The following is a 56,107-nucleotide window of genomic DNA, read 5'->3' as shown; positions in this document are numbered from 1 at the left end:
GCTCTTCGGCATCAAGCCTTATGATCCTGTGGTTCTGCTGATTACCACGGTAGTGCTGCTGGCGGCGGCGTTTGTTGCGGCGGTAGTGCCCGCGCGGAGGGCGGCGAATACGGAGCCTATGCAGGCGCTGAGAACGGAGTAGGGACTGTTAGGCGACTTTCTTAGATGGGTGATGATGAAGGCGGATCAGATCTTCTGATTTCAAGGGAACAAGCGCGTATGTCATGCCTTCGTCATCACTGAACTCGACTTCGGCAACCGAAGGGGAAAGAATTTCAACGATCGTACCAACCTGCCCACGGACGAGTCCGTATTCGGGTATGTCTTTTAGGACTGCGACAACTGCAAGAAGCTCAAGTTCGGCCATATTCCTCCTCAAGCAGACACGACATAGCACGTTACAAAGCGTGGGGCATCTTCTTCGCGGCGCACAATCCAGATGCTTCTGATCGTCGCCGATTTATTCAGGTGGCTCATCCTGAAATCAATTATGTACCGGGTGCCATACTTATCGGAAGCACCAATGGAGCAGTCCTCATTTCTTGCAGCATGCAGCAGGGCCTGACGAAGATTTTCAGCGTGTGTCTCGTCTATCGATAGTGCTGAGGCAAAAACGCGCGCTTTATGACGTCCGCGTATATGCTTCGTGCTTAGACAATATTCGCTGAGTTTAATTACATCGACAGTGGCAACTGCTCCATTTGGTAGTTTCATCGGGACTCGCTCTTGTCCCGTGCCCGCACTTTGAACCATATCGGTGAGCCTTCGAAGCTGAAGGCATGGCGCACCTGGTTTTCGAGAAATCGCTCGAAGGAGAAGTGCAGCTTTACGTCGCGATTCGTAAAGAGAATGAAAGTCGGCGGCGCGACGGCGGCCTGCGTCATGTAGAAGATACGCATCTTTTTGGAGATAGGAACTCCAGCGCGCTCGAAATCCACGCGCTCGAGGAACTTGTTCATCTGGCTGGTGGAGATGCGCTTGCGCCGCTCCTTCGCTACGCGGATGATGGCGTCGAGCACGCGAGGGATATTCGTTCCTTCTGCGGCAGAGATAAAAACGACAGGAGCATAGGACAGATATTTGAGCGTGTCGCGCAGTTGGCGCTCGAAGATCTGCCGGTCTGCCGGAGGTTTGCCGTCGGTGCGTTTCGTTGTTACCAGGTCCCACTTGTTGACCACGATGATTACGGAACGGCCGCTTTCGTGCGCGTAGCCACCGATGGTTGCGTCCGATGCGGTCACACCTTCGGTGGCATCGATGACCAGCAGTGCTACGTCGGCGGCTTCGAGATGCTTGCGCGCCATGACTACGGACAACTTCTCGGCCATCAAATGTGTCTTGCCCTTGCGCCGGATGCCTGCCGTATCGACAATGCGGAGCTGCTGGCCTGCGTGTTCGATGACTTCATCGACAGCGTCGCGCGTGGTTCCGGCGATGGGCGAGACGATGGCGCGCGTTGATCCGGTGAGCGCGTTGAGCAGTGTGGATTTGCCGACGTTGGGGCGTCCGATGATGGCGACGCGTGTTTCTGCCTGCTCAAATTCACCGTGCGTGCGGTGCACGGTTTGTTCGGCTGGAGCTTCTTCTTCGTCTTCGGACTCCGGAGCTGTTTGGTCTTCCTCAGGGAATGCGAGCACGGCGAAGACCTCGTCGAGCAGGTCGCCGATGTTGTGGCCGTGTTCGGCGGAAATGGCAACGAGGTTTTTGATTCCCAGGCGGCGGAAGTTTTCGGCGGATGCGTCGAGGGCTTCGACATCGATCTTGTTGACGGCGAGGAAGAGCGGCTTGCCGGTTTTGATCAGGAGGCGGGCGAGGTCGATGTCGGGCGAGGCGAGTTCAGTCCGGCCATCGACGACCATCACGATGACCTGCGCTTCTTCAAGAGCGACGCGCGCCTGGCGGAAGATTTCGGCCGGGATGAGGGCTTCGTCGTCAGGGATGATGCCGCCGGTATCGACGATGCGGGCGACGCGGCCCTCCCACTCGACTTCGCCATAGATGCGGTCGCGCGTGATGCCGGGCTCATCGCCGACGATGGAGCGGCGCGATCCGGCGAGGCGATTGAAGAGCGTCGACTTGCCGACGTTCGGGCGTCCTACGATGGCGAAGAGCGGCATTGTCTGCTCTGCCGGACGGTATTTTTTTGCGGATTTCTTCAAAGTGGCTCGCTGATCTTCAGACAGCTGTGCAAAATGATTCAAGGCGCATATGGGAACGCGTCCTCTACAGATTTTACAGAGTTTCTAAGTCTGTATATTCCAGCAGGATAGCTGGTCGAGCAAGCAAACTACTTTCGATGCTAACTTTAGGGCAAAATGAAAGCCTGACTCCTTGTATGCTATAGGAGAAGATTAGGCGAATATTTCAGTGTCTTCCATTCCTCAAGCTCCCGCTCTGCCTTCACTCTATGACTTCTTCGCGCCGGGAGGCATGCTTTCGCGCTCCAGTCTGCCGTATGAGTTCCGCAAGGGGCAGCTGGAGATGGCGCAGGCTGTCGAGCGTTCTCTCAAGGAACACAAGCACCTGATTGTCGAGGCGGGCACGGGGACGGGCAAGACGCTCGCGTATCTGCTGCCAGCGCTGCGTATGGGGCAGCGGGTAATCATCTCTACCGGGACGAAGAACCTGCAGGAGCAGCTTTACTTCAAGGATGTTCCGTTTCTTGAGTCGCTGCTGGGGCCGCTGCGTGTCTGCTACATGAAGGGGCGGAACAACTATCTGTGCCGTCACAAGTTGTATGCGCTGCGCGACCAGCCGATCCTGAACGGCCTGGAAGAGATTGAGCAGTACCGCGCCATCGCCGAGTGGGAGAAGACAACGGAGACGGGCGATCGCGCGGAGATTGATTCGCTGCCTGAGACCAGCGCCGTGTGGGCGAAGCTTGATGCGCGCAGCGATGCCTGCCTGGGGCAAAACTGTCCGAACTACGAGCGCTGCTTCATTACGGAGATGCGTCGCAAGGCGGCTGAGAGTGATGTGGTGATCGTGAATCACCATCTGTTCTTTGCCGATCTTGCGATCAAGCAGCAGGCCAAGGCTGCTCCCGATGCCGGTGTATTGCCTGATGCCGCAGCGGTGATCTTTGACGAAGCGCATGAGCTCGAAGATGTGGCGTCCAGCTACTTCGGCATCAGCCTGAGTAATGTTCGTTTTGAAGAGCTGGCGCGCGATCTTGAAACGATGCTGCGGCCCAAGCAGGCGCTGAGCAGCAGCCTGCAGTCGGCTTCGCAGCTGCTGCGTGAGCGGGCGCGGATGTTCTTTGGCGCTCTGCCCATGGGAGCGGGCGGCGAAGGGCGCATGCAGTTTCATGAGCGCGAAGAATTCCTGGAGGTGCAGGGCGATCTCTACATCAATCTGCTGAATGCGCTGCATCGCCTTGAGGGCGAACTGGAGCGCGTGCGCGGAGTGGAGGAAGCTCCAGGGTTGAAGAAGCGCACGGGAGACATTCGCGAGCACCTGAAGTTTCTGATGGAAGCCGATGACCGCAACACGGTCTTCTGGCTGGAACGCCGCAATGCGGGGCGAGTACGCGAGGCTGGTCGCAATACTTATCTGCAGGCGACTCCGATTGATGTTTCGGAGCTTCTAAGCGAGCTGCTGTTTGAGAATTTTCCCAGTGTGATTCTTACCTCGGCCACGCTGACGGTGCAGGGCGGCTTTGAGCATATCCGCAAACGCGTGGGCATGCGCGATGCGCGTGAGCTGGTGGTGCCTTCGCATTTCAAGTACGGAGATCAGGCGCTGCTCTATCTGCCGCCGGAGATGCCTGATCCGCGCGACGCCAACTTTCAGGAAGAAGCATCGACGCGGATACGCCGAGTGCTTGACATTACGGAAGGCCGCGCCTTCTGCCTCTTCACCAGCTACCAGCAGATGCGCGATATCTATGAGCGGCTCCTGATGGAGGTCCCGTATCCGCTGCTGCTGCAGGGCAACGCGCCGCGCAAGGCTTTGCTTGAGGAATTCCGTAATACTCCCAACGCCGTGCTGTTTGGCACTTCGAGTTTCTGGCAGGGCGTGGATGTGCAGGGCGAAGCGCTGAGCTGCGTCATCATCGACCGTCTTCCGTTTGCTGTTCCTACTGATCCTGTCGTGCAGGCGCGCATGCGAGCGATTGAAGAGAATGGCGGAAGCCCATTCTTCGAGTACCAGGTGCCGTCGGCAGTCATCACGCTCAAGCAGGGGTTCGGACGGCTGATCCGTTCGCTCGAAGACCGCGGCGTGCTGATGCTGCTCGATCCGCGCATCCAGCGGCAGCGCTATGGCCGGGTGTTTCTCGAAAGCCTGCCGCCTTACCGCATCACGCAGGACATTGGCATGGTCGAATCGTTTTTTCGTTGACCACATATCGCCGCGTGCCTCAGAGTGGCTATAAGAAAAAGAGGCACAACCTGAAATGCGAATCCATCCAAGAGTGGTTGCTGCATCACTCATTTTTGCCGCTGTCTGCGCTGCTCAAACTCCATCGGCCAATCCGCTTCAGAAATACATCAAGGAAGATGCTGCGGTCATTGTGCTGAACAATGTGCGACTGATCGATGGCACGGGCGCTCCGGCGCGTGAGCGGATGCGGATTGATATCGATCACGGCAAAATCACGAACGTCCAGAGCGCGATGCTGCGCAATGCGTTTCCTGCAGGCGCGAAGGTGATTGACCTCGAAGGGAAGACGGTGTTTCCGGGGCTGGTGGGCATGCACGAGCATCTGTATTACACCACGCCGCTTGCTCCGCAGGATGGGGTTCCATATTTTGGCGAGGCGCCGGACTCCGGGCCGAGACTCTATCTTGCTGCCGGAGTGACAACAGCACGCACGGCAGGCAGCGTGGAGCCGTACACGGACATGCAGCTGAAGAAATCGATTGATGCGGGCGAGCTGCCGGGGCCGAAGCTGCGCCTGACGGCACCGTATCTTGAGGGCGCTCCGACAATTGGCCCGCAGCTGCATGAATTGAAGGACGCGGCTGATGCAGGCCGGCTGGTGGATTACTGGGCTGGAGAAGGCGCGACTTCGTTCAAGGCCTACATGCACATCACTCCGGATGAATTGAAGGCAGCGATTGAACACGCGCATGCCAAGGGCTTGAAGATTACCGGGCACCTCTGCTCGATTGGCTTTACCGAAGCCGCTGACATGGGCATTGACAACCTTGAGCATGGGTTCGTTGTGGACACGGAGTTTTATTCGCAGAAGAAGCCCGGTGTCTGTCCGGGGCAGCGCGGGCCGATGGCGGAGATGGCGAAGAGTCTCGATGTGGAGAGCGCTCCGGTGCAGAAGATGATTCAAAACCTCGTGGCCCGCCACGTTGCAGTGACCTCGACGCTGGCCGTTTTCGAGAGCTTTATCGGGACGCGCGCGCCTATGGAGTTTGAATCCGAACAGAAATCTTCCATGTCGCAGGAGTCGTGGTCGCATGTGCTTGAAACGCGCGCGCGTCTGGCGGAGGGCGCTGATAAATCTCCCTGGGGTGTGCTGCTCAAGAGAGAGATGCAGTTCGAGCACGACTTCGTAAAGGCTGGCGGAATGCTGATGGCGGGCTGCGATCCGACCGGCTTCGGCGGAATTCTTGCGGGGTTCGGCGACCAGAGAGGGCTTGAGCTGCTGGTCGAAGCGGGATTTACTCCCGTGGAAGCGGTTCATATTGCCACGGAAAATGGCGCGAAGTGGCTGGGTGAAGATGCTTCTATCGGCACGATCGCAGTGGGCAAGGCTGCGGATATCGTCGTGGTGAATGGCAATCCTGCAGGCAAGATCAGCGATATAGAAAAAGTCGACACGGTTTTCAAGGACGGCGTGGGCTACGATCCCGTGAAACTGCTGGAATCCGTGCAGGGACTTGCCGGAATTCGCTAGCATAAAACGAAGGCATGGCCCGGAACCTCTACATACTCGCCGGCACTCTTCTGCTGTTTGCGCTTATTTCCTGCGGAATGGTGTATGTCGGTAACTCGCAGCCTGGGTTGCCGGGGAACGGCTCTCTCTGGAAGACGACTTCGCTCTTTCTCGCGCTGGGCGGGCTCATTGTGGCGCTGCTGGGCGTGCTGACGGCGCTGTTTGAGCAGGTGGACCGGCGCGTGGAAGAAGAGCGCTTCCGGCAGCGCGCCCGCAAGCGGCGCTAGTCGCGAAAAGATACAATAAGTGATGGGCTAGGCAGTGTCTGACAAATCCATTTGCGCTCTGGCCGGGGCTGAAGCCCCTATGTTTTCGGTTCTATTCACCGGCCTGAAGGCCGGTGCTTCTACCCGAAAACCATGCTTTCTGATTCGTCAGATACTGCCTAATCTGCCCGTGAGAGAGCAATCAAAGCATGTATGAAGTGACTGTGGAGCGCGGGTTTTCCTCCGGACACTACCTGCGCAATTACAAAGGCAAGTGCGAGAATCCGCACGGCCACAATTACAAAGTTCGCATTACGCTGCGCGGCGAGAAGCTGGACGTGGCTGGTCTGCTATTGGATTTCAAGGACCTGAAGCATGTGATGCGTCCGGTGATCGACCGTCTCGATCACCAGATGCTGAATGACCTGGAGCCGTTTACTGAAATCAATCCGTCGGCGGAGAACCTGGCGCGCTACTTCTTTGACGAGACGAACAAGCAGCTCGAGGAGATGACGGCGGGCCGCGTCCGCGTGAAGGACTGCACTATCTACGAGACCGACACGACTACGGCGACCTACTACGAGTAACTGCCTGTGTATCTGATCGAGATTTACAAATCAGTTCAGGGGGAGTCGAGCTTTGCCGGCCGCCCATGCATCTTTGTGCGGCTGGCGGGGTGCAACCTGCGCTGCTCGTGGTGCGATTCGGAGTACACCTTCAAGGGCGGTTACAAGCTTTCTGACGACGAAGTTGTCGCTGAGATCGAGAAGCTTGCTCCGGTGAAACTCATCGAGTTTACGGGCGGCGAGCCCCTGCTGCAGGAGCGCGAGCTTGTTCCACTGATGGAGCGGCTGCTGACCGATGGCTACGAGCTGATGATCGAGACGAGCGGCGAGCGGCCTCTCGACCGCGTGCCCGCTGCAGTGCACAAGATTGTCGATGTGAAGTGCCCGGCTTCAGGTGAAGGCGGCAGCTTCCGGATGAGCAATCTTGAATTTCTGACGAAAGGCGATGAGGTCAAGTTTGTCATTGCTGATCACGGCGATTATGAGTTTGCGCGCGACTTTATCCGGCAGCATACGCTGGAAGCCCGCGTCGGCAGCGTGCTGCTTTCGCCTGCCTTCAGCAAAGCTCCGTCAACTGCGCGCAGCACAGAGAATTGTCTGCTGGATCCGCGCGAGCTGGTGGAGTGGCTGCTGGCCGATGGCCTCAATGCGCGGCTGAGTCTGCAGATTCATAAGTATGTCTGGGAGCCGCAGAAGAAGGGCGTGTGATGTCTTACTGCGGCTGTGTCTGCAGGTACTTGTCGAAGGGAATCTCAAAATAAAACAGCTCTTTCCCGTCGGCGTCCTTGATCTGGCGCAGCAGCAGTTTCGCGCCGTGCAGGGGAGTGGAGCCTAATCCCTGAATGTCGTAGAAGAGAAACCCGGCGCGCGTGGTGTGCGGCTCGACGACCAGCGCTGCGTATTCGAAGTCTGAAAAGTCCTGCTCGACTTTGCTGTTCGGCGTTTTGGGTTTGGTGTGGATCTTGATGGGGCCTACGGGAATGTGCGATCCCGTTTTGTCGCGCAGCGAGATGCGGCGCTCGATGTCGTCCGGCTCTGCGGCGGGGATGCGGTCGCCATTGGTATTGATGAAGTTGATACGCGCTTCATTGAGCGAGATGGGGCGGTCACCGCTGTTGGTGATGATGATGCGGATGGGCAGGAACTGGTGGTCAAGATAGTTGACGCGGAACATCTTGACCTTTTCTTCCGTGTTGTAGGGCTCGGCGGCGATGGCGACGTGCTCGTTCTGATGGACGTCGACCGCAGGGTACGTGGCGGCGTCTTTGGCCTGCGGCGGGCCGTGCTCGAACGCGACAGACATGGGGGCACAGGCAGCAAGCAGCACAAGAGAGAGCAGGAAACGCAAGGGCATCATTCTGCCGACAATTATCATCGTTGATTAAGACCTTCGCAAAGTAAGATTAGTAAGCTGATGCTGCTTTTTTACAGCCTTGCTCTCACCCTTGTGCTTGTTGCCGGCGCTCCTTACTGGATTTTCCGCATGGCTACGAGCGGGAAATACCGCGAAGGGTTGAGCGAGCGGCTGGGGTTTGTTCCCAAAAGACTGCTGGGCAGCGATGATCAGCTCGTCATCTGGGTGCATGCTGTTTCTGTAGGTGAGCTTCTGGCTGCGGCACGCATGATTACTGAACTGCGCGGACGGATGCCGGGATGGAGGGTCGTAGTTTCTACTACGACGAAAACAGGGCAGGCGCTGGCACGCGAGCGCTTCGGTGCGGAGAACGTTTTCTATTTTCCGCTGGATTTTGCCTTTGCTGTTCGCGCGTATCTGCGTGTGCTGAAGCCGCGCATGATGGTGTTGATGGAGACGGAGTTCTGGCCGCGTCTGCTGGTGGAGTGTCGGCGCGCGCAGGTTCCGGTTGCGGTGGTGAATGCGAGGATTTCTGACCGGTCGTGGCCGCGCTATCTGCGATTGAGATTTCTATGGAAGCGGCTGCTCAATGGGTTGGCTCTGGTTCTTGCGCAAAGTGAAACAGATGTAGAGCGGCTGCGGGCCATCGGCGCTGCGAATGTGCGTTATGGCGGCAACCTGAAATACGACATTCGTACTGGCGAGCCCGCACTGGTCACACTGGAGTTGAAGAAGCAGATTGAGCCGGGGACCAGGGTGCTCGTCTGCGGCAGCACGCTCGATGGCGAGGAGAAGATTCTGCTCGATGCTGCGTCTTCTGATGCTCTTGTGATCCTTGCGCCGCGCCATCCGGAACGGTTTGAAGCAGTGGCGCAGCTGATCGAGAGAAGTGGGCGCAGGTGGGTGCGGCGCTCGCAGTGGATGACTGCGCCGGGACCGTTGCCTGCCGGGTCTGTTTTTCTGCTCGATTCGATTGGCGAGCTGGCTTCGGTCTATTCGCTGGCCGATGTTGCTTTCATCGGCGGAAGCCTCGTTCCTGCGGGAGGGCACAATCCGCTGGAGGCAGCGCAGTTTCGCGTGCCTGTGGTGATGGGGCCTCACTATGAAAACTTCCGAGCGATTGTGGAGCGGCTGCGTGCTGCTGATGCCATCCGGATTGTTTCGACTGATGGCGTCGGCGCAGAGCTTCAGGCTTTGTTCGAGGACGAACAGGCAGCGCGTTCTCTTGGAGAGCGCGCCTACAGTGTTTTTTCTGCGGAAGCAGGAGCGACTGTGCGTGCTGTCGATGCTCTCGTGCAGATTGTTGGAGGAAAGGCGTGATGCGGAGCATGCTTTATCCGCTCACTCCGCTCTATGCTGCTGCTATCGCGGTGAAGAATGCTGCGTATGATCGCGGATGGACCCGCGCGCAGCGGCTTGCATGGCCTGTGATCAGCGTTGGAAATATTTCTGTTGGCGGCTCGGGCAAGACGCCGTTTGTGATCTGCCTGGCGAAGCTGCTGATGCAGAACGGATTCCGAGTGGATGTGCTTTCGCGCGGATATGGGCGCGATTCGGATGCGGTGGGACGGGTCGATACTGCAGGCAATGCAGATCGGTTTGGAGATGAGCCGCTGTTAATTGCGCAGTCAGTGGATGCGCCCGTTTATGTCGGCGCTAGCCGTTATGAAGCGGGGTTTCTGGCGGAGAAACATGAGTCCGGGCCGCTTGTGCATCTATTGGACGATGGCTTTCAGCATCGCAAGCTGGCCCGTGATCTGGATATTGTTCTTGTCCATCGCAGCGATTTTTCTGAGACGCTGCTGCCAGCCGGGAATCTGAGAGAGCCGCTCCCTGCGCTTAGTCGGGCTGGAGCAGTTGTCCTGCGCGAGGAAGATGCTGGATTGGAAACGCAACTCAGGCAGCGAGGCATTGCTACGCCGGTCTGGCTGATCCGGCGCGCAGTTACTGTGCCTTCCGATGCAGGCAAGACGATTGCGTTTTGTGGGATCGCGCGACCGGAGGAGTTTTTTTCATCTTTGCGAAGGAGCGATATTGAACTGGCCTCGGCATGTGCTTTCGCGGATCATCACCGGTATTCCGATGAGGACCTGCGGCAGTTGATGCAGAGCGCGCGGTCTGTCAAAGCAGATTCATTTCTGACGACGGAGAAGGACTTTGTCCGATTGTCGCGGGGACAGAGGGAGCAGTTGGGTGCGGTTGCGCCACTCAAGGCAGTGGAGTTAGTAGTTCAGTTGTTGGATGAGGGCTTGGCAATGCAGTGCATTATGCAGTTAAGAGATTAGAAGTTAAGGGCGTGAACAACCCCAGGTTAGCTACGCTTCGCTCCGCGAACCTGAGGCACCCGGCCACCCGACTGTGTGAATCCTTCGACTTGGCTCCAGCTTTTATGGCTATCGGAGCAAACTGCAGGTTCTTCGACTCCGCGCTGCGCGCTTCGCTCAGGATGACAAATTTTGAATTGCCACCAATAAAGCGACCAACGGGAGCGGCGAGTAAGTCGCAGTCGCTATATACAGGCAGGAATGGCGCCGAAAGGCGCGTGTGCCTGGACGGCCAGTCCCGTGAGAAAATTGAAGTTTGCCACCAGATCATCAGACATTGCGGGTGCTCATCGTGAGACTGGGCGCGATGGGGGACATTCTTCATGCCCTTCCAGCGGTTACAGCCTTGCGTGCAGCGCATCCGGAGTGGTTTCTGGGCTGGGCAGTAGAGCCGCAGTGGCGCGGGCTGCTTGCCGCGGAAGGCGCGACGGCGCGCGGGCCAGCCATGCCGGTTGTGGATCGGATTCATACTGTTTCCGCGAAGCAGTGGGCACATCATCCGTTGGGCCGCGATACTCTCGAGGACATTCGAGGCATAAGAAACGAGCTGCGTGCCGTGCATTACGACGTCTGCGTTGATCTGCAGGGAGCGGTGCGTTCTGCGGTGCTGGGAAAGTTTGCGCATCCTGAGCGGCTGATCGGAGAAGCAAGGCCGCGCGAGTGGGCGGCGCAGTATCTGTTCGACGAGCGCATTGAGACGCATGGCGTGCATGTGATCGAGCAGGCGGTAGAAGTGGCCAATGCTGTTGTCGAGGAGAAGCTTTCTCTGCTGCAGCCGTGGCTTCCGGTAAGCGAGTGCGCCGAGCGGTGGTGTGATGCGCAGGCAAATCTATTTGTGATTCTGAATCCGGGAGCAGGCTGGGGAGCAAAGCGTTGGCCCACGGAACGATATGGCGAGGTGGCCCGAGCGCTTCATGAGAAAGGTTATGGAGTGGTGATCAATGCCGGTCCAGGAGAAGAAGCATTGGCCCGAGAGGTAAATGCTGCGAGCGGTGGCGTCGCTGTTGTTCTCTCGCCGAACCTGGATCAGCTGATTGCTCTCACGCGCCGCGCGTCGCTGGTGGTTGCGGGCGATACTGGTCCGCTGCACCTGGCTTCTGCATTAAACAGGCCGGTTGTGGGGATTTTCGGGCCGACGGACCCGGCGCGCAACGGTCCGTTTGGCGGACGCTTCCGCGTGCTGCGGCATCCCGAGAGCAGGCGCGACCACACGCGCCATGCAGCGCCCGAGGCTGGGCTTTTGACAATTACGGCTGAAGCTGTGCTCCAGGCTGCCGATGAGCTACTGAAGGAGGCTGCCGAAGATGGCCGCTGACTGGAGCAGAGTTGCGCGACGCATCCGCGTGCCCATGGGGTTTGTCTTCGCCGTGGTCTATCTTCTGCTGGCGCGGCCCACGTTTCTTTCGATGGCATGGAGCCTGGCGCTTGTGCTTCCCGGCCTGTGGCTGCGCGGATACGCCGCCGGATATGTGAAGAAAAACGCCGAGCTGACCGTGACCGGGCCATACGCTTACACGCGCAATCCTCTGTATCTGGGATCCATGCTGATTGCTTTCGGTTTTGCTGCCGCGTCCATGAGCCTGGTGATTGTGCTGCTGCTGGCTGTGCTGTTCGCGATCATTTATATTCCGGTCATCCGGTCAGAGGAAGAATTTCTGCGCCAGACGTTTCCGGGATTCGATGCGTATGCCGCGAGTGTTCCGCGCTTGCTGCCGCGGCTCGGTCCGGCGCGAATTGCAGGCAGTGTGGCGGGCAGTTTTTCATTTCCGCTATACAGGAAACATCGCGAGTACAATGCACTCATAGGGGCGGCGGCCATCTATGTTGTGCTCGCCCTCAGGGTTCTTTATCACCATTAAAAGAGTGAGCACACATTTTGAATTGGCGTTTTAGATTGCTTCCCATCGTCTTTTGTTTTTTGTTGTTGACAGCCGGAGCCCAGGCTCCGCAGAACGCTCCTTCCTTGCCAGCGCCGCATGCCGGGCTGGGACTTCCGCCGAGGCAGACGCTGAACTACAGCGTGGACTGGCGCGTCTTTCCCGCCGGCGTAGTCAGCTTTCATCAGGAAGCCGAAGGCGATACGCAGCGCATTACGGTGACGGGCGATTCGACCGGGGCCGTCAATCTGATCTTCAAGGTCAGCGATCATTTTCAGTCTTCTTTCAACCGGCGTACCGGATGTTCATCCGGCTTCAGCAAGCAGTTGCAGGAAGGGCGTCGCCAGATCACCAGTACGCTCAATTTTGACTATGGGCAGAGCAAGGCGATTCTCGATGAGAAGAATCTCGTCTCCAAAATTGCGAAGCACCAGGAAGCGCCAATTCCTTCCTGCGTGACGGACCTGCTCTCCGCGATTTTCTACACGGCATCACAGCCTCTGCAGACCGGGCAGAGCTTTCAAGTTCCCGTGTACGACGCCATGCGAACCATTCCTGTGACGATGAAGGTTGAGGGCAAGGAACAGGTGCGCACGCCCTCCGGCACTTACCAGACCGTTCGCGTGCAGCCTACGGCTGATGCGGGCGTGGTGAAGAACCGCGGCAACATCTGGATCTGGTATACGGACGACGAGCGGCACATACCGGTGCAGATGCGCGCGAGGCTCTTCTGGGGCACGCTGACGTTCCAACTTACGAGTATCGAGCAGAAATAATTACTGGATTCGGTAACGCTCGCGCATCAGGCGCTGCAGGCGCGGCTTGTAGATGAGGTTCCAGGCGAGCTCCTTGTCCGGAAACATGGCAAGCGCGGCGCGGCGCGTGTCGGCCACCATCTCCGCTGCTTCGTCCACGGTAAGCGTGGCGTCCTGGCTGATGACGGACATGACCATGTTCATCATGATCTGCAGGCGGCGGATTTTCCGCTGCTCTTCCTTGAGTTCTTCCGGAGTCTGCCGGTGGGAATTGTTGAGGTGCGCGTGTTGAAGCTCGGGGATGTTTTCGGCTTCACCTGGGCCCATTGTGTGTCCTCCAAATCAGGTGGTTGGGCTTGCTTTTCGACATGCTACAACGGTAACGATGCGGCGAAAATGAAAAAAGATTCCCGGCGTGCCTGAGTCGGCACCTAGTGAGATTCCGTCTCATCCCAAGTTGCTGTTGTAATGTGCTTTCCATCCAGGTAAAAAGTGGATGCGCCGAGCAGATCGGTGCGATAAGTCAGCGCGCGCGCGCCTTCAAGTTTTTCCAGCGTTTCAAATTTTGGATGGCCGTAGTAGTTGCGGCGCCCTACCGAGATGACGGCATAGGCAGGCGAGACGGCCTGGAGGAATGCAGGCGTGGTGGATGTCTTGCTGCCGTGATGCCCAACCTTCAGCAGGTCTGAATGGAGATTTCCTTCGGCCACCATGCGCGCTTCACTCAGCGCTTCGGCATCGCCTTCAAGAAGCGCTGAGGTATTGCCGTAGCTGATGCGCAACACGAGCGAGTCGTCATTGCTGGGTGCGGACTTTGGCGTGTAGTCCGGCGCAGGGGAGAGCACTCGCACATCAGCGCTGCCGAAAGAGAAGGCATCGCCAGCTGTGTGCTGCCGTATCTGTATCCCGAGCGTGGCGGCTTCCTGCAGGATCCGGTCGTAGGCGAGCGAATCCGGATTGTGGCCGATCCATAGCTCGTGCGGGCGGAAATTTTCGAGTATCGCGGGCATGCCTCCGATGTGGTCGGCATGCGCATGAGTGATGGTGACGGCATCGAGCCTGCGAATTCCGCGCGACCAGAGTGCCTGTGACACGACGTCTTCGCCGATATCGAATTTTGAACCCGGAGAAGCGCTGGCAATGCCGCCTGCGTCGATAAGCAGAGTCTTTCCATCGGGCGAAGTGACCAGCAGGCAATCGCCCTGGCCTACATCGATGGTGGTGATTTCGAGCCGTCCAGGAAGCTGTGATGTTTTATGTGAGTCGATGACGATTGTGGCAGCTGTGACCAGAGACAACAGTGCTATTGAAATCGCAAGCTTCTTTTGGCGAACGATCCAGATAGCGAAGGCAATGCAGGCGAGCCATCCAGCGGCTGCGATCAGCGGCGGTGTGGGAATGCGCAGATCGCCAGCGGTGGAGTGTGCGAATCCTTGAACTGGAATCAGGACGGTGTGCAGAATTGCAGCGGTCAGAGAAGCAGGGATGAAGGCGACTGCAGGCGCAAGGACGACGCATAGCAAAGTGAGGATCGCGGAGGGGAGAAGAATGCCGAGTAGAGGAACGATCAGCAGATTTACGGGGAGCCCAACCGCGGTGATGCGGTGGAAGTAGAGCGCCATGGGCAATGACATGACCAACTCGATGATGATCGAGACGAGCAGTAGTTCGAGTGCGCGTAGAAAGATCTTTACGGCAACAGGAACCATGTTCGCAACGTAGCGTCCGGCGAGAAGACGTGTATGTTCGACGATCAGGCGCAGGCTCACTCGGAACTGTGCAATTCGCGGTGGCAATGCCGGGTCAATCGACAGCAGCCAGAGATTTCGCAGAGCTGAGAGATATGGGGCGAAACTCTTCTCCGCAATGGGCACTGCGATTCCTGCGGTGGCGAGAACTGTAAGCAGCGTCATCTGGAAACCGGCTTCGAAGAGCGCGTGCGGATTCACAACCAGAAGTCCAAGTGCAGCGAAGCCGATTGCATTCAGGGCGCTGCGTTCGCGCCACAACAGGCGCCCAAGCAGAAAGAGGGTGATCATCCAGAAGGAGCGCTGGACAGGCTGGCCGTATCCAGTGAAGAGCGCATAGGCAAATGCAACTGCGATGGTGACGAGCGTGGAAGCGATACGGGGAATTTGTAATGCTCTCGCAATGAAGAAGACGAGTCCGGCGAAGATAGCCAGGTGCATTCCGGAGACGACGAGCAGGTGGAATGAGCCTGTGCGTTCGAATCCTGTGCGCACGCCGCGCGAGAGGTAGCTGCGGTCTCCGGTCAGCATGGCGGTGAGCATGGTTGCGTCTTCGCGGTCGAGCCGGAAGAAGCTGTGTAGATTGTTTTCGGCGAAGGCAATCAGGCGCGTGCTTGCCTGCTGTTGTAATGAGTGCAGCTTGCAGGTCCATGAAGCATGCTGTGGTTTGCTGATGATGGAGAGTATGTCTGCTTTCGTGCTGCCCAGCACGCCGATGCCCTGACCAAGCAGATATGTGCGCTCATCCCATACGCCGGGGTCGAGATAGCGGTCGGGAAGATGCATGGCTACGGCAACGCGGACGGTATCACCGCAATCGATCTGAGGGAATGCAATATCGAGCGGCGCATAGAGAGCGAGCGACAAACCACCGCCGAGCGGCTGCATTGCGCCATCATCTGCGCTTGCTGAAGTAACGCGCAGCTGGAGTTGCTGGCTCTGTTCTTCGCGCGTCTTGTTAGAAAAGGGCAGCGTCGATTCGACCTTCCGCACTGCGTTGAGACGGACGACTTCTCCTTCGATCGTCCGCGTCGTGCCATCTGCAAGAAAAGTGAGCTGCGTTTGCGGATCGGGTGTTGGCGCAGCTTCCGCACAGAAACCTCCGAGTAGAAAGAACACCGATGCAATTGATAGTAAGGAGAAGCGTGAAAGCAGGCAGATGGCTGCGCACAGCAAAGTTGCTATGAGAATCAAGGCAGGAGAAATCCAGAGCAGACGGGATGCGGCGATTCCGCAGGCGAAGCAGACTGCGGCAAACAATAACGGCAGGTGGGAAAAACGAAGCGGCTCAGTGTCGAGAGAAATCCGAGGCATAGATTGCTGCCTCAGTCCGCACTTCAATCAAGCGACAGTACTGTGACGCTTTCGAGGTGGAATGTCTGCGGAAACAGGTCCACCATATGCATGTTTCTGAGGCGATAGCCGGATTCTACCAATGCCTTCAGGTCGCGCGAGAGCGTTGCCGGGTCGCAGGAGACATAAACCAGCGTTTTCGCTCTTACTTTGGTAAGCAGCGACGTGACATCCTTGCCTAGTCCGGCGCGCGGCGGGTCTACGACGATGAGATCGGGCGGCGGACTTTTTCGCTGCGTCTGCTGTTTCAGAAATGCCAGCGTGCTGCTGGTGATGGTCTTGTGTTTGCCATTGCCGAGATTTTCGCGTAGGCCGTCTGAAGAAGAAGGCGCAGCTTCGACCGCTATGACCTGATCGAAGTGCTCTGCGAGGACCGTTGAGAACAGGCCCACGCCTGCATATAAATCCCACACCACTTTGCCCGAGCGACCTTCGCAGACTAGATCGACCAGTTTGTCGATCAGGAAGTGGTTGACCTGAAAGAATGCTCCGAGACTGACGCGGTACTTGCGATTTTCTGCCTGATATGTGAGAGATTGTGCGCCCCAGGCTGCGAGCTTCCGGCCCTGATGTTTTTCATCTTCGGCGGAAAAGATGGCAGCTCCGGTAAGTTCCGGAAGATTTTGCTTCAGCTCTTCGCTGAATGCTTTCAGCGTTTGTGCGCAATCCCGTGCGTGATTTCTTGCCCATAACGAAAGCAACAATGCATCCTGAGCCTGATTGGTGAAGAACTCGATCTCGGCAAATTTTTCTGCGAGTTCGAAACTGTTTCCGATGCGATTTACAGTTTCGATTGCCTGATCGAGAAGTGGAGCGGCAATCGGGCATTGACTGACCGGAAGATTCTGATGCGAGGCGCGTTTCTTATAGCTCAGCGCAAACGGCTCGCGGTTGATGTGCAGGCGGACGCGGTTCCGGTAAGCGAGCGGCGAGGCGTATACGGGAACAATCTCGGGCAGGTCTATGAGCCGTGCACGTTCGAGAGCTTCTTTCAGGATGTTGCGCTTCAGCTCTATTTGTTGTGGATAGGCCGCGTGCTGGTAGTGGCATCCGCCGCACTCGCCGAAGTAAGTACAGGGCGGCATTGTGCGTTCTGGAGCGGGTTCGAGTATTGCATCGAGTTCGGCGTTGGCGAAGCTTTGCTTGTCTTCGGTGATATGCGCTTCGATAAGCTCATCGGGAAGCGTGAAGGGAACAAATATGGCCTTGCCCTCGGCTCGCGCGAGGCCTGCTCCGCCGTAGATGCACTTTTCAATCCGCAGCTTCATGACTGGCTCATATAGAAGAGGCTCAGGCGCGGCAGCTTGTATTTTTCGAGCAGACGCTTGTGCAGAAACTGCTGCTCGATCTGGCGAATCTGCACGGCCTGCATGCGCCTCTTGTATGGAGTGAGCTCGCGCGCGGCCTGCTCGCGGATGGCAGTGAGGTCGGATTCAGAAGTAGTCGTAAGGAGCGTGGCGAATAATTTTTCTTCAATGGTGGTGAGGGTGCGCTCCAGTTCTTCAAGGTTTGGCTGTTCTGTGCGGACGGCTGTGGCAAGTTCGAGCAGGCGCTGCGCGACGTCTTCATGCTGCGCATTGCGGAATTCATTCGCGCATGACTCAAGATGTACTGCGATGCGCTCGGCTTCGAAACCAGGCGCCGGTTCGCTGCGATTCTCCGCGGGCGCTGCGCCGACGGACGCTTCTTTCATTTCTTCGACTGCAGCCATTACTTCCTGTGTGCAATAGGCTAGTCCATTCACGCGGCGGGCACGTGCGCGGGTTTTGCGCACCTCGTATTTCTCGAAGGCTGCATCGATGCCGCGCAGCACGGCTTCCAGAGGCACCCCGGCTTCGCGCCAGGTTTCGATCAGGGCCCAGTCGAGCGTCGAGAGCAGGAGCAGCGATCCGCGCCGTCGCTGGAAGTGTTCTTCGATTTCCGTAAAGTAGTTGAAATAGTTTTCCAAAATTAATTTCGCGTCTTTTGCGGCTCCGGCGCATGCGCGTGGCTCTTTGCGGTGCGGTTGCGGTCATAGATAATGCGCAGGCCATCGAGCGTGAGCATGTCGTTGACTTCTGAAATGTACTTCGATTCGTTGGCGATGAGGTGCGCAAGACCGCCTGTCGCTATGCATTTGGTCTCTTCGCCGAGCTTTTCAATCATGCGTTCGAGAATGTAATCGACGGTGCCGATGTGTCCGTAGAAGAGGCCGATCTGCAGGTTGTCGACAGTATTCGTGCCGATGATTTTTGCCGGCCGTTTGATCTCAACGCGCGGAAGACGGGCGGCGCGCGCGAACAATGCTTCGGCTGAGATGTTCAGGCCGGGGGCAATGGCGCCGCCGAGAAATTCTCCTTTGCGCGAGACCACATCGAAATTCGTCGCTGTGCCGAAGTCGACGACAATGGTCGGGCCGCCGTATTTCTGAAATGCGCCGACACAGTTGGCGACGCGGTCGGCGCCTACTTCGCTGGGATTGTCGGTCAGGATGGGCAGGCCGGTCTTCACTCCCGGTTCGATGAACAGCGGCTTCTGATGGAAGTAGCGCTCGCAGAACTGACGCAGAATCCAGTCCACCGGAGGCACGACGGAAGCGATGACGATGGCCTTGATCGAGGATGTTTCTACGCTCTCGCCCTGCAGAAGGCTGCGGACCAGGATGCCGTATTCGTCCGCGGTCTGTATATGCCGTGTGCTGATGCGCCACGTTGCGCGCAGGCTGTCTGTCAGCCCGTCCGGCTTCAGCGTGTAGAGCGCGATGACGGTGTTGGTGTTGTTTACATTCAGAACGAGGAGCATGGTGATTCTATTTTCTCAGCTTTATCAGGCTTCACGGACTCCACCGGAAAATACGGTGCGCAGGCCATCCGGCGTTCGCACCTGCAGAAAGCCGCGCGCATCAAGCCCTTCGGTGACTCCGGAAAAACCTTCGCCTTCTTCCACGCGCACGCGCTTGCCGCGCACCCAGCTTGAAGCTTTTTCGAGACGCCTGAGTATTGCCGGGCCGGCCTCGCGCGACAATTCAAAGACTTCGCGATGGAGTGATTGTAACAAGGCGATGAGCAGGTCCTGGCGGGGCCACGAGCGGCCTGTCTCGATGTGGAGGGACGTTGCGATCTTATTCAGCTCGGGCGGGAACTGTTCCTGATGCACATTGATTCCGATACCGACGACGACGTGGCGGATGCGCGTGACTTCAGCGTTGAGCTCGGTGAGGATGCCGCAGAATTTCTTTCGCCCCAGCAAAAGATCGTTGGGCCAGCGCAGGTCGCATTCGAGTGATGTAACGTGACGGACTGCGTCACGCACGGCCAATCCTGCTGCCAGTGAGAGCCACAGAATGTCAGCCGGAGGAATCTGCGGGCGTAGCAGCACGCTGACATAGAGCCCTGAGCCCGGAGGCGACGACCACTGGTGCGCGCCTCGTCCGCGCCCTGTTGTCTGTTCATCGGCGAAATAGACTGAGCCTTCAGGAGCGCCGGCCTCACCTTGTTGCATCGCGTGCGTGTTGGTGGAGTGGATGCTGGGGAAGAACTGGAGCCTGCCTGCGAATGGAGTTCCGGCGAGGGCGTGGTCGAGTTCGGGGATGTTGAATGGGTCATTCATAGGGGTCAACTCAGCGTCCTGCGAAAACTGCAGGTCCTTCGACTACGCACTTCGTGCTTCGCTCAGGATGACAAACTGACTTTTATCGCTCAGGATGACAAAGCTAATTTCTTATCGCTCAAGATGACAGCATAGATAGATCAATAAATCTCGGCGGTGATTCTCATGCTCAGGTCGACGGCGGTTGCGGAATGCGTGAGCGCGCCGACGGAGATGTAGTCCACACCGGCCAGAGCATATTTACGGATGTTTTCGATGGTGATGCCGCCTGAAGCTTCGAGGGGAATCGTGAGACCGCGTCCACGCACGATGCCGACTGCTTTCTTGATTTCAGCGGGCGTCATGTTGTCGAGCAGCAGTGATTCGGCGCCGTTGTCGAGCGCTTTTTCAAGCTCGTCAAAGGTGCGCACTTCAATATCGATGGTCTGCCCGGGCTTGCGCAGCTCATGCGCGCGCTGCAATACCTTTTCAATGCCGCCGCCGAGCGAGATGTGGTTGTTCTTGATGAGGATTCCGTCGGAGAGGTCGAGGCGGTGGTTTTCGCCTCCGCCGCAGCGTACTGCATACTTGTCGAGGATGCGCAGGCCGGGGACGGTCTTGCGCGTGTCGAGGATGCGCGCGCTGGTTCCGGCGATGGCGTCGACATACTGGCGCGTCACGGTGGAGATGCCGCTCATGCGCTGCATCAGGTTCAGGATGACGCGCTCGCAGGCAAGAATGACGCTGGCGTTGTGGCGGATGACGGCCACGGCATGGCCCTTGGTGACGCGGACGCCGTCGAAGATCTCCGGGTGATGCACGACTTCGTAACGGCCACGGTTACGTTTATCGAGCCGCGCGAAGACTTCAAGAAAGCGCGGAATGCAGCCGAGGCCGGAGATGACGCAGTCCTGCTTGGCGATGATGGTGGCCGAGGCGCGGAGCGCGGGGTCGATAGTGACGGCAGTGGTCACGTCACTGGTGGCCTTGTCTTCGACCAGCGCCTGCTCCAGGATGGCCTCAATCCTCCTGCTTTTCCAGTCCATTCTTTCCTCTATGCCAGATCGGCTAATGCTTTGCGTGTTTTTTCGATGAGCACAACAAGTTCAGCCGCGCGTTTTCGCAAACCCTCGACAACCTGAGCCGGGGCTTTGCTCAGAAATGCTTCGTTGCCAAGCTGCCTTTCAGCATTGGCCTGCTCCTTCTCGAATTTCGCCAGGTCTTTTGTAAGACGTTCGCGTTCGGCAGCTACATCGATCTTGCGCTCGTAGATCACCTGGACGTCAAAATGCGGTGTCGAGCGGATGCCTGTGCCTTCCAGCGAAGTGGGCACAAACTCCAGTGTTTCTGTACGCGCCAGCTTCTGCACAATCGCGTTATTTTGCCCGAACACCTTTTCAAGGCCGTTGTCTGTGCGGATACGCACTGGTACTGGTGTTTTTTCCTCTACGCCAAGATCCTTGCGGCTGGCGCGGATCGAAACAATCAGTTCCTGAAGAGCGGTCATGTCTGCTTCAACGACCGCATTCTGCGGTGCGTTGGGCTGCGGGAAGCATGACAGAGCAATCGACTTCGTTGGAGCCTTGCCATCGTAGACTGCGTGCCACAGCTCTTCCGTAAGGAAGGGCATGAAGGGCGAGAGCAGGCGCAGCGCGGCTTCAAAGGTGCTGAGCAGCGTCGTCAGCGCAGCGGTGGTGGCTGCCTTGTTTGCGCCTTCGCTGAAATCGAGGCGCAGCTTTACGATCTCCAGATACCAGTCGCAGAAGTCGCCCCAGAAGAACTGATAGACGAGGTTGGCTGCTTCGTGGAAGCGGTACTCGCCGAGCGCTTTATTGACTTCAACCGCAGTCGAGTTCAGGCGCGAGACGATCCAGCGCGCTTCGATGGGCGCGTTCGCACCAGGGACGGGCGTGCTTGTGAGAGACTGCGGATCGACCACGATGCCGGCCTCTGCCGCACGGTCCACATTCATGAAGATGAAGCGGGCGGCGTTCCATATCTTGTTGGCGAAGGCGCGGTAGCCTTCGGTGCGGCTTTCGCTGAAGGCGATGTCGGTTCCGGGCGAGGCCATCGCCGCCAGCGTGAACCGGACAGCATCCGTTCCGTACTTGCCGACGATCTCTATGGGGTCGATGACGTTGCCTTTGGTCTTCGACATCTTCTGGCGGTCGGCATCGCGCACCAGGGCGTGGATGTAGACCTCGCGGAAGGGCACTGCGTCTTTGAGCGTGCGCTCGGAGCCGTCGGGCATGGGCACGTCGAGCATGAAGTGACAGCCCAGCATGATCATGCGCGCCACCCAGAAGAAGAGAATGTCGAAGCCGGTGACGAGCAGCTGTGTCGGATAGAAGACGTCGAGGTCGTGCGTAGGACGCGGCCATCCGAAGACGGAGCAGGGAAGCAGTCCAGAAGAAAACCAGGTGTCGAGCACGTCGGTTTCCTGGTTCAATTCTGCGCTGCCGCAATGTGTACACTTTGCCGGGGTCTCGCGCGCCACTGTGATTTGCTTGCAGGTGAGGCAGTGCCATGCTGGAATGCGATGCCCCCACCAGAGCTGGCGCGAGATGCACCAGTCGTGGATATTGCGCATCCACTCGAAGTAGGTTTTGGCGTATTGCTCGGGCGTGAACCTGATGTAGCCCTGTTCGACAGCGGCGATGGCCTTGTCAGCAAGCGGCTGAATCTTGATGAACCACTGCGTGGAAAGGCGCGGCTCGATCACCGTCTTGCTGCGGTCGCATTTCCCGATCGCATTGACGTGGTCTTTCACCGCGCCGAGCAGTCCCTGCGCTTCGAGGTCGGCGAGAATCTTCTGGCGCGCCTCGTAGCGGTCGAGGCCCGCATATGGGCCGCCTTCGGAATTGATGCGCGCAGTGTCGTCCATCACGTTGATGGAAGGCAGCCCGTGGCGCTGGCCGAGCTCGAAATCGTTGAGGTCATGCGCGGGAGTGACCTTGACCGCGCCGGTGCCGAACTCGGGGCTCACCCACGTGTCGGTAACGATGGGGATTTCGCGGTTCATGAGCGGCAGGCGCAGGCGCTTGCCGTGCAGATGCTTGTAGCGCTCATCGTCCGGATGAACAGCCACGGCTACGTCGCCCAGCATGGTCTCGGGGCGCGTGGTGGCGATAGTAAGAAACTGCCCCGGCTCCTCAATGACGGGATATTTTATTTCCCATAGCTTGCCCTGCTGTTCTTCATGGATTACTTCAAGGTCGCTGATAGCCGTCTGGCATCCCGGACACCAGTTGACGATGTACGCTCCGCGATAGATGAGGCCCTGCTCGTAGAGGCGCACGAAGGCTTCGCGCACGGCGACGGAGAGGTTGTCGTCCATGGTGAAGTATTCGCGCGACCAGTCGACGCTCGCGCCGAGGCGCTTCATCTGGTCGAGAATCGCGCCGCCGTAATGCCGCCGCCATTGCCATACGCGCTCGACGAAGGCTTCGCGGCCCAGCTCCTGGCGCGTCTTGTTTTCTGAGGCAAGCTGGCGCTCCACCATCATCTGCGTGGCGATGCCGGCGTGGTCGGTGCCGGGGAGCCAGAGTGTCAGGTCGCCGGACATGCGGCGCCAGCGGGTGAGGATATCCATCTCCGTCTGGTTGAGCATGTGGCCCATGTGGAGGCGTCCGGTAACGTTGGGCGGAGGCAGAAGAATCGTAAACGGCGACGCAGCGGGAGCGTCTTTTGGCGTAGACACATCAAACAGGCGCTCGCGCACCCAGTACTCGGCCCAGCGATCTTCAATCGCAGTGGGATCATAGGCTTTCGGCAGATCGTGGGACATTTTTACTTGAAGACCAACCTTTCACGATAGCACAGCAAAACCGTGCGATTTTGCTGCGCGGTTCGACTTCCGGAGCGCAAAATACGAAGGCCGCCTGAAGAGGCGGCCTTCGCTGACTGATCTGATTCCGGTTTAGAACGGATTCAGTTTTCCGAGGCCCTTCTTCTTTTTCTTTCCGCTGGTCGATTCCTTGCTGCTGTTGACCGGGACGTCCTTGGCTTTCTTGCCCTTAGTGCCGGTCTGGACCTGTGCCTTGGATTGCTCGCCGGGCTTGATGTCGTTGACCTGCTCCGGTGCAACACCCGGCTTGTCGACCGGCGGGAGAGGTTGATTGCTGTTGGCCGGGCCAACCGGCTTCAGGCCGAAGTCAGAGCCCGCAGGCGCCGCGGCGGGAGCTGCTCCGCCACCGGCAGGAGTTCCAGCTTCATTGCCGCCGTTACCTGCTGCCGGAGCAGCAGTGTTCGTCGATCCAGCGTTCGAATTGCCGCTCGGGTTGATGACCTCAACACTGGTGGAATTGCCACCGCTGTTTCCGCTGGGAACGGCTTCCATTTCCACGGCTGTTCCATTCGATCCGCCGCCAGCTGGCTGCGCTTCGCCGGACGAAGCCGCGGCCGTTGCCGTAGGAGCGGAGCCGCCATAGGTCGGGCCGGGAGGTATGGGCTGGCCTTTTCCAGCGGCAGTGAACATGGCAACAGTGTTGTCATGCACCTGCTTTGCTGTGGTCTGCGCGGGATCAGTCATACTGGGCTCGCCCACGCGGGCTGCGCGGACGGTCGACGGACCCTGTTTCACCAGCAGCAGGGCGCGGTCCTTCAGCTTGACGGTGGTGCGGCTACCCTCTTCCGCCTCGCTTTCAGCCATCTGCGCCTGGGTGGGTTCCGGAACCGGGCGGCCCATGGCGATCAGGCGGTCCTTGGCGTCTTCCACGTGGGGCGCCATGGCGTAATGCGTCACCACGCGGCCATAGGCATCGGCTGCGCGATCGTTATAGGCCCTGACCAATTCTTCCTTGGCCCTGGGCGGGAGATTGAGCCTCTCGGCCATCTGTGCCTGTGTAACGTAGGCGTCGCCCAGAGTGATGAGTGTCTGATCGCTCTTGCTGAAAAGCGGATAGCTGTCGGCTACGGTCTGCAGGCGGGCGGTGGAGGCGGTCCAATTTTCGCGAGCGGCGTAGAACTCGCCGATCTCGAACTGGCGCTGGGCCAGAACTTCCTGAGTATCGCGCAGGCGCTGCTTGGCGCGCGGAACCAGCTGCGAATCGGGGAACTGCTGCAGCATGGTGCGGTATTCGGTTTCGGCGTGCAGTGCGTTCTGCGGATCGCGGTCCGGCTTTTCCATCTGCTGGAAGTAGATGTCGCCAACCTTCATCTGCGCTTCGGCGGCTTCAGGAGAGTTGGGGAAGAAGGTGATGAAGTCCTTGTACTCCTGCTCGGCCTGGGTCAGCGCCGCCGATCCGCCTTCCTTGTACCAGGTGTCGCCCACGGCGAGCTTGGCGCGCATGGCGTATTCCGTATCAGGATAGGTGTTGAGCAGCGTCTGCAGATCGAGGCGGGCCACGTCGTACTTGCCCTTGTTCAGTGCCTTCATGGCCTTGTCGAAGAGCTCCTTATCCGGCTGCTTTGAATTCACGTTGGCCAGAGGATTCTTCTTCAGGTCGGACTGTTTCTGTTTTTTCTTTCCCAGGGCGTGCGCGGCAGGCGCCAGCGCCATGCACAGGCAAACGGCCGAGATTTGGGTGGCAAAACGATTCATAACACCTCAACTCATTGACAGATACTTGCGATGCGCCCGGCGCTTCTGTCAGGCAACCGGACCCACACTCTCAATCTCTGCTGCTTTGCGCGCGGCTTCGAGCAATGAGCGCGCATCCTGCTCGGCCTTTCCGGCGCCGAAGACGGCGTTGCCGGCCACGAGCAGCTCTCCTCCAGCTTCGACGACGGCAGCAATCGTATCGTGAGCTACGCCGCCATCTACTTCAATCCTATAACTCAGGCCCAGCTCCTGGCGAAGGTCGTGCAGCTGGCGCATCTTTACCAGCGAATAGGGAATGAACTTCTGTCCGCCGAAACCGGGGTTCACGCTCATTACCAGAACATGGTGCACCATGCCCAGGATGGGACGCAGAACGGAAACCTCCGTTGCCGGATTGATGACCACCGCCGGCTGCATTCCATGCTGCGCAATCAGCTCGAGCGTGCGGTGCAGATGGCGGCAGGCTTCATAATGCACGCTCACCCAGTCCGCGCCCGCATCGGCGAAGGCGGGAATAAATTCGTCCGGATTTTCAATCATCAGGTGGCAGTCCAGCGGAAGACTGGTAGCCTTGCGCAACGATTTCACAACCGGAGGCCCGAGAGTGATGTTGGGGACAAAATGCCCATCCATCACGTCGACATGGATGACAGTGCCGCCGCCGCGCTCCGCAGCCGCAACCTCGTCCGCGAGACGGGCAAAATCCGCCGAAAGTATGGAGGGGGCAAGTTCAACCACGACACCGCCAGTGTATCAAGTTTAGTGCAGATGCAGTTAAGTTCTCGACTTCCAATATTCATTGAGTTGACCGGATGTGCCGCCAACAGGATCGGAGTTCGGAAACGCCAGTGCTGCCATGCGCTTCTGTGCTTCTTCCGACGGAGCACTGCGGCAGATGTCCCAGCTCTGATCGGGCGGATATGCGCCGACGACCAGGAAGTCAGAACTGGCCTCAAGCTTGCAGTGTCCGGTGCCTGTAGGCAGGACGGCCACATCGCCGGCGTTCACAATTACTTCATGGCCGTTCTCGCCGCCAAGCATCAGGCGGGCGTGTCCTCCGGCAAAGCCGAGGACTTCGTGCGCCGTCGAGTGATAGTGATGGAAGTCATATACGCCGTTGCGCCACTGCGGAGGCCATCCGTTGCGCAGAAAAAGCTGCTCAAAGTGCGCGGCGGGATCTGCGCCGGCTACAGGCACGGTTTTGCGATAGAGCAGGACGGGCAGGCGCTCATTGTTAGGCATCCAGCCGTTGCGGGAGAGGCGAAGTATCTCCGGCTCAGGCACGCCGGCGGGTGCGGCCCAGCCCGAACTGGCAGAGGTCAATCCTAAACCGGCGAGAATAGCGTTGAAGCGGCGGCGATCCATGCGAGTCATAAATTTGCTCTCTTTATAAGAGATGCCACAGAAAATCCGATCGTCACTCGCAAATGGAAATCATGCTACGCGGATCTTTGACTCCCGGTCTTTGTTCCCAACGCGCTCCTGGAAGATTGAACTCGCGAGTGACGCGGTTGCGGCATATTCAGGATCATCTGGGCAAATTCACGGGCTGCTAATGTCTGGCCACTCTCGCCCCAGACCAATGTGAAATCGACCTTTGGCAATGAAGGCAAGCCGTATTGGCCATCGACCACTTTTATGCCCGGCTCGAGGTCCTCGAGTGTCAGCACCGTGATGCCAAGACCGGCCAGCACTGCTGCGCGGAGTCCCTGATAGCTCGGCGAAGTGAATACGACGTGCCATTCGACGGAAGTTCCGGCAAGCGCCGCAAGACCTACCTGCCGATTGACGCACTGCGCGGGAGCAAGCGCAAGAGGCAGCGAGCCGCGTGGAGCCTCAAATGTTTCTGCTGCGACCCATACGAACTGCGTCTGCCGCAAAACCAGCTCACCCTGTTTGTCAGACATGGACAGCACTACGGCGAGATCGAGCTCGTCGGCCTCAATCATGGTACGCAGATCCAGATAGGTAGTGACGCTTACGTCAAGACGTACAGATGGAAATGCGCGGGCAAACTGGCACAGAAGCGGTGGGAGCCGGTCACCCATAAAGCTCTCCGGCACTCCAAAACGCACAACACCTGAGACAGGCGAGGGCTGAAAGCGCTGCGTTAACGCGTCGAGCGAAGATAGAATCTGCTCGGCGTGGCGGAGGAACTCTTCGCCATCTTCAGTCAAAGTGAGATGCCGTGTAGTACGATGCAGCAGCTGCCGGCCGACTTGTTCTTCAAGGCGCCGAATCTGATGACTGATGGCTGACTGAGTGAGATTCAGCCGCTGCCCGGCACGAGTAAATCCGCCGGTTTCCTTGACGGCAACGAAGGCGCGCAGAAGTCCCGGATCAAAATCCATAGTCACCCTAATAGATGAATGCCATTCATAGATGACACAAAATAAAATCATTTCTGTCATGAGGAAAAGCTGCCTAAGATGGCCTCATGACGCTCTCATCTGCCCGGAAAAATACCGTCGCACTGGCTGCTGTTTGTCTCGCATCGCTGATGTTCGGCCTGGAGATTTCCAGCGTGCCAGTGATATTGACCACTCTCGAAAAAGTACTACATGGCGATTTCAAGGACATGCAATGGATCATGAATGCATACACCATCGCCTGTACGACTGTTCTGATGGCGACGGGAACGCTGGCAGACCGGTTTGGACGGAGGCGTATCTTCGTCATTGGTATCGCCGCGTTTGGTGTCACGTCCCTGCTTTGTGGATTGGCGCAGAGTGCGCCTGTTCTGATCGTCAGCCGGTTTCTTCAAGGGTTGGGAGGCGGCACGATGCTGATCTGTCAGGTGGCCGTGCTCTCCTACCAGTTTCAGGAAGGCAAAGACCGGGTCAAAGCCTTTGGGGCATGGGGAATTATCTTCGGTATCGGTCTGGGTTTTGGACCGATCATCGGCGGCATGATCGTTGCGGTATCGAACTGGCAATGGGTGTTTCTGATCCATGTTCTGCTCTCGGCCATAACTTTGATTCTGGTTTTCAGTGGCGTTCAGGAGTCGCGTGATCCACACGCAGAAAAGCTCGATACCGCGGGCATCATCACGCTTTCCTTGTCTGTTTTTGGATTAGCGTATTTCATTACGCAAGGGCCTGATCTTGGCTTTACCAGCCTGGCTGCTATCAGCATCATGGTTGCTTCGGCGGTAAGCTTCCTCATTTTTCTCTTCGTGGAAAAGAAAAGCTCGCGTCCGATGTTTGATTTTTCGGTGTTCAGGATTCGTAATTTTTCCGGCGCGCTTCTTGGCTCGATGGGCATGAATTTCAGCTTCTGGCCGTTTATGATTTATCTGCCGGTCTTTTTCCAAAGCGCTTTGGGCTATGGCAGCGTAACCGCTGGATTGTCGCTGCTGGCCTATACGTTACCTACTTTGGTGGTTCCTCCAACAGGAGAGCGGCTTGCGCATAAATATCAGCCCGGCATGGTTATTCCTGCTGGCATGTTCACGATTGGGCTGGGTTTCATTTTGATGAAGTTTGGCAGCGGTGCTTCCCATGCCAGCGGACTCACGATGCTTCCCGGCTGTTTGCTGGCTGGTATCGGGCTGGGCTTGACCAATACTCCAGTGACGAATACGACTACAGGCTCGGTTCCGAGCACGCGCGCCGGTATGGCTTCTGGCATCGACATGAGCGCACGATTGATTACGCTGGCCATCAACATTGCTTTGATGGGATTCATTCTGGTGGAAGGTGTCCTGTCTTACCTGAAGAGCGCTCTTCCTGGGGCCCTGGATTCACTGCGATTACGTTCTCTTGCAGAAAAGATCGCTGCTGGAAATTTTGGTTCTCTCAAGCAAGTATTTCCCGAGCTGTCTTCTTTGGACTCATCTGGAGCTGTCGTTCATGCCGCCCTTGTGCATGGTTTTGGGCTTGTGATGTTGTACGGAGGTATTGGCGCCTGGATTCTGGCTGTTGCCAGCTTTGTGATTTTCGCACCTCTGAAATCCAATCGAGTTGTGCTCGCGGATCATTCTTTCAAAGCGGTTCCTTGTGGTGAACGGCCTTGTGGAGATTGAACTTCTCGTATTCCGTGGAGCTATTTCGGCCGGCTTCGCTTTGCCTTGGCAGCAGCTTTGGGAATATCCAGCTCGGCGTCAGCCTTCAGGTTGTTTTTCGGTAATTCATCGGCGTACTGCATGGACCAGATTGCTCCCGGGCGCATGTACATGCCGGCGCGGTACATGCCGTCTTCGTCATATGCCTCGGGAGTGCGGAAGAAATATCCGCGATCATGCCAGACCACGTTATAGACGCCCTCGGCTGCTTTGAAGGCTTCGTCGCGCATGCCTTCGGAGATCATGTGCGAGGCGACGCCGAAGGTCGTGCCTGTCCAGACTTCGGTGACCTGCGGATTGTCGGTCAGCGGCTCTCCATTTTCGCCGATGCCGTTTACCGCGCCCATCTGTCCGTTGCCGAAGAGCATCACGTTGTAGTTGTACACGCGCCGGAGCGCCGAGAGGCGCATTCTTCTTGGGACAAGGTCGCCTAGTCCCGTCAGGTTCGCGTACCACTGCCCGGCAAGCTGCTCGGCCATGATGTCGGAGCGATACTCGCTTGCGGTGTCGTAGTTGAAGTACATCCCGTTCCAGAGCTTCTTGATGTATGCCGCCTGCGCTTTCCTGAAAAGCGCATCGTAGCTTGCGGCTGATCCGGGATCGCCTACCTTGCGCGCAATTTCAGCAGTGGCCCGCAGTGCTGCAAGATAAAGCCCGCCGCTGTAGGCGCTTTCGCCCTTGGCGATCCAGTCGTCGTAGGTCTGGTCAGGGAAGCCGCCGTTTTCAATCAGGCCGTCGCCGTCCGCATCGTACTGGCGCAGATATTCCATGGCCGTCTTTACCGAGTTCCACGAGTACTGCAGAAAGGGGGTGTCGCTGTTTCCTGTATAGACGTAGTCGCGCCAGATCATCAGCACATACTTGCTGTTCAGGTCGCGCCAGTTGGAGACGTCCTGATAGTTGTACTGGTTCACATTGACGAAGGGATCTTCCTGCGGCGCGCCCAGGTCATGCGGCACAGAGCCCGCCGTCTTCCGCGTCATGGTGGCGATTTTGTGCTCGTGCTGTGTCAGCCAGCTCCAGAGGTATTTCTGTTGATTGCTCTCAGGAACAGTATCTGTGTACTGGCGCATCTCCTGCTTTTCAAGCTCAGGCCAGAAGCGGACGAGAGGGAAAGAGCCATAGAACAGCACATCCAGTGTGCCGTAATAGGGATAGTCGAAGCATTCGAGATAGCTGAAGGTATCGTCGTCCTTTGAGGAAGGATGGCTCGAGTTGCCGATGCCATCGACCTCATGCGCCCACACTGTTCCGCCATCGGCGAGGATGTACATCTCATTGAACAGCTCGCCGCGATACCACAGAGGTTTCGTCTCATCCTCGATGTAAGGCTTCTGCCAGAGATCGATGGCCTTGCTCCAGTCATCGTCAGACTCGAGCGCGGCCTTTGCGATTTGCCATGCATGCGTGCCTTCTGCGTCGAAGAATTTTGTGTAGTGGCGCACCCACTTGCGTCCTCCACCGAAATGAACCAGCGGCAGATCCCAGGCCAATGCCATGGGCACGGTCTTCTTTTCATGCGGAGCAAGCGTGAAGCGCACGGCAATGGCTCCGCCGATCTGCTCGCCGCTGCTGGCGAGTTCGGGCGCGGCATCGGGGAGCCTGCCGTCCGTCGAGAAGGGCTGCCAGACTTCCATGCCCGGGCCTTGCGGATAGTAAGTGGTGAGGTAGGTCACATCCACGTCCGGGCCCGACTTTGTCGCAATGGCAAACTGGCCGTCCCAGTCATTGCGCACCGCCCCCAGGCGCAGACGGTCAAAGACTATGCCCTGCATCGTTCCGCCGGTCATGCTTTCAGAAACGTAGCGGTTCCTGTTCTGGTTGCTGAGAGCCGCGCTGAATCCGGTGGTTCCATCGCGGAACCAGCCGACCATGTTGGTCCATGAGAAAAGCAGGGAAACGGTGACCGGCTTGTCCGAAGGATTTTCCGCGTACCAGTTGTAGATGGCGACCGGGTAGCTCGATTCCTTGTAGTTGTGCGGCAGCAGGGGAGAGAACTGCTCCAGCGTGAGCTTGATGCCCAGCTGCTTCGCGTCATACGCCCACCAGGCCTTCGGATAGAGCGCCGCATACACGCCTGCTCCCGCGGGATAGGACCAGTTCCATCCGGAAAGCGCTCCGTTGAGCGGCTTGCCGGTGGAAAGAGCGACGGCGCGTCCTGCTTCGCCTTCAGGCTGAATGAAGACGGCGAACTGGTCTCCCGGAACGTTCTCATACTTATGGACGCCAGCCTTGATGTGCCAGCGCTCGAAGTTTCCGCGATAGCTGCGGGAAAAAGTGCCTGCTCCGAATCCGCCTACGGGTGCGCCCTGCCAGTAGCCATCATCGATGTTGGTAGGTAGAGTGGGCTTGCGACCGCCAGGATTTGGCGGTGGAAGGCCAATCCCGATTTTCCATGCCGCCTGCGGGATGTGATCGTCAGCATGAAGACTTCGAGAACAAGCCAAAGCAAAAAAAATAAGGCAAATAAAACGTTTCACTAGCAAGCCCGGGGCCCTCCGAACACCGCCATCATATATGCATACCGCATTAATCCCGTGAAGGGGCTACCTATCTTCTGAGTGTTGTAACGGGGGACGTTGTGGATTATGTGTCTCACATTCAGGCGCAATGTGCAAGCAGATGAGAAAATGTGACTGAATGTCCCGCTTCTCTTTTGTAATGGCTGCGCTGCTCGGTCTGGCAATCACCGGCTGCGGATACCATACCGTTCATTCCGCCGCGCATCTTCCTCAAAACGTGCACACCCTTGAAGTGCCCACGTTCGCGAATCACACGCAGTCTTTCCATACGGAAGTCGCTTTCACCAATGCGGTTATCCGCGAGTTCACCAGCCGTACGCCTTACAAAGTGCTGGCCTCGGACAAGCCTGACATTGGTGACGCTGTTCTTGACGGTGCGATCACTGGATTCCAGGTCATTCCGCTGACTTACAACATCCAGACCGGGCAGTCATCGAGCTTTTTGATCACGGTAAACGCCAGCGTCAAGGTGCTGGACCGCGACAAGCGCGTGATTTACGAGAACAAGTCGTACACCTTCCGCCAGCAGTACCAGACGACGCAGGACCTGGTCAGCTTTATTCAGGAAGACCCCGCGGCTGTTCAGCGACTCTCCCGTGACTTTGCGCAGGCGCTGGTCTCCGATATTCTGGAGTCCTTCTGATGGATTACGCTCACAAACAGGAGGCAGCCTAAATGGGAGCAGGCTTCGCCTCCACGGACAGGTTTCTGGCTGAAGTCCGCGGCAACAAGCTGCGCGCGGGTTATGTTCTCATCGGCGATGAGATTTTTCTTTATGAACGCTGCCGCCGCGCTGTGCTGGACGCCTTTGTGCCCGCCGACCTGCGCGACTTCTGCCTCTCGGAGATCGATCTTGCCGAGACCAGCATCTTTGAAGCGCTCGACCGAGCGCAGACACCCTCGCTCATGGCGCCCTTTCAGGTGCTCTTCATCCGCAACCTGAAGCAGCTTTACACGCGCGGCGCCAAGAAAGAGGAATTCGCCGCCATCGACGGCTATTTCCGCTCGCCGAACCCGCAGGCAATGCTCATCTTCGTTGCTGACCATATCCGCATCCCCTCCGATCCGCGCCGCATGGATATGGAGGACAAGAACCGCTACGAGCGCATCCGCGAGACACTGGGCGACCACTGCGGCATCGTAGAACTGGCCCGCGTGGATGAAGCCGACGCGCTGCGCTGGCTTTTATCGGAGGCGGAGAAGCAGCAGGTCAAACTAGAGCAGGATGCGGCCCGCGAGCTGGTCGATGCGCTGGGCGCGGACATGATGCTTATCGCGGGCGAATTTGAAAAGCTCGTCCTCTACGCGGGACTGAAAAAGCAGGTCACGCTGGGCGATGTCGAGACCATGGTGCTTGCCGCCAAGCAGCGTTCGCTCTATGAGCTGACCGATGCGATTTCCGCCAAAGACAAGCAGCGCGCTCTCGCACTGCTTGAAGGGCTGCTCAATGCTTCTGATGGGGGCGAAGACTCGGCCATCGGGCATCTTTATATGCTGGCGCGCACCTTCCGCCAGATGCTGGTGATTCTCGAAAAGAACGTCCGCGACTCGCGCGCGATCTGGCAGGCATTGTGGCAGGGCTTCCGCATGCCGCCTTTCGCTGCCGAAGACCTCATCCGGCAGGCGCGCCGCTACAAATCCAGACGCGAACTCACGCGCGCCCTGCGCCTCATCGCCCGCGCCGATCTGGAGCTGCGCTCGCAGCCTCCCGATAAGAAGCTCGTGCTCGAGCGCCTGGTGATGGATCTGGCGAGCGAGCCCAAGGTCGTGCCTGTGGGTGCGGATGCCGTGCAGTATGCGATGGAATTATAGGTAGTTCGATGAGTTACAAATACACCGTAATTTACGAAACCTCAGAAAACGGCAGTGTCAGCGCATACGCGCCTGATCTTCCTACGATTCTTGTATCCGGGCGAACGCTCCCGGAAGCTCGCAAGCGGATCGTCGAAGGGATTCAGATTTATATCGAAGAAATGACCGCTCTCGGTCTGGATCTTCCTGAGACACACACGTACTCTGATGTAGTTGAGATTCCTGCTTAGAAGAAAAAAGGCCCGGAAGCGAATGCTTCCGGGCCTTTTTGTTTCAGCAGCAGCCGTCGCTGCAGCATGATTTGTCCGCGCAGCACTGGCTGGCGCAGCAGTCGTCGCAGCTGCCGGTGGTGCAGATGGCGCAACAGCCATCCTTTACGGTCAGCGCCGCGGCGGTCATCGTCCACATCGAAGCGACGAGCAGCGCCGCCAGCATCCATACTTTGGTTTTCATAGATTCCTCTCAAGGTTGAGAAAGCCAATAGGTTCCCATGCGCGTTGAGAAATGCGCATGGCAGAACAGGCAGCTTGAGAGTATTTCTAAGTTCGCATATCCATCTTCAAATCGAAGACGTCACGCTCGTATGGAACCGGCTTGAGCAGTTCGCGCTGATTTTCTGCAGTTCGCGGAAGAGGCGGCAGTGCAACTACCGAGATGCAGCAGGCCGCGTTGCATACGCCATCTTTTTTCGCCGTAGGGATAGAGTCCGGTGAAGGCGCAGGCGTTTCGCAACACTTCTCCGCCGACTGGCGCGCTGCGGGTGCAGCCGGCAGAGGACAACAAGCCGGCACAGAATGATGCGCCAGCCGCTTGCAGAACAACGCTGGAAGATTCTGAAGCGCGGAAGCCCCGGCTGCATAATCCCATGCCGCCGTGGCAAAGAGCAGGCAGAATGCGATCAGGCGCATTCCCTGTGAGTAGCTGCGCTTCATGAAGGCATTATAGCGCTGCAGCACCCCGGCAAAGATCGGGTTCCAGTCGCTTTGTCGCCTCATGGAAACGTCCTGTCTCAACCTGGGCTGCACTGACGAGAGCGAAAGCTACAGTTCTGTCATGCGATTGTGGACGCTTCCTGCCCTGACCCTGCTTCTTTTTTCTGTTCATTACGTCAATGCCCAGCAGACAATTCCGTCCGGCCCGGATGGATTCACCTTTACCGGCGAATGGGATTGCAGAGGACAATTTATCAATGGGAAGCCGCACCATTCGCACTATTCTGTAGAACCGATCCTTGGCGGAGCATGGCTGCAGCTTTCAGAAGCCGACATCGAGCCCTCCGGATATCTCAGCCGCTATCTTGTTCGCTATGACCCGGCGCAGAAGCTCTACATCAATGAGGACATCAACAACTTTGGCTACGCGCGCTACACCAGTCCGGGCTGGCAGGATGCGAAGCTCATCTTCACCAGCACCGAGGCGCACTATGCGCAGCCCTTGCCGGAAAACCGTTTCGTCTACACGGTCACCGGAACGAAGGCCTTCGATGTTTCCTGGGAATCGCGCAAAGCGAAAGATGGCGAGTTTCAGTCATCCGACGTTCTGCATTGCACGCAGACAACAAAGGCGCCGGAAACTCCGGCGCCTTCGAAGTGATTCATATCGGACGAATCGTTCGTCGCATTCTCCTCAGGCTCGTCCCGACAATGATCCTGGCGCAGTAGATTTCAAATGAAAGTGAGTCCTGGCAAATCGCATGGAGCGCACAGCGGCATTGTGCGACGCGACCTTTCCCTGGATTGCCAGAAAGGAAAGATCGTCTGCAAAGCTTTTGCGATGGTACATGATTCCCATGCCGCCATGGCTCAGCACTTTGGAAAAGATGTATCTGTCTTGCTGCTCCTGCAGAAAATCTTCAATAGCGGTGAGAACTCCGTTACGTGCGCCGCCTTCGTGCGTAGCTTTTGTATATTCCCGATAGCTTCCGTCATCATTGGGTATTCCGCCCTGGACCTTTTCGTCCATATCATGGCGGTACTCCTCCGGGATCAATTCAGGCTGGTAATACATATCCCGGCGCGCCCAGGGCCATTCCGTGTCGTGGAAGAAAACGATGCCGCCCTTACTGAGAAGATTTCTCTCCGAAATCAATTTCAGTTCGTGATAAACGGTATACCAGTTATGATCGCCATCGATGATGATGCAGTCGTATGCGTCATGGAGCGTAGGCAGTATCTCAAGGCTTGTACCTTGTTTCACTCGCACGCTTAGATGGCGCTGGGCGTACTTTTCAGTAAGCGAGCAATCCAGACAAGGATCGATGACTGTTACTACGGCATTGGGGACCTCAGCCAGAAGGTCCGTGCTTCCACCAAAACTCGCGCCGATTTCACACACGCGCGTCCACTTGCGGCGTTTCAGAAGAGGAACTACAAAGTTCTTGGTGAAGTAGAGCATGCAGGACAGTCGTCTCCATTCTTCTCAATTCGCACTTCTCTGACTTTGCTACTGCCTCTATTTCCAGAGTCGCTCAGGGATTGATTCGTTTCGCGTCTCAGTTCTTTAGTGGAAGAACGCCCAATTTGGGGAAAATATATCCCGACTTCACAGTCTTTTCAAGGAGGCCCTCTCTTTTAGAGAAGGCCACTCCTGGAATAAAACAGGTTCGGTTACTGGGACGATTTGTCTTCCATCAGGAAGGCGTAAACAAATCCGCCTGCCACGCCGCCAAGAATCGGGGCGACCCAGAAGAGCCACAGCTGCTGCAGAGGCCACCAGTATCCGGCAAAGATTGCCGGGCCGGTGCTGCGTGCCGGGTTTACCGATGTATTGGTAATCGGAATGCTGATGAGGTGGATCAGCGTGAGGCAGAGGCCGATCGCGATCGGAGCAAGGCCCGCAGGAGCGCGCTTGTCCGTCGAGCCCATGATGACCCACACAAAGAAGCCCGTCAGCACAAACTCGGCCACGAAGCAGGCCAGCAGACTATATCCGCCGGGCGAGTGCGCGCCAAAGCCGTTCGAGGCAAAGCTGCTGGTGGCAGCGTCAAACGAAGGGTTGCCGGTGACGATGAGGTAGAGCACCGCCGCTGCGGCAATGCCTCCCAGCACCTGGGCGATGATGTAGGCAGGCAGGTCCTTTACCGGGAAGCGCTTGCCCGCGACAAGCCCGCAGGAAATGGCAGGGTTAAGATGACAACCGGAGATGTGGCCAATGGCAAACGCCATGGTCAGCACCGTTAAACCGAAGGCAAAAGCTACACCGAGAAAGCCGATCCCCAGTTCAGGGAAGGCTGCTGAAACTAAAGCTGCTCCGCAACCACCGAAGACCAGCCAGAAGGTTCCCAGAAACTCCGCAATCGAACGCCGAATCAATGACGACACAGACGAATCCTCCTTGCACAACGAGTTCTGAATCCGCCCAAGACGTTAGCACAGAAGCATTTACAAAAGCGAACCTGAATTTCTGCGCAGGAATGGTTTAAGGTTTAGGAATGGTTGTATAAGTATATGAATTAAATGATTTTAGACTCTATTCGACGACAATTTCTTCCACGCCCTTGCCGCCGCTGGTCAGCGTAATGGCCGCGGCCAGGATCAGTCCGCCGCCAAGCCAGGCAAGTGGCCCCAGTCTTTCGCCGAGCAGCTTTACTCCCAGGATCGAGCCCAGGGCTGGCTCGATGTTCAGGAAGACTCCGGCGCGCGAAGCCGGCACGCGGTGGATGCCCATATTCCAGAGCAGCATGGCGCAGGTCGTGCACAGCACTCCGCTCGCCATCAAGGCCAGCCATGCGTGTGTGCTTACGCCATGCACCGGCGGCGGACCATTGCGCAGCAGCACCCACGCGAAGAGCATGGCTGATCCGCTTAACAGGCTCCAGGCGGTGACCTGCAGTGGCGAATTCGTCTGCATCAGGTGTTTATTCAACAGAACCCACGCCAGAGCGATCAGCAGTGAAACCACAACCAGCATGTCGCCGGCCAGTGTCGGCCCATGCTCCGATATAGAATGCCCGCCAAGCACGATCATGGACACACCGGCCGTCGATGCCGCGAGCGCGAGCCAGCCTTTCCAGTCGAGCCTCTCATGCATGAAGATGGATGCCCCTACAGCCAGAATCACTGGCATAGTGCCGACCATCAGCGCAGCATGACTCACTGTAGTTAAAGAGAGCCCGCGGAACTGCAACAAATATTGCAAGGGAATGCCGAAGAAGGAAGCCACCAGCAGCAGCCACCACTCCCGCCGCGTGAACCGCGGACGCCGCAGCACGAACAGCAGAGGAAGGCAGGCAAAGACAAACCGGTAGAAGACCATGTGCGCCACCGGCATCTCGGCCAGCGCAATCTTGCCAAAGAAAAACCCTGTGCCCCAAAGACACCCCGCCAGCGCACACGCCCCATATCCTGTAAGCGCGTGCGCTGGTCTTTCAACGGAGCTGGTTGCAATGGAGGGCATACTTGTACTCATTTTAGGGTGCCGTCGGCATTGTCATCCTGAGGCGTAGCCGAAGGATCTGCTTCTTGTTTCGATAGTCGAGCATCTAGCCAATGCTTGTATTGATGAAAGTTCAAAGGAAAAGCAGGTCCTTCGCTTCGCTCAGGATGACAAACAGGTTGTTCACGCAAAACTGAGAGCGACCAACGGGAGCGCCATCAAAGCCAATGCAGTGAGCAAAGGCAAGAATGGCGCGCAAAGCGCGCGTCCCGCTTGACGCGCAGTCACCAGATGGTGCAGCGGGTGGGAGGAGACATGGGGGAGCCGGTTTTGCAGGCGAAGGCTTTCTGGAATTCCGGCAGGTTGACCACTACTCCGTTTACGCGGAATTCTTCAGGCGAGTGCGGATCGGTCTGCACTCGCAGCCGCAGGTCTTCGGGGCGGTTGTTCTGGCACCAGCCCTGTCCGTAGGCGACAAAGAACTGCTGCGCCGGAGTGAGGCTGCCGTATTCAGCATCGCCTTTTTTCGTGAGGTCGGTGCCGCCCTTTTGCGCACGGTCAAGATAGGCGAGAAAGGCCAGCTTCAGGCCACCCAGGTCGGCGATGTTCTCGCCCAGCGTGAGCTTGCCGTTGACGTGCAGATCGTCGACCGCAACGAAGCCGTCGTATTCTTTCACCACGCAGTCTGCGCGCGAGGTAAATTTCTTTCCGTCTTCAGGAGTCCACCACTCCTTGAGATTGCCCTCCGCATCAAACTGGCGGCCCTGGTCGTCGAAGCCGTGTGTCAGCTCGTGCCCGATCACGCCTCCGGCGTCGCCATAGTTCACCGCATCGTTCTGGCTGGGATCGAAGTACGGCGGCTGCAGAATGCCGGCAGGGAAGTTGATGTCATTCATCTGCGGATTGTAGTAGGCGTTCACGGTAGGCGGCGTCATGCCCCACTCCCCGCGATCAACCGGCTTGCCGATCTTGTTGATCTGCCGCTTCACCTCGAATGCAGTTGCGCGCTCCGCATTCCCGAGCGCATCTCCGCGGACGACGTTCAGGTTCGAGTAATCACGCCACTTGTCGGGATAGCCGATTTTGTTGGCGACGGCATGCAGCTTTTCCTTCGCGCGCGTCTTGGTGGCGTCGCTCATCCAGTCGAGATGGTCGATGTCGCCGCCCATTGCGGCTTCGATATCGTGCGTCAGCTCCAGCGTGCGCTGCTTGTCCTGTGGGCTGAAGCGCTGCGCGACATAGACCTGCCCCAGCGCCTCGCCCAGCGCACGGTCTGTCAGACGGACGCAGCGCTTCCAGCGCGGCTGCTGTTCCGGCTGGCCCTGCAGGATCTTTCCGTAGAAATTGAACCATTCATCATCGAGCGCCAGCGGCAGCGCTGTTCCCGGCGTCTGCCGGATCGCTGCCCAGCGCAGATAAGCCTTGATCGATTCAAGATCGGCTGAGGCCAGAACCTGGTTCAGTCCGGTAAAGAATCCGGGTTCAGTGACATTGAGCGATTCCACCGGCGGCGTGTCCAGCGCACGCAGATAGCGCGCAAAGGCGAAATTTGGTGTGCCGCTTTCGAACCTGGTGAGCGTCTGTTTGTGGTAGAGTGCCTGCGGGTCGCGCCGCTCCACGTTGGTGAGAGAGCTTTTTGCCAGCTCCGTTTCGATTTTCAGGACGGTATCGGCATCTTTCGCTGCCTGTGCCTTCGGTTCGCCAAGCAGCTCAAATGTGCGTGCCACGTGCTCCTTGTACTGGTCGCGCAATTTTACGGATTTCTCATCGGTGCGGTCGTAATAGCCTTTTTCCGGAAGCCCAAGCTCGGCCTGGTCGAATTCAGCAATCTCCTGTGTTGCGTCCTTGAAATCCTGGTCGCTGCCGAAACCAAAGAAGCTGCCAATGCCGATGCTGTCGAGATAGGCCGTGAGTTCCGGCAGATCGTTCTTCGACTTGAGCGCGGCAATGCGATCGAGCACCGGCTGGACCGGCTTCAGGCCGGCTTGATTGATTGCGTTGGTATCGATGCAGGATGCATAGTAGTCGCCGATCTTCTGCTCATTCGCGGTGCGCTCCGAGCCGCCCGCCGCAGCTTTTTCCAGAATCGACTTCAGAACGAGACGGTTCTGGTTTTCGAGCTCTGTGCCCCGTCCGTACGAGGATTCGTCAGAAGGAATCGGATTCTGCTTTAGCCATCCGCCGCAGGAGTACTGGTAGAAGTTCACGCAGGGATCGACGCTGGTATCCATCAGTGCAGGGTCCAGTGCTTTGAGTTTTTTCGGTGTTTCCGTCGCGCTCTGCGCTGAAGATATGAGAGAGCCGGCAACGAGCAGGCTGGAAAGCAAAGAAATACGGGTCAGGTTCATACAGGCCCTCGTAGAATACAGCTTCTGGCTTTTTTCGCTATCACAAACATACGCCAGGGATGGTCATGCGGTTCACACTTTGTAGGAAAATGGTGAGAATGAGGTATGGGGTGAAGAAGCGCGCGCGCGTTCAGGTATTGGTGCCGTTTCTGGGTGCCCTCCTGTGCGTTCCGCTCCATGCCGCCGGTCCCAGGCAGAACCTTCCCGACCCGAAGCCCGACCAGCGCATCCCCGTCGAGCCGCTGGGATATGCTGCGCCGAGCTCGTTCTATCTCACGGCACGGCTGTCTTCCATTTCTCTTGATTTCATAGATAACGACCACCTGCTGTTCACGTTCCGGCATACCGGCCTGATGAAACGCTCCCCGGATTCGCAGCCGAATGATGAAGACCAGGCCATCCGCGCCGATGTGCTCGAGCTGCCGAGCGGCAAAGTGCTCAGCAAAGCCGAGTGGCGCATGCACGACCATGCCCGGTACCTCTGGCGTCTTGCCGACGGACGATTCCTGGTGCGCCAGCGCAGCACGCTCTTTACCACCGACGACACCCTCCAGCTGCATCCCTTCATCAAAAGCGACGCGCCGCTCGAGTCGGTGCAGATTTCGCCCGACCGCAAGCTGATCGTCCTCGAGGCAGAAGGGAATCCTGAGACTCCCCAGGCGCTGGCCAGCGCATCCGGCTATCTCGGCGATTCGGCGCCTGACGCAAAGCCGGTGCAGATATACATCATGCATGCCGACAACCGCGCTGTGATTGCGCGCGCGGAAACGCTTAACGCAGTCGATATCCCCATGATGGGCGAAGGGCATCTGCAGGCGATCGCCGGCAACCGCGACAAGTGGCTCATCCGCTATCTTCCCTTCAAGGGCGAACCGCGCGAGCTCACCGAAATGGAGTCATTCTGCCATCCATCACAGGAGACGGTCAGCCACGATGTCGCGCTGATCTTTGCCTGTCCGCGCTCCGGCAACGATCACCTGGTCAGCGCCGTGAATCTCGATGGCAAGGTTCTCTGGCAGCAGAACTGGGAAGGCCGCTATATCTGGCCGACCTTCCAGCTCACACAAGATGGAAGCCGCTTCGCATACAGCTCTCTGCAGGTCTCGCACCCCATCGGCGTCATGGATCCCATCGATGAGTCATCCATCGTGAACCAGATGGTCGGCGTCTTCGATACAGCCACAGGCCAGCTGCGGCTGGCGAAGAATGCAAACCCCATCCTGAGCGCCGGCCAGAATTATGCGCTCTCTCCGGATGGCTCGCGCTTTGCGATTCTGCGCGAAGGCGCGATTGAGATTTATGATTTGCCCCCGGTTGCCGGGGCTACGCATTAAAATTTACCGTCAGATTCGATATGCTCGTTATCAGGGCTCATGTTGCGGGGAAGTATTAACGATTCCAGCTACCGACGACTTGTCAAATAAAGGCCTATTCCAAATGCTATGGTAAGTAGTAAAAGTACACTTGGCGAATGAAGAAGAGCATTCCACCCGTTGGCCTCAGCTCCCAGCCGTGTTTTTTTCCATTACCTTGTTCTGTGAGGCTATCCGCCAAACTCCATAACATAAAATCCCAATCCACATGATCGTCGCCGCAATAATCCCGCCCAGCAATACCCTCGGAAAGACGAGCCACTCTCTCCACATTTATCTTCTCCGTTTCCGCCGATCTTATTGCTTTTTGCAGATACCGAGTGAAGGGTCTAATACAGTATGAATCCCACTGAAGGCAGCTAGAAACATACGCACTACTCCCCAAAGCTTCTTCATGTACCCCCCGTACTATAAGCTCGTAATAAGAGCATAGGAGCGGAAGCACTGTATGTCTGTCGATGCCTTATTAGCGAGACGGAATCTCCATGGATTGAGCGGCTTTTATCAGCACCAACATGATTGCAATAAGCAGCAGTATCCAGAATAAGACTGTATTCAATGGAATGCCGTGGTGACGCCAAGCAATCTCCCAGTGTATAGAGGGAATATATTTAATGATCGCTGCTATAGCGCCGCAAATAATAGCTATTGTGATGATTCTCATATCTTTCATCTGCATGGGTAAGGTGCTGGCGGACCATTTTTGTATTGAATAATTCCCAGAGGCCAACACCCCCCGGGTCGCGTGTAAAGTTGAAACTCCTCGGCCCAATTAAAAGGCTCGCTGCCAAAGTAATTCTGCTCGCCACAGGTGGCATTTTGATTACCATTGGGACAGCTAAGTGTATAAGTTGCAGTCCCATCTGCATTCACGGTACTTATAGCATAGGTTGTAACTGCGATCCTAGCTGTAAAATTTACAAAATCTGCGAAGTCAACAAAATTAGGAACAGATGCCACTCCTATCCCCACAGGACAACTATCCGGAGATGGGCAGTAATTGAAAGGGGAGGACGGGTTAGTCTGAGGTGGCCCAAAGCCCACGAGAAACCATTGATTAGGGTCGATATCAGACCAGGTATCCAGAGTTTCGAGTGATGGATATTTGTAATAAATCTGAGTCGGGGGCCTCGTACAGTGGACATCCACCTCGACCGCAAATTGCACATTAACAGTCGAACCATCAGCAGGAATCTGTATGGGCTGTCCAGTACGGACATAATCGACAGCCTTTCCGAGGGCGGCTGCTGGACCAGACACCCAATTTGCATCTCCAGTTAACTGTATTTTCGGCCCTAGATTACAAACTGGACGCCAGCCTTCTACCCAGTCATCCACATCATCGGTTCCTGTTACTTCAGCAGTTGGAGTTACGGTCGCACTGCCGTCGGAATTGTAAGTCGTGGAATAGGAGTAGTACGCAGAATATGCGCCATTCTGAGCCAGCGCGACCGCAGCCGCAAATACAAACGAGATGAAGCAGAGCGGTCTGAAGAAATGTCTCATTGCGCGCTCCTGACTCCAACGATCATGTTGGACTTCTCCGATTGGATAAAAGCATCCAGTCTGGCGAGTCCTTCTTTCGTCAGTCGAACTGCTAGTAGGCTATGTGTAGTTTGAACAAGGGTTGAAAGCGACTGTCTAAACCCGGCAATTTCCTGACGTGAATCTTCAATGCTTGCAGATGCGCTTGAATCTATGAATTTATTGTGCGTCTGGACCAGATAATCATATTGCTGTCGGAATTCTCTGAGAATCTGGTCATAAACTTCATGATCTTCAGGTGCTAAGCCGAGATTTACATGGAACTGCTCACTACGTGCAATCTCTTCGGTGTTGCGAAATGAGACTGCATAAGGAAAACAGCGCGGTATGCAGCATCGTTTGGGACCAATTCAGGATGATGCCGTCCGTCGATGCGGGTTGCATTTTGTGCAAACCCACTGAAGGCAGCTAAAAACATAGGCCCTGCTACCCAAAGCTTCTTCATATAGCTCTCCCTTACTCGAAGCTCGTTAATGAGAACCCAGGCGTGGGAGCACATATCACTGCCAATAAAAAAAATGCTGAGGAATTTGGAGGGCGATTATTACTACAGTAATAAAATATTTGCCATATTAGAACGCCTACAGCTTAAATAACTCCCGCAGCCTGCGCGTCTGTGCGCGGCTTACCGGAATCTCGGTCTGCTTTTTGTCATCCATGCGCAGCTGGTAGCTGCTCTTGAACCATGGCACCACTTCCTTGATGTGGTTGATATTCACGACGTAGGACCGGTGCGCCCGCCAGAAGGTCAGAGGGTCCAGCAGATCGAGCAGTTCTTCGAGCGTGCGGCACTTTGACTGGCCTTCAAGCGCGGGCGTCACCACCGTGATCACGCCTTCGTCTATCGACGCGAAACAGATGTCCTTCTGGTCTACAAGAAGCAGACGGCTCTGTGCCTGAAGCACAATCTTGCCGCTGTGGCGGTGCTGCTGCTGTTGCTCAATCAGCCTGAGCAGCGCGTTCAGCCGGTCATCGTCTCCCGTGTCGTTTACCTTGTCCAGCGCAGTTCCAGCCTCGTGTCCGTGGACTTCGTTCAGCCGCAGGCGCGCCCGCTCGATGGCCTGCAGAACGCGAGCCTTGTCGAACGGCTTCAGCAGATAATCAATGGCATTTACATCGAATGCCTTGACGGCATACTGATCGTAGGCCGTGGCGAAGATGATCTGTGGCAGGTGCTCGCTCTCTTCATGTTCGAGAAGCTTCTTGAGCACCGCGAAGCCATCCAGCCCCGGCATCTGCACATCGAGAAAAACAACGTCAGGCTGGTGCGTGCGGATCAGCTCAACAGCCTCAACGCCGTTCGTTCCCTGCGCCAGCACTTCCACGCTGCCCGTCGTGTCGAGCAGGTACTTCAGCTCCTCGCGCGCGAGCTCTTCGTCATCGATAATGAGCGCAGTCATAGCCATAAGACCAAACTCCAAGTATAAAGGAGGACTAGCCGTCCAGGCACACGCGCGCTTTGCGCGCCATTCCCGGCTGGGCCTGATGGCTTTGCTTTCCTTTTCGCTCCCGTTGGTCGCTGTGTCCATGGCCAGTTGAAACTGGATAATTGCCGGTGTGCTTCCGCTGCTGTTATAAGTGCAAAATCGTGAATTCGATGCGCCATGCACTACATCTGTAGTGTCTGTTCCGAAAACAATGTGATTGTCTCGGCGCCTGTATTGAGGTGGATATGCCAGATACTTCATCGACCGACAAGACACGCAAGAATGTAGCAGGCCAATCCTGGAAGTGAAAAAAGAGTGCGGACAATGTGAAATCGAACCCAACTGGAGCGAATAAGTGTCCAGTCATCGGGCGGCCTTTGAATGGACCAGCTTGCGATCTGTTTGTTGATTCGGACGTTTGTGGACAAGGCAATTGCCAGGACTGCGGCATAACAGACAGATCCGGTAATGACCAATTTGCCGGTGAGCGAATGAATCCCTGGAGAAAGAATCGCGAGCACAACACCGCCCAATAATGCACCCGCCACCACGATCGGCATGTAGGGATCGAACGTGTGGTTGGTGGCCTGATGGAATTCAACATAGGCCGATTTCGACAGGCGAGACATTGCGCGTCCAAGCCCTATCCAGTTGACCATCAGTCCACCGGTGGCTAATGCCGCGAAGAAGACGACGACTAGTTGTAATGATTGTTCCATATAGGAATAAACACCCAACGTGGCCGCTTTATTCCTGACAGGCTGCCTCATGCACCGCGTCTTTATCGAAGCTGGTTGGTCGTCCCATCTTTCCATTTCAGGTTTTCCATACATTTGCTTGCCACTCTTGATAAGCAAAGAGCGAGAAAACAGTAATGCCAAAACAGGCAACAAACAAGCGACCAACGGGAGCGAAAAGGAAAGCCAACAACCAGGCCGGGCCGGGAATGGCGCGCGAAAGCGCGCGTGTGCCTGGACGGCTAGTCCTGGAACGCGTGGAGACGGGCGGGGCGGTTGTCGGAGGTGAGGTTATGTCCGCAGTGCACGCAGAAGACATCGGTGATGCGCACGCTGCGGTAGCAATTTCCGCAGGAAGCGGAGATGTGGTAAGAGCACTGCGGGCAGAAGTGGTACTCACTCTCTACGCGCGTTCCGCAGGCAGGGCAGAGGGCAATGAGCGGCTGACGCAGCAGGAAATAAAGCACGGCGCCGATGCCTCCAGGCATCACCAGGCAGATAATCATCCAGATGCGCGCGCTCATTCCGCGCCGCGGCGAGTCATTGCTGACATAACCCACCATCAGCATGTACAACGAAGCCAGCAGTCCCCAGGAGATGGCGAGATAGAGGCGCACTCCAATGGGAGGCCCGGGATGATGGCGCTCATGCGGAAAGACCACCCAGAACAGGTACTCCATCACCACGAAGGCCAGTATGGCAGCAGCTACTGACCAGCGGGGGATCAGCTGCAGCTCTCCTGAGAAGGTGCCTTCTTCACGGATTAGGTCGTTTGTTCGCATGTTCAGTTACCGCTTTTTCGCATGGTTCAGCTACCGGCGGCCGTGCCGTCCGAAGCGCCAGGACTCCTGGTCCCGGAAGATGACCAGGAGCACGCCGCAGACTGTAGTGAACAGCAACAGCACCAGCGCCATGATCATGCCCGGCAGCTCAAAGAACTGCTCGCCGCCAAGGTAGTCATCAATCGTGGTCCAGATGGCCGGAGTAAGCAGCGTGGCCAGAACACCGATCGTGAGCACGACTACCGCCACGTTGCGGCGGCTGCGCGCGCGCTGCTCGCGCATTTCGTTTGCCGCTTCGAGCACGATGCGCCGCGTGCGCTGCACGGCGGCCATGCTGGCGTTGGTATCAGTGCCAGCGAGCATTTCAAGAATCTGTGGATCGGAAGTACGCTGGGGATCAGGAGTCCGCTGTGTCTTCATAGCGCTGCCTCCTGTTTGGCGGTAATAGCTTCAAGCTTCGGCTTCAGCGACGCGAGTCCGCGATACAGCCGCGACTTCACCGTGGAGAGAGGCGCGCTGGTAACGTGCGCAATCTCTTCCAGAGAGAGTTCCTCGTGGAAGCGAAGCACGAGCACCTCGCGGTGCAGGGCATCCAGGGTCAGCAGCAACTCGGCAACGACCCGGCTGTTCTCATAGCTCTGGTAAAGGTCAAAGGGATTCGGCTCGTCGCCTGCAACTTCAAACGGGCGGTCATCGTTGCCGCCTTCGCACAGCTCCTCGAGGCTCAGCATGGTGCGCTTGCGCCGCAGGTCGATCACCAGGTTGCGGGCGATGGTAAAGAGCCACGTCTCGAAGCGCGCGTTGCCGTTGTATTGCTCGCCGCGTACCAGTACGCGCATCCAGGTTTCCTGGAAGAGATCTTCCGCCATATCGCGGCTTCCGGTGAGATAGAGCAGGTACCGCAGCAGACGATGCTGGTACTGTACGATCAGCTCATCGAGCAGACCAGCGTCATGGCGCTTCAGTCCCTGTGCAATCAGGGCATTTTCTTCGCGCGCCTGCGAGGTCAGGCTGAGGGAGGCAGTGCTCATTCCACTATTTGAGACGGAGGATGTTTTGCCGAAGACTCGCTTCGTCAAAATATTTTCGAGCTTCTTGAGTGGACTCATACGCCAGTTGACAGTTCTTTGTGATTAGTTTTCAAGCAGACGACCGGGGACCAGCGGCTAAGAACTAGAAACTTCCTTTATTATCCGGCACGTAACGGGGCCGCGGCAAGCGATAAACTGGAGAGATGGAAGTTCTCTACGGCCTGCATCCTGTGGAAGAAGCCTTGCGGGCCGGCAGCCGTAAATTTGACCACGTCGCCATTGCCCGCGAGCGTACCCGCGACCATGTGGATCAGCGCCTTCAGCGCATCATTGACCTGTGCCGCCAGGCGGGCATCCGCCTCCGCTTCGAGCCGCGCGAGCACCTGACGCGGCTGGCCAACAATCCCGGGCACCAGGGTGTGGTTGCCGTGGTGCGGGCGAAGGCCATGATCGATCTCGAAGATATTCTGGACCGGCCGGCAAAAAACGGCTCGGCCAGGCTCCTGCTCGCGCTTGATGGCGTGGAAGACCCCCAGAACCTCGGCGCGCTGCTGCGCTCTGCCGACGGAGCAGGCGCGGACGGCGTCATCCTCACCGAGCGCCGCTCAGCGCCGCTCAGCCCGGTAGCCGTCAAGGCCTCTGCCGGAGCAGCCGAGCATGTGCTCCTCGCGCGGGTCGTAAACCTGAGCCGGGCCCTCGAGCAGCTCAAGGAGAACGATCTGTGGTGCGTGGGGCTCGACGAGCGCGGCACCATGTCTTACGACGAGTTCGATTTCACGTCTAACTGCGTGGTGGTTCTCGGGCGCGAAGGAGCAGGACTGCACGACCTGGTACGCCGCCACTGCGATCACCTGCTGCGCATCCCCATGGCCGGCAAAGTGGCGTCGCTCAACGTATCGGTCGCCGGCGCGGTGGTGCTGTACGAGGCAGCGCGGCAGCGGCGGACAGAGAAGACGAAAGCCGCTCCGCCGGCAAAGAAGAAAGAGCAAAAAGGTTTAGGTTCATGACCAAGGTAGGCGAGGGTTTTAACCCTCGCAAGCAAGTTGTTCTGGCAGTATTGCTGTGCGCAGTAACAGCACTGGCGCAGCAGACCCCCAATCCAACCCCGCCTCCTCCTGAGAGCCACGGCAAGGTGATCTTTTCGCGCTCTGTGGATGACGCGCAGCAGGCCGCACCTGCCTCTGAAAAGCAGCAGGCCGCGGTAAAGATCACCGATACCGAGCGCGGAGCCGTCGTATTCACGAAATACGACCTGAACATCCATCTTCAACTCCACCAGCAGTCGATCGCCGCTCAGGCGCGCGTTACCGTGCGCAACGAGAGCGACCAGCCACTCGCGCACCTGCCGCTGCAGCTGTCGTCGTCGCTGCATTTTGAAACTATTGCGGCAGATGGCCAGAAACTGTCATTCACGCAGCAGCTCATCAACAGCGATGCCGACCACACCGGCCAGCTCCAGGAAGCGGTCGTCGATCTGCCCAAGCCGCTCGCGCCAAAGTCAGAGCTTGGGTTCGACATAGGTTACAGCGGTGAAATCACGCCTTCCGCCAAACGCCTGGAGCACATCGGCACGCCTCCGGACATCGCGCAGCAGTCTGACTGGGACCAGATCAGCGAAGACTTCACCGGGCTGCGCGGTTTTGGCGATATGGTCTGGTATCCGGTAGCTTCGGTTCCGTATCTGCTGGGAGATGGAGCGAAGCTGTTTACTGAAATAGGCCGCCAGAAACTGCGCCAGCAGGAGGCGCGCGTTGCTGTTCGCGTCACCGCCGAATACACCGGTGCAGCCCCTAATGCCGCCGCCATCAATGGGCAGTTCATTCCTGTGCCCGCTCCGCAGGTCACACCCACGGCATCGTTTCCGGGAGTAGTCACATTCGCATTGACGGAGCAGCGCCTCGGTTTCGGCGCATTGAGCCTGTTTCTCGCCTCGCGCACAGTGCATGAAGCGAATGGCCTGCGCGTCCTCTCGACCGGCAACGATGAGCCAAACGCGCAGGGTTACCAGACAGCGGCCACCATGGCGCAGGATCTCGCCGAGCAGTGGCTGGGCAGGCAGAAAGAGCCTCTGACTATCTTTGACCTTCCCGAAACCGAGGACGCTTCTTTCGAGCAGGGCGCAGTCATAGCAACCGGCCTCAGGGCAATCGATGCACTGAAACTTGTTCCCGCTGTGGCTCACGGACTGGCACACGCACGTTTTCAATCGCCGCGCGTATGGCTCAACGAGGGTGTGGCAAATTTTGTAACTACGCTCTGGATCGAGCAGAACAAGGGCCGCGAGACGGCGCTCGAATACATGGAGTCCTCTCGCGGGGCGCTTGCGCTCACCGAGCCCTCAAGTCCAGGTGCAGAGCCAGGCCAGCCGCTCATCTCTGCATTCGATGCCGTCTACTACCGCAGCAAGGCGACGTACGTTTTGTGGATGCTGCGCGACCTTGCCGGAGACAAGGCCTTGTCCGCCGCACTGCGCAGCTACAATCCCGCGCAGGATACCTCTCCGGAGTACTTCGAGCATCTGGTCGAGCAGGCGAGCGGCAAGGACCTGAAGTGGTTCTTCGACGACTGGGTCTATCACGACAAGGGACTGCCCGATCTCTCGATCTCAGGCGTCTTTCCCAACACAACATCGCAGCCGGGACAGTACCTGGTAGCCATCGATCTTGCCAACGATGGCTATGCGACAGCAGACGTTCCCATCACCATTCACACGCGCTCGGGAACGCAGAACGAGCGCACGCAAATTCCAGCGCGCTCCAAAGTGACGCGCCGCATCCTGGTACAGGGGCTGCCGACTGAAGTGATCCTGAATGACGGCGTGGTGCCTGAGGTGCAGGCCAGCGTCCACAAGAAGGAAATTACGATCACTGGCGGGAACTGATGCTACGGAAGTAGTTCTTAGTTGCTGGTCCCCGGTTCTTACCGACAACCGGCAACTATTTTAAGAAGGAAGAAGGAGCCAATTTTAAGAAGAAGGAGACAATGTGGGGATGCTGATTGGGGATTTACGTCATGCGCTGCGGATGCTGTTGAAGTCTCCCGGTTTCACCACAGTAGCCGTCCTCACTCTCGCTCTCGGCATCGGGGGAACTACGGCGATTTTCACATTGATACAGCAGGTGATGCTGCGCTCGCTGCCGGTCGCGCGGCCCGACCAGCTCTGGCGCGTCGGCGATTCCGACCACTGCTGCTGGTCGAACGGGTACACGCAGGGAGACGGACGTTTCCAGCCTGAAAATCACTGGATTTTCTTCTCCTGGGAAGCCTACAAACACTTCCGCGCCAACACTCCCGCATTCGAGAACCTGGCTGCATTCCAGCCGGGTGAATACAACTCCTACCTGGCCGTGCGGCCCGCCGGTTCCTCGACCGCTGTCGAGATGCGAAATGGCGAGTACGTCTCCGGCAACTTCTTCGAGACGTTCGGCATTTCCGCCTGGCGTGGGCGGCTCCTCACCGATGCCGATGACCGGGAAGGCGCGCCGCCGGTCGCCGTAATGAGTTTCCGAATCTGGCGGGAGAAGTACGGATCCGATGCATCCGTAGCCGGAAAAACCTATGAGATCAACGGCCATCCATTCACGGTTGTCGGAGTCTCCCCTCCAGGCTTCTTCGGAGCCAAGATCGACAGCGGGGGGAATATGCCTGACTTCTGGTTGCCGCTGACGACCGAGCCGATGATCTCCGGCGCAACTTCGCGCCTCAAGAATCCCCGTCTCGCCTTTCTCGATTTGATCGGTCGGGTCCGCCCGCAAACGAATACGCAAAATCTTGAGACAGAGCTCAACGTGGAGCTGCGCCAGTGGCTCGCGAGCCATGCGCCGGATATGAACCCACATGAAAAGGCGCTCTTGCAAAAGCAGACCCTGCGCCTGACACCGGGGGGTGCCGGCGTTTCCCTGATGCGCGAGGAATACAAGGACGGTTTGCTGCTGCTGCTGCTGGCTGCTGGTTGTGTTCTGCTGGTGGCCTGCGCCAACGTCGCTAATCTAATGCTCTTGCGCGGCCTCAAGGACCGGCGGCAGACTGGCATACGCGTAACGCTGGGCGCGCCCCGAAGCCGACTGGTTCGGAAGGCGCTCATGGACAGCCTTTTGCTGGCTCTGATCGGCGGGGCCGCAGGGATCCCAGTTGCATACGCGGGAGCCCGTCTGATACTCCACCTCGCTTTCGCCGGACCGGACACATTGGATACATGGGCTCCTGTGGATGCTACTCCCTCCGGCCTCGTGCTGCTCTTCGCCTTGGCAATTTCGGTGGTCACCGGGCTCATCTTCGGCATTGCGCCGGCATGGATGACTTCGCACGCCGAACCGATCGAAGCGATTCGCGGCACACGCGGCATGAAGGGAGTCAATCGCGGTGATCCTGGGAGCGCCTGGGCGCAGAAGATGCTGGTGATCATGCAGGCGGCGATATCGCTGGTGTTAGTGAGCACGGCGGCGATGCTCGGCCAAAGCCTGCGGAACCTGGGACAGCAGAATTTCGGATTCGATTCCGATGGGAAGTATCTGGTTTCGATCGATCCGAAGATCTCCAACTACAAACCGGAGCACCTGGTACCGCTCTTTCGTGAAATTGAGGGACAACTGCGGCTTATTCCTGGCGTGCAGAGGGTCGGCTCCATAGTCGCAGCGCCGCTGACCGGTTGGGTTTGGCAGCATGACATCCGGGTTGAGGGCAAACCCGAGCCTGGCCCGCAGGTTCATGTTTCATCCGGATGGACCCGTGTGACGCCGGGATTTTTCGAGACTCTTGGAGACAGGATAGTGATGGGACGGCCCATCACCGATGAAGACACCGCGAGCACCCGGCCGGTAGCCGTCGTCAACGAGGCGTTTGCCAGGAAGTTCTTTGGCAGGGAGAACCCGATTGCGCAGCACTTCGGGCCTCCGCTAAAAAACGCAGGAATGTATGAGATTGTCGGCGTTGCATCCGACGTCGACTTCGGGGATGGTGTGCGGCCCATGTACTTCCTTCCGGAGGCGCAGAGCACATACCTCCTTGATGCAGAGGCTGAAGAGCGAGAGGTCCAGTCGCATTACCTGGGCAGCGTGCTGATCTCCGCCCCGGCAAATCCGGCCGGCCTCCAGAAACAGGTAAAGCAGACGCTGGCGAATGCAGCGCCGAACCTGGTGGTGAGCAGCATTCAGTCCTACGGTGAAGTCATTCATGCCAATTTTGCGCAGCAGAGAATGATCGCAAGCCTGACCTGGCTCTTTGGAGGCGTCGGGCTGGCGCTGGCTGCAGTTGGCCTCTACGGTGTGACAGCCTATGGCGTGGAACAGAGGGCGAACGAGATCGGTGTGCGCATGGCGCTGGGAGCAGACCGCAGTTCGGTGATGCTCATGGTGCTGCGCGAAGCTTTCGGGCAGGTAGGCATTGGGCTGGCGCTGGGGATTCCGGCGGCAATCGGCGCAGGGCATCTCATTGCCAGCCAGCTTTTCGGAGTAAAGCCGTGGGATCCGCTGGTACTGTCACTAGCCACGCTGTTGCTTGGCGTGTCCGCACTCATAGCAGCAGCCATTCCCGCGCAGCGTGCTACGCTTGTGGAGCCCATGGTCGCGCTGCGCCACGAATAGACGTTCTCCGATGACGTCAAAGCCCTTTTGGCAGGAAATTGGGTTAACTGTTTGAGGAGGAATCAGCGAATCGGCTGGTTCGCCATCACTAACAACTGGTTACTAAAACTACGCAGTTGTTAGTTCCTGGTTCCTAGTCCCCAGCTTTATCTTTCCTATGGCTGAGGACTAAGAACCGACAACTTAATTTGCATTCAATGAAGCAATATCGATCACAAAGCGGTAGCGCACATCGCTCTTCAGCACGCGTTCATACGCTTCATTCACCTGCTGAATGGGAATGAGCTCGATATCGCTGGTGATGTTGTGCTTGCCGCAGAAATCGAGCATTTCCTGCGTTTCTGCAATGCCGCCGATAGCCGAGCCGGCCAGGCTTCTCCGTCCGGCGACAAGAGAAAAAGCAGCGACCGCATGCGGCTTTTCCGGAATGCCCACGAGCACCATCGTTCCATCGATCTTGAGCAGGCTGAGGTATTGGTTGTAGTCCTGCTCCCCGGAAACCGTGTTGATGATCAGATCGAAAGTCCGCGCCAGCTTTTTGAAGGTCTCCGGATCAGACGTCGCGTAGTAGTGGTCTGCACCGAGACGCTTGCCGTCGGCCTGCTTCTTCAGCGACTGGCTGAGCACTGTCACCTCAGCGCCGAGCGCGTGCGCCAGCTTCACGCCCATGTGCCCCAGGCCGCCGAGTCCGACGATGGCAACCTTCTTGCCCGGCCCGGCGCCCCAGTGTTTCAGTGGCGAATAGAGCGTGATGCCTGCGCAAAGCAGCGGCGCCGAAGCATCGAGAGGCAGATTGTCCGGCATGCGCAGAACGTAGTTTTCATCGACAACAATCTGTTCGGAATACCCGCCCTGGGTCACCGTCTTCAGGTCCTGCTCCTTGCCGTTGTAAGTCCACGAAGTGTGCACGGCGCAGTATTGCTCGAGTCCCTCCTTGCATTCTTCACATTTTCTACAGGAATCAACAAAACAGCCGACGCCCGCCTTGTCGCCTGCTTTGTATTTGGTCACCTTGCTGCCGACGGCGCTTACCACGCCGGCAATCTCGTGCCCCGGCACCATGGGGAAGGATGCGCCGCCCCACTCATCGCGTGCCTGGTGGATGTCGGAATGGCAAATGCCGCAATACTTGATGTCGATGACAACGTCATGCTCGCCCGGCTCGCGACGATCAAATGTATAGGGAGCGAGCGGGGCCTTCACCGCTGGAGCGGCATAACCTTTTGTTTTTGGCATGTGAATCCCTTCAGGAAAAGAAAAGTAGTTAGCTTTTGGATGTGGAAACAAATTATTTGGATTCTTGCGAACGATTTACAGGAAATGAAAAGTAAGAGAAGACAGTCCCCATCACGCGCATTGTTCGCGTAATGGGGAGATGTATCAGCCCTGCACAGAAATATCAGCGAATGACAGCACAACCGTGCCCGCCACGGGCTGGCCAAAGAAGCGCGCCGGCTCAAAGACGGAAAACAAAAGCTTGTTCTCGATCTGCGAGCGTGTATGCGCATCGGACGGGCCGATCAGAATGCGGTAGTCATACACCCGCCCCATTCCGTCGACGTATGCCTCTATCACCACACCGCTGGTGCGTTCGCTGAGCCCAACCGGTATCGCGGCATCGTTCGAATAAAGGAAGTGCGGCCCCGAAGCATTGCCCAGGGGTTCGTCACGTGCGGCGGCCTGCACCGGATCGGCAACCGTGCCTACCAGGAGCACCACGGTGCCTACCAGCAGCACGGCGCTTGCGAATCCAGCCGATGCCTGCAGCAGGAACGGGGCGATCGAGTTCTGCCAGCGCATCTGCCAGCGGGCAAAGTTCTGCTTCGGGCTGTGCGCCTTTTCCTGCGAAATAGCCACGCGAAGGCGCAGCGCCAGATCGGCCGGAGCTTTCGCCGGGCCCAGATCGGCCAGCATGCGTTGCGTGCTGCGCCAGCCTGCAAATTCGAGCGAACACTTGCCGCAGGTCTCCAGATGGCCCGCTACCTTCTGCATGGCCACCCCGGGCAGGGTGCTATCCAGATACTCAGAAAACTGCGAACGAACGCTGCTGCACGAGCTCATGGAGCCTCCTTCTGGCAAGCAACAGCAGTTGGCCTCACTGCGCCAGAAGGTCGTTTGGCGGCAGCTTCGGCAAATGGGGCAAGTCGTGCTTTCAATTGCGCGCGTCCTCGCATGAGGCGCGACTTGATGGTGCCGAGATTCACATTCAGAATCTCGGCGATTTCCTCGTAAGCAAGCCCTTCGATATCCCGCAGAATAAGAACAGTGCGGAATGGTTCCGCAATCTCGCGGAGTTCGGCTTCGACGCGAGAGCGAATCTCTTCATGCGCCGCCATATCAAACGGCGAATCGTGCTCGTCCATCAATGTGTCTTTGATACAGAGCGGCTGGCCTTCAGAGGACTGCCCGGTCTCAGCCTCGATCGTGACTTCCTGGCGGCAGTGACGCGACCACCAGCGGCGCCGGTTCGACGCTTCGTGCAAAGCGATGCGGTAGAGCCAGGTGCGCAGGCTGGATTCGCCGTGGAATCCCGAGATGCCGCGATAGACCTTAATGAAGACTTCCTGAGTGACGTCCGCGGCGTCGGCCGGATTCGGCAACGTGCGCGCAATGACGCTGTAGATGGGCTGATGATAGGTCGAGATCAGCCAGGAAAATGCCTCTTCAGAGCCTGCTTTGAGCTCCGCAACAAATTCGGCCTCTTCGGGCCGGATAGCAATAACGCCTGCCAGATTTCCCACTGCTGTTCCTGCTTGCACCTCGGGCTATCCTCCTACAGTAACAAACCGGAGAGGAGTCTGGCATCCCTCCGCCCCGTGGCGGCCTGTTTTCAATGTCTTATAAACCGCCGGCGGCCGAGTGTCTCGCTCACTCTACCCCTTTAGACACCGGAAGAGAGCACTTTGGTTCCTGGAAAATGAAAGAACAGGATGGAACTTCAGAATGTTTGCATACGGGAGTGACCAGAGAAGCTTCGTCTGCCTGGTTTACGTAAATTTTTACTGCGATTGCCTTGGATTTAACTTGTATCGCCAATGATGCCGGGTAATCCTTGTGTCGCCAGGGCAGCTTTCTCATGCAAAAGTTTCCCGGTTCAATCATTCAATCCTGATTGCCCGTTTCCCTTTCCTCAGATTTCCAAGCCCAGCTGACACAAGCCTTGCAACAGGCTTCGCAAGATCAACCGGAGAGTTCCATGCATATGCCATTGCTCAGCAGTTTCCTCCGTCCTGTTCGAAAAGCCATACAGTCCGTTGCATTACTTCTTATGGCCACTTTCGGCCTGAGTGCCGCTTCGTTGCACGCCTCAATCCAACCGACCACTA

At 57.5% G+C, this 56,107-nt stretch carries 54 protein-coding genes (2 of these 54 cut by a window edge); 21 read left to right on the top strand and 33 right to left on the bottom strand.

Features of this window, described 5'->3' with window-relative positions:
* Positions 1-142 carry the 3' end of an ABC transporter permease gene (locus tag AC5S16_RS10255; protein WP_493929963.1) on the top strand. It extends 2,402 nt beyond the left edge of the window, so the window shows 142 of its 2,544 coding nt (coding positions 2,403-2,544); its start codon lies beyond the left edge, outside the window; its stop codon occupies positions 140-142.
* Between the two features lie 6 nt (positions 143-148).
* Here the strand turns inward: AC5S16_RS10255 and AC5S16_RS10250 are convergent, their stop codons facing one another.
* The 3 genes from AC5S16_RS10250 to der are packed head-to-tail and all read right to left on the bottom strand — an operon-like array spanning position 149 to position 2,117.
* Positions 149-367: a DUF4926 domain-containing protein gene (locus tag AC5S16_RS10250; protein ID WP_493929962.1), complete on the bottom strand. Its 219-nt coding sequence runs from the start codon at positions 365-367 to the stop codon at positions 149-151.
* Between the two features lie 8 nt (positions 368-375).
* Positions 376-714 carry a DUF6883 domain-containing protein gene (locus AC5S16_RS10245; RefSeq protein ID WP_493929961.1) on the bottom strand — a complete coding sequence of 113 codons (339 nt, stop codon included), beginning with the start codon at positions 712-714 and terminating at the stop codon, positions 376-378.
* Positions 711-2,117, bottom strand: coding sequence for a ribosome biogenesis GTPase Der (gene der, locus AC5S16_RS10240; protein ID WP_493930219.1), 1,407 nt, complete (start codon positions 2,115-2,117; stop codon positions 711-713). The genes AC5S16_RS10245 and der overlap by 4 nt, the downstream gene beginning before the upstream one ends.
* A 250-nt stretch (positions 2,118-2,367) precedes the next feature.
* On the opposite strand from der, the gene yoaA reads away from it, so the two are divergent.
* The 5 genes from yoaA to AC5S16_RS10215 all read left to right on the top strand — a co-directional run bounded on the left by yoaA (position 2,368) and on the right by AC5S16_RS10215 (position 7,373).
* A complete protein-coding gene (gene yoaA / locus AC5S16_RS10235; RefSeq protein ID WP_493929960.1) occupies positions 2,368-4,341 on the top strand; it encodes a DNA repair helicase YoaA in 1,974 nt (657 codons plus the stop codon).
* A 55-nt stretch (positions 4,342-4,396) separates the two neighbouring features.
* Positions 4,397-5,854 (top strand): amidohydrolase family protein, encoded by a 1,458-nt coding sequence (locus AC5S16_RS10230; protein ID WP_493929959.1) that lies wholly within the window; start codon positions 4,397-4,399, stop codon positions 5,852-5,854.
* Positions 5,855-5,868: 14 nt separating this feature from the next.
* Entirely contained in the window at positions 5,869-6,120 is a 252-nt protein-coding gene (locus AC5S16_RS10225; RefSeq protein WP_493929958.1) for a hypothetical protein, read from the top strand.
* 188 nt (positions 6,121-6,308) lie between these two features.
* Positions 6,309-6,686 carry a 6-carboxytetrahydropterin synthase QueD gene (queD, locus tag AC5S16_RS10220; RefSeq protein WP_493929957.1) on the top strand — a complete coding sequence of 126 codons (378 nt, stop codon included), beginning with the start codon at positions 6,309-6,311 and terminating at the stop codon, positions 6,684-6,686.
* Positions 6,687-6,692: 6 nt separating this feature from the next.
* Positions 6,693-7,373 (top strand): 7-carboxy-7-deazaguanine synthase QueE, encoded by a 681-nt coding sequence (locus AC5S16_RS10215; protein ID WP_493929956.1) that lies wholly within the window; start codon positions 6,693-6,695, stop codon positions 7,371-7,373.
* Positions 7,374-7,377: 4 nt separating this feature from the next.
* On the opposite strand, the gene AC5S16_RS10210 is transcribed toward AC5S16_RS10215, so the two are convergent.
* On the bottom strand, positions 7,378-8,022 hold the full coding sequence (locus AC5S16_RS10210; RefSeq protein ID WP_493929955.1) for a hypothetical protein: 645 nt from the start codon (positions 8,020-8,022) through the stop codon (positions 7,378-7,380).
* 57 nt (positions 8,023-8,079) lie between these two features.
* On the opposite strand from AC5S16_RS10210, the gene AC5S16_RS10205 reads away from it, so the two are divergent.
* The 5 genes from AC5S16_RS10205 to AC5S16_RS10185 all read left to right on the top strand — a co-directional run bounded on the left by AC5S16_RS10205 (position 8,080) and on the right by AC5S16_RS10185 (position 12,996).
* Positions 8,080-9,339: a 3-deoxy-D-manno-octulosonic acid transferase gene (locus AC5S16_RS10205; protein ID WP_493929954.1), complete on the top strand. Its 1,260-nt coding sequence runs from the start codon at positions 8,080-8,082 to the stop codon at positions 9,337-9,339.
* Positions 9,339-10,304, top strand: a complete 966-nt coding sequence (lpxK, locus tag AC5S16_RS10200) for a tetraacyldisaccharide 4'-kinase (RefSeq protein WP_493929953.1) — start codon at positions 9,339-9,341, stop codon at positions 10,302-10,304. The genes AC5S16_RS10205 and lpxK overlap by 1 nt, the downstream gene beginning before the upstream one ends.
* A 295-nt stretch (positions 10,305-10,599) precedes the next feature.
* Positions 10,600-11,658 (top strand): glycosyltransferase family 9 protein, encoded by a 1,059-nt coding sequence (locus AC5S16_RS10195; protein ID WP_493929952.1) that lies wholly within the window; start codon positions 10,600-10,602, stop codon positions 11,656-11,658.
* Positions 11,648-12,202: a methyltransferase family protein gene (locus AC5S16_RS10190; RefSeq protein WP_493929951.1), complete on the top strand. Its 555-nt coding sequence runs from the start codon at positions 11,648-11,650 to the stop codon at positions 12,200-12,202. Before AC5S16_RS10195 ends, AC5S16_RS10190 begins: the two co-directional genes overlap by 11 nt.
* A gap of 17 nt (positions 12,203-12,219) precedes the next feature.
* Positions 12,220-12,996 carry a DUF3108 domain-containing protein gene (locus tag AC5S16_RS10185; RefSeq protein ID WP_493929950.1) on the top strand — a complete coding sequence of 259 codons (777 nt, stop codon included), beginning with the start codon at positions 12,220-12,222 and terminating at the stop codon, positions 12,994-12,996.
* Here the strand turns inward: AC5S16_RS10185 and AC5S16_RS10180 are convergent, their stop codons facing one another.
* The 12 genes from AC5S16_RS10180 to AC5S16_RS10125 all read right to left on the bottom strand — a co-directional run bounded on the left by AC5S16_RS10180 (position 12,997) and on the right by AC5S16_RS10125 (position 27,536).
* A complete protein-coding gene (locus AC5S16_RS10180) occupies positions 12,997-13,302 on the bottom strand; it encodes a hypothetical protein (protein ID WP_493929949.1) in 306 nt (101 codons plus the stop codon).
* 104 nt (positions 13,303-13,406) lie between these two features.
* On the bottom strand, positions 13,407-16,037 hold the full coding sequence (locus tag AC5S16_RS10175) for a ComEC/Rec2 family competence protein (protein ID WP_493929948.1): 2,631 nt from the start codon (positions 16,035-16,037) through the stop codon (positions 13,407-13,409).
* A gap of 23 nt (positions 16,038-16,060) precedes the next feature.
* Positions 16,061-17,344 carry a 23S rRNA (uracil(1939)-C(5))-methyltransferase RlmD gene (gene rlmD / locus AC5S16_RS10170; RefSeq protein WP_493929947.1) on the bottom strand — a complete coding sequence of 428 codons (1,284 nt, stop codon included), beginning with the start codon at positions 17,342-17,344 and terminating at the stop codon, positions 16,061-16,063.
* Complete coding sequence (locus tag AC5S16_RS10165; protein ID WP_493929946.1) at positions 17,341-18,024, bottom strand: hypothetical protein; 684 nt, start codon at positions 18,022-18,024, stop codon at positions 17,341-17,343. Before AC5S16_RS10165 ends, rlmD begins: the two co-directional genes overlap by 4 nt.
* 2 nt (positions 18,025-18,026) lie before the next feature.
* The gene (locus AC5S16_RS10160; protein WP_493929945.1) at positions 18,027-18,857 is read right to left on the bottom strand and encodes a type III pantothenate kinase; all 831 of its coding nucleotides are present in this window, start codon (positions 18,855-18,857) and stop codon (positions 18,027-18,029) included.
* A 24-nt stretch (positions 18,858-18,881) separates the two neighbouring features.
* Positions 18,882-19,664, bottom strand: a complete 783-nt coding sequence (locus AC5S16_RS10155) for a biotin--[acetyl-CoA-carboxylase] ligase (protein ID WP_493929944.1) — start codon at positions 19,662-19,664, stop codon at positions 18,882-18,884.
* A 140-nt stretch (positions 19,665-19,804) separates the two neighbouring features.
* Complete coding sequence (nadC, locus tag AC5S16_RS10150) at positions 19,805-20,689, bottom strand: carboxylating nicotinate-nucleotide diphosphorylase (protein ID WP_493929943.1); 885 nt, start codon at positions 20,687-20,689, stop codon at positions 19,805-19,807.
* Positions 20,690-20,697: 8 nt separating this feature from the next.
* Positions 20,698-23,430 (bottom strand): valine--tRNA ligase, encoded by a 2,733-nt coding sequence (locus AC5S16_RS10145; RefSeq protein WP_493929942.1) that lies wholly within the window; start codon positions 23,428-23,430, stop codon positions 20,698-20,700.
* A gap of 132 nt (positions 23,431-23,562) precedes the next feature.
* Entirely contained in the window at positions 23,563-25,185 is a 1,623-nt protein-coding gene (bamD, locus tag AC5S16_RS10140; protein WP_493929941.1) for an outer membrane protein assembly factor BamD, read from the bottom strand.
* Between the two features lie 48 nt (positions 25,186-25,233).
* On the bottom strand, positions 25,234-25,923 hold the full coding sequence (gene rpe, locus AC5S16_RS10135) for a ribulose-phosphate 3-epimerase (RefSeq protein ID WP_493929940.1): 690 nt from the start codon (positions 25,921-25,923) through the stop codon (positions 25,234-25,236).
* 36 nt (positions 25,924-25,959) lie between these two features.
* Entirely contained in the window at positions 25,960-26,559 is a 600-nt protein-coding gene (locus AC5S16_RS10130; protein ID WP_493929939.1) for a cupin, read from the bottom strand.
* 65 nt (positions 26,560-26,624) lie between these two features.
* The gene (locus AC5S16_RS10125) at positions 26,625-27,536 is read right to left on the bottom strand and encodes a LysR family transcriptional regulator (protein ID WP_493929938.1); all 912 of its coding nucleotides are present in this window, start codon (positions 27,534-27,536) and stop codon (positions 26,625-26,627) included.
* 86 nt (positions 27,537-27,622) lie between these two features.
* On the opposite strand from AC5S16_RS10125, the gene AC5S16_RS10120 reads away from it, so the two are divergent.
* Positions 27,623-29,209 carry an MFS transporter gene (locus tag AC5S16_RS10120; protein WP_493929937.1) on the top strand — a complete coding sequence of 529 codons (1,587 nt, stop codon included), beginning with the start codon at positions 27,623-27,625 and terminating at the stop codon, positions 29,207-29,209.
* Positions 29,210-29,229: 20 nt separating this feature from the next.
* Here AC5S16_RS10120 and AC5S16_RS10115 read toward each other — a convergent pair whose 3' ends face one another.
* Entirely contained in the window at positions 29,230-31,728 is a 2,499-nt protein-coding gene (locus AC5S16_RS10115) for a GH116 family glycosyl hydrolase (protein ID WP_493930218.1), read from the bottom strand.
* A 160-nt stretch (positions 31,729-31,888) separates the two neighbouring features.
* On the opposite strand from AC5S16_RS10115, the gene lptE reads away from it, so the two are divergent.
* The 3 genes from lptE to AC5S16_RS10100 are packed head-to-tail and all read left to right on the top strand — an operon-like array spanning position 31,889 to position 33,812.
* Entirely contained in the window at positions 31,889-32,413 is a 525-nt protein-coding gene (gene lptE, locus AC5S16_RS10110) for an LPS assembly lipoprotein LptE (protein ID WP_493929936.1), read from the top strand.
* Positions 32,414-32,445: 32 nt separating this feature from the next.
* On the top strand, positions 32,446-33,582 hold the full coding sequence (gene holA / locus AC5S16_RS10105; RefSeq protein ID WP_493929935.1) for a DNA polymerase III subunit delta: 1,137 nt from the start codon (positions 32,446-32,448) through the stop codon (positions 33,580-33,582).
* Between the two features lie 8 nt (positions 33,583-33,590).
* The gene (locus AC5S16_RS10100; protein WP_493929934.1) at positions 33,591-33,812 is read left to right on the top strand and encodes a type II toxin-antitoxin system HicB family antitoxin; all 222 of its coding nucleotides are present in this window, start codon (positions 33,591-33,593) and stop codon (positions 33,810-33,812) included.
* Here the strand turns inward: AC5S16_RS10100 and AC5S16_RS10095 are convergent.
* Together AC5S16_RS10095 and AC5S16_RS10090 are read right to left on the bottom strand one after the other, a co-directional pair.
* Complete coding sequence (locus AC5S16_RS10095) at positions 33,809-34,021, bottom strand: hypothetical protein (protein ID WP_493929933.1); 213 nt, start codon at positions 34,019-34,021, stop codon at positions 33,809-33,811. The two genes, AC5S16_RS10100 and AC5S16_RS10095, sit on opposite strands and share 4 nt — an antisense overlap.
* A gap of 100 nt (positions 34,022-34,121) precedes the next feature.
* A complete protein-coding gene (locus AC5S16_RS10090; protein ID WP_493929932.1) occupies positions 34,122-34,577 on the bottom strand; it encodes a hypothetical protein in 456 nt (151 codons plus the stop codon).
* Here AC5S16_RS10090 and AC5S16_RS10085 point away from each other — a divergent pair.
* Positions 34,576-35,175, top strand: coding sequence for a hypothetical protein (locus tag AC5S16_RS10085; protein ID WP_493929931.1), 600 nt, complete (start codon positions 34,576-34,578; stop codon positions 35,173-35,175). The two genes, AC5S16_RS10090 and AC5S16_RS10085, sit on opposite strands and share 2 nt — an antisense overlap.
* Before the next feature lie 33 nt (positions 35,176-35,208).
* Here AC5S16_RS10085 and AC5S16_RS10080 read toward each other — a convergent pair whose 3' ends face one another.
* The 4 genes from AC5S16_RS10080 to AC5S16_RS10065 form a co-directional block, all read right to left on the bottom strand.
* Entirely contained in the window at positions 35,209-35,976 is a 768-nt protein-coding gene (locus tag AC5S16_RS10080; protein WP_493929930.1) for a class I SAM-dependent methyltransferase, read from the bottom strand.
* A gap of 212 nt (positions 35,977-36,188) precedes the next feature.
* Entirely contained in the window at positions 36,189-36,902 is a 714-nt protein-coding gene (gene aqpZ / locus AC5S16_RS10075) for an aquaporin Z (RefSeq protein ID WP_493929929.1), read from the bottom strand.
* A gap of 148 nt (positions 36,903-37,050) precedes the next feature.
* The gene (locus AC5S16_RS10070; protein WP_493929928.1) at positions 37,051-37,977 is read right to left on the bottom strand and encodes a DMT family transporter; all 927 of its coding nucleotides are present in this window, start codon (positions 37,975-37,977) and stop codon (positions 37,051-37,053) included.
* A gap of 263 nt (positions 37,978-38,240) precedes the next feature.
* Entirely contained in the window at positions 38,241-40,304 is a 2,064-nt protein-coding gene (locus AC5S16_RS10065; protein WP_493929927.1) for a M13 family metallopeptidase, read from the bottom strand.
* 110 nt (positions 40,305-40,414) lie between these two features.
* On the opposite strand from AC5S16_RS10065, the gene AC5S16_RS10060 reads away from it, so the two are divergent.
* Entirely contained in the window at positions 40,415-41,638 is a 1,224-nt protein-coding gene (locus AC5S16_RS10060) for a hypothetical protein (protein ID WP_493929926.1), read from the top strand.
* A gap of 505 nt (positions 41,639-42,143) precedes the next feature.
* Here AC5S16_RS10060 and AC5S16_RS10055 read toward each other — a convergent pair.
* The 7 genes from AC5S16_RS10055 to AC5S16_RS10025 form a co-directional block, all read right to left on the bottom strand.
* Positions 42,144-42,341, bottom strand: coding sequence for a hypothetical protein (locus AC5S16_RS10055; protein ID WP_493929925.1), 198 nt, complete (start codon positions 42,339-42,341; stop codon positions 42,144-42,146).
* 5 nt (positions 42,342-42,346) lie between these two features.
* Positions 42,347-43,183, bottom strand: a complete 837-nt coding sequence (locus AC5S16_RS10050) for a hypothetical protein (protein ID WP_493929924.1) — start codon at positions 43,181-43,183, stop codon at positions 42,347-42,349.
* Between the two features lie 620 nt (positions 43,184-43,803).
* Complete coding sequence (locus AC5S16_RS10045; protein ID WP_493929923.1) at positions 43,804-44,628, bottom strand: LytR/AlgR family response regulator transcription factor; 825 nt, start codon at positions 44,626-44,628, stop codon at positions 43,804-43,806.
* A gap of 278 nt (positions 44,629-44,906) precedes the next feature.
* Positions 44,907-45,419, bottom strand: coding sequence for an anthrone oxygenase family protein (locus AC5S16_RS10040; RefSeq protein WP_493929922.1), 513 nt, complete (start codon positions 45,417-45,419; stop codon positions 44,907-44,909).
* Positions 45,420-45,628: 209 nt separating this feature from the next.
* Complete coding sequence (locus AC5S16_RS10035; protein ID WP_493929921.1) at positions 45,629-46,168, bottom strand: zinc ribbon domain-containing protein; 540 nt, start codon at positions 46,166-46,168, stop codon at positions 45,629-45,631.
* A 30-nt stretch (positions 46,169-46,198) separates the two neighbouring features.
* The gene (locus AC5S16_RS10030) at positions 46,199-46,588 is read right to left on the bottom strand and encodes a hypothetical protein (protein WP_493929920.1); all 390 of its coding nucleotides are present in this window, start codon (positions 46,586-46,588) and stop codon (positions 46,199-46,201) included.
* On the bottom strand, positions 46,585-47,277 hold the full coding sequence (locus tag AC5S16_RS10025) for an RNA polymerase sigma factor (RefSeq protein ID WP_493929919.1): 693 nt from the start codon (positions 47,275-47,277) through the stop codon (positions 46,585-46,587). The genes AC5S16_RS10030 and AC5S16_RS10025 overlap by 4 nt, the downstream gene beginning before the upstream one ends.
* A 125-nt stretch (positions 47,278-47,402) precedes the next feature.
* Here AC5S16_RS10025 and rlmB point away from each other — a divergent pair, with 125 nt between their 5' ends.
* From rlmB to AC5S16_RS10010, 3 genes are all read left to right on the top strand, one after another.
* Positions 47,403-48,206, top strand: a complete 804-nt coding sequence (gene rlmB, locus AC5S16_RS10020) for a 23S rRNA (guanosine(2251)-2'-O)-methyltransferase RlmB (protein WP_493929918.1) — start codon at positions 47,403-47,405, stop codon at positions 48,204-48,206.
* Positions 48,203-50,080 carry a M1 family aminopeptidase gene (locus AC5S16_RS10015; protein WP_493929917.1) on the top strand — a complete coding sequence of 626 codons (1,878 nt, stop codon included), beginning with the start codon at positions 48,203-48,205 and terminating at the stop codon, positions 50,078-50,080. Before rlmB ends, AC5S16_RS10015 begins: the two co-directional genes overlap by 4 nt.
* Positions 50,081-50,189: 109 nt before the next feature.
* The gene (locus tag AC5S16_RS10010; RefSeq protein WP_493930217.1) at positions 50,190-52,781 is read left to right on the top strand and encodes an ABC transporter permease; all 2,592 of its coding nucleotides are present in this window, start codon (positions 50,190-50,192) and stop codon (positions 52,779-52,781) included.
* A gap of 183 nt (positions 52,782-52,964) precedes the next feature.
* Here the strand turns inward: AC5S16_RS10010 and AC5S16_RS10005 are convergent, their stop codons facing one another.
* The 3 genes from AC5S16_RS10005 to AC5S16_RS09995 form a co-directional block, all read right to left on the bottom strand.
* Positions 52,965-54,017, bottom strand: coding sequence for an NAD(P)-dependent alcohol dehydrogenase (locus AC5S16_RS10005; protein ID WP_493929916.1), 1,053 nt, complete (start codon positions 54,015-54,017; stop codon positions 52,965-52,967).
* A 144-nt stretch (positions 54,018-54,161) separates the two neighbouring features.
* Positions 54,162-54,842 carry an anti-sigma factor family protein gene (locus tag AC5S16_RS10000; protein ID WP_493929915.1) on the bottom strand — a complete coding sequence of 227 codons (681 nt, stop codon included), beginning with the start codon at positions 54,840-54,842 and terminating at the stop codon, positions 54,162-54,164.
* A complete protein-coding gene (locus tag AC5S16_RS09995) occupies positions 54,839-55,540 on the bottom strand; it encodes an RNA polymerase sigma factor (RefSeq protein WP_493929914.1) in 702 nt (233 codons plus the stop codon). The genes AC5S16_RS10000 and AC5S16_RS09995 overlap by 4 nt, the downstream gene beginning before the upstream one ends.
* A gap of 437 nt (positions 55,541-55,977) precedes the next feature.
* Here AC5S16_RS09995 and AC5S16_RS09990 point away from each other — a divergent pair, with 437 nt between their 5' ends.
* Positions 55,978-56,107, top strand: the start of a protein-coding gene (locus AC5S16_RS09990; protein ID WP_493929913.1) for an FG-GAP-like repeat-containing protein. The gene runs 1,157 nt beyond the window's last position; the window shows 130 of its 1,287 coding nt (coding positions 1-130); the start codon lies at positions 55,978-55,980; the stop codon falls past the right edge of the window.

The organism is Acidobacterium sp. FHG110202_01 (assembly GCF_059115305.1).
This window is presented reverse-complemented; position numbering and strand designations above follow the sequence as displayed.

What these genes read in the sequence shown, in the direction of transcription:
- AC5S16_RS10250 (WP_493929962.1), bottom strand. Translation starts at nt 367, where the DNA reads ATGGCCGAACTTGAGCTTCTTGCAGTTGTCGCAGTCCTAAAAGACATA.
- AC5S16_RS10245 (WP_493929961.1), bottom strand. Translation starts at nt 714, where the DNA reads ATGAAACTACCAAATGGAGCAGTTGCCACTGTCGATGTAATTAAACTC.
- der (WP_493930219.1), bottom strand. Translation starts at nt 2,117, where the DNA reads ATGCCGCTCTTCGCCATCGTAGGACGCCCGAACGTCGGCAAGTCGACG.
- AC5S16_RS10230 (WP_493929959.1), top strand. Translation starts at nt 4,397, where the DNA reads ATGCGAATCCATCCAAGAGTGGTTGCTGCATCACTCATTTTTGCCGCT.
- AC5S16_RS10225 (WP_493929958.1), top strand. Translation starts at nt 5,869, where the DNA reads ATGGCCCGGAACCTCTACATACTCGCCGGCACTCTTCTGCTGTTTGCG.
- queD (WP_493929957.1), top strand. Translation starts at nt 6,309, where the DNA reads ATGTATGAAGTGACTGTGGAGCGCGGGTTTTCCTCCGGACACTACCTG.
- AC5S16_RS10210 (WP_493929955.1), bottom strand. Translation starts at nt 8,022, where the DNA reads ATGATGCCCTTGCGTTTCCTGCTCTCTCTTGTGCTGCTTGCTGCCTGT.
- AC5S16_RS10205 (WP_493929954.1), top strand. Translation starts at nt 8,080, where the DNA reads ATGCTGCTTTTTTACAGCCTTGCTCTCACCCTTGTGCTTGTTGCCGGC.
- lpxK (WP_493929953.1), top strand. Translation starts at nt 9,339, where the DNA reads ATGCGGAGCATGCTTTATCCGCTCACTCCGCTCTATGCTGCTGCTATC.
- AC5S16_RS10190 (WP_493929951.1), top strand. Translation starts at nt 11,648, where the DNA reads ATGGCCGCTGACTGGAGCAGAGTTGCGCGACGCATCCGCGTGCCCATG.
- AC5S16_RS10180 (WP_493929949.1), bottom strand. Translation starts at nt 13,302, where the DNA reads ATGGGCCCAGGTGAAGCCGAAAACATCCCCGAGCTTCAACACGCGCAC.
- AC5S16_RS10175 (WP_493929948.1), bottom strand. Translation starts at nt 16,037, where the DNA reads ATGCCTCGGATTTCTCTCGACACTGAGCCGCTTCGTTTTTCCCACCTG.
- rlmD (WP_493929947.1), bottom strand. Translation starts at nt 17,344, where the DNA reads ATGAAGCTGCGGATTGAAAAGTGCATCTACGGCGGAGCAGGCCTCGCG.
- AC5S16_RS10160 (WP_493929945.1), bottom strand. Translation starts at nt 18,857, where the DNA reads ATGCTCCTCGTTCTGAATGTAAACAACACCAACACCGTCATCGCGCTC.
- AC5S16_RS10155 (WP_493929944.1), bottom strand. Translation starts at nt 19,664, where the DNA reads ATGAATGACCCATTCAACATCCCCGAACTCGACCACGCCCTCGCCGGA.
- nadC (WP_493929943.1), bottom strand. Translation starts at nt 20,689, where the DNA reads ATGGACTGGAAAAGCAGGAGGATTGAGGCCATCCTGGAGCAGGCGCTG.
- AC5S16_RS10145 (WP_493929942.1), bottom strand. Translation starts at nt 23,430, where the DNA reads ATGTCCCACGATCTGCCGAAAGCCTATGATCCCACTGCGATTGAAGAT.
- bamD (WP_493929941.1), bottom strand. Translation starts at nt 25,185, where the DNA reads ATGAATCGTTTTGCCACCCAAATCTCGGCCGTTTGCCTGTGCATGGCG.
- AC5S16_RS10130 (WP_493929939.1), bottom strand. Translation starts at nt 26,559, where the DNA reads ATGACTCGCATGGATCGCCGCCGCTTCAACGCTATTCTCGCCGGTTTA.
- AC5S16_RS10125 (WP_493929938.1), bottom strand. Translation starts at nt 27,536, where the DNA reads ATGGATTTTGATCCGGGACTTCTGCGCGCCTTCGTTGCCGTCAAGGAA.
- AC5S16_RS10120 (WP_493929937.1), top strand. Translation starts at nt 27,623, where the DNA reads ATGACGCTCTCATCTGCCCGGAAAAATACCGTCGCACTGGCTGCTGTT.
- lptE (WP_493929936.1), top strand. Translation starts at nt 31,889, where the DNA reads ATGTCCCGCTTCTCTTTTGTAATGGCTGCGCTGCTCGGTCTGGCAATC.
- holA (WP_493929935.1), top strand. Translation starts at nt 32,446, where the DNA reads ATGGGAGCAGGCTTCGCCTCCACGGACAGGTTTCTGGCTGAAGTCCGC.
- AC5S16_RS10100 (WP_493929934.1), top strand. Translation starts at nt 33,591, where the DNA reads ATGAGTTACAAATACACCGTAATTTACGAAACCTCAGAAAACGGCAGT.
- AC5S16_RS10095 (WP_493929933.1), bottom strand. Translation starts at nt 34,021, where the DNA reads ATGGATGCTGGCGGCGCTGCTCGTCGCTTCGATGTGGACGATGACCGC.
- AC5S16_RS10085 (WP_493929931.1), top strand. Translation starts at nt 34,576, where the DNA reads ATGGAAACGTCCTGTCTCAACCTGGGCTGCACTGACGAGAGCGAAAGC.
- AC5S16_RS10090 (WP_493929932.1), bottom strand. Translation starts at nt 34,577, where the DNA reads ATGAGGCGACAAAGCGACTGGAACCCGATCTTTGCCGGGGTGCTGCAG.
- AC5S16_RS10080 (WP_493929930.1), bottom strand. Translation starts at nt 35,976, where the DNA reads ATGCTCTACTTCACCAAGAACTTTGTAGTTCCTCTTCTGAAACGCCGC.
- AC5S16_RS10070 (WP_493929928.1), bottom strand. Translation starts at nt 37,977, where the DNA reads ATGCCCTCCATTGCAACCAGCTCCGTTGAAAGACCAGCGCACGCGCTT.
- AC5S16_RS10065 (WP_493929927.1), bottom strand. Translation starts at nt 40,304, where the DNA reads ATGAACCTGACCCGTATTTCTTTGCTTTCCAGCCTGCTCGTTGCCGGC.
- AC5S16_RS10055 (WP_493929925.1), bottom strand. Translation starts at nt 42,341, where the DNA reads ATGAGAATCATCACAATAGCTATTATTTGCGGCGCTATAGCAGCGATC.
- AC5S16_RS10050 (WP_493929924.1), bottom strand. Translation starts at nt 43,183, where the DNA reads ATGAGACATTTCTTCAGACCGCTCTGCTTCATCTCGTTTGTATTTGCG.
- AC5S16_RS10045 (WP_493929923.1), bottom strand. Translation starts at nt 44,628, where the DNA reads ATGGCTATGACTGCGCTCATTATCGATGACGAAGAGCTCGCGCGCGAG.
- AC5S16_RS10040 (WP_493929922.1), bottom strand. Translation starts at nt 45,419, where the DNA reads ATGAGGCAGCCTGTCAGGAATAAAGCGGCCACGTTGGGTGTTTATTCC.
- AC5S16_RS10035 (WP_493929921.1), bottom strand. Translation starts at nt 46,168, where the DNA reads ATGCGAACAAACGACCTAATCCGTGAAGAAGGCACCTTCTCAGGAGAG.
- AC5S16_RS10030 (WP_493929920.1), bottom strand. Translation starts at nt 46,588, where the DNA reads ATGAAGACACAGCGGACTCCTGATCCCCAGCGTACTTCCGATCCACAG.
- AC5S16_RS10025 (WP_493929919.1), bottom strand. Translation starts at nt 47,277, where the DNA reads ATGAGTCCACTCAAGAAGCTCGAAAATATTTTGACGAAGCGAGTCTTC.
- rlmB (WP_493929918.1), top strand. Translation starts at nt 47,403, where the DNA reads ATGGAAGTTCTCTACGGCCTGCATCCTGTGGAAGAAGCCTTGCGGGCC.
- AC5S16_RS10015 (WP_493929917.1), top strand. Translation starts at nt 48,203, where the DNA reads ATGACCAAGGTAGGCGAGGGTTTTAACCCTCGCAAGCAAGTTGTTCTG.
- AC5S16_RS10010 (WP_493930217.1), top strand. Translation starts at nt 50,190, where the DNA reads ATGCTGATTGGGGATTTACGTCATGCGCTGCGGATGCTGTTGAAGTCT.
- AC5S16_RS10005 (WP_493929916.1), bottom strand. Translation starts at nt 54,017, where the DNA reads ATGCCAAAAACAAAAGGTTATGCCGCTCCAGCGGTGAAGGCCCCGCTC.
- AC5S16_RS10000 (WP_493929915.1), bottom strand. Translation starts at nt 54,842, where the DNA reads ATGAGCTCGTGCAGCAGCGTTCGTTCGCAGTTTTCTGAGTATCTGGAT.